Source organism: Leptolyngbya sp. FACHB-8 (assembly GCF_014695575.1).
GTDB lineage: Bacteria > Cyanobacteriota > Cyanobacteriia > Elainellales > Elainellaceae > Vacuolonema.
Genome location: NZ_JACJOO010000038.1, coordinates 1 through 57671, shown reverse-complemented (window position 1 = coordinate 57671; position 57671 = coordinate 1). Strand labels below are relative to the sequence as shown.

The window sequence follows — 57671 nt, the reverse complement described above, 5'->3', positions numbered from 1 at the left end:
TTTATACATGGGATGCAAATGGAAATGCACGACTTTATATAGATGGCGTGCCACAAGCAAGAAAAAGTTTTGTAGCACCCAAAGGAGGGTGGGCCAGAAGTCTTGCAGACTGGAATGAGCACTATCCACTCGCCCTGAGCAAAGACCCAGATGGCCTGCGTCCAGGTCGCGGTGAATTTCAATTAGTTGCCATCTACAACCGGGCGCTAACGGCTCAAGAAGTCACTCAAAACTTTCAAGCGGGCATCCCTCAGTAATTTGTCGAATCGTACAGTGAAAGCCCATTTCGTCTCCAAGTGGCAAATGGGCTTTCACTGTACGGCAGTAAAAACTTGAGTTCGGGTTAATGGCTTTTTCGAAGAGTGCTTTGCAGCTCTTCGAAAAAGCCATTAACCCGAATTAAGATCAAAAAGTATGATGATTAGAATTATGCATCAGCCCGCCAAAACACATATCCAGAGCTGCATATGAATTCAATCATCTAGCCTTCAGAAACCGTGAAATAATATCAAACTCAGTTGAAGAACCATAATATGTAGTGGCGTGGCATAATACACCGCACTATTACATATGATAGTATTAAATTTATATACAAGAGCTTGCTGAGTTGATGTATTAAACCATTCGCTCTGTTTACTGACTTCGTTATCTAACCTTTGAAGTATTCCATTAGACCCATTGATAAAAATTTAGCGCTTTGAGGGAACTTTCCCTTAAAAATCTTCAACTACGGGTAGATAATTTTCATCAATCGCAAACGTTAGTTTGTATTGGGCACGAAAGCCCTCACAAAAAGCTTAGTGATAATTTCTCATACCGAAGTTGGAGAACACCATGACTGCAACTCTTACAGATCAAAAGCGTGCTGCGATCGCCGAAAAATTGGCGGATATGCTAGCCGTTCAAAATCTTCTCATCGCAAACGAACAGCGGCTCTTGAGTGAGATCCAGGAAAGCCATCTTCGTGAGCGTCTCCAGGACATGCTGGAAGATGACCAGAAGAACAAGGGCATTATCGAAACCGTTATTACCCAATATGGTATTCAGTCTGACCCTAAGCGCGAAGTTCAGCAACTGATCGATCAAACCCAGAAGCAAATGCAGGGTTCTGATATAAGCCTGTATGCCAAAGTGACTCAGCATGAACTGCTGAAGCACGGCCAGTGTATGACGGGTATTGTCATTCATAAGGCTGCTCAGTTAGTTGGGGCAGATGTTGAGCAGGCGATCGCCCCTCTCAACACCGTTAACTTCGAAAACCGCGCCCACCAGGAACAACTGAAAGGCGTAATGGAGTACGTAGGTACCCGCGAACTGACAGGTCAAGAGCCTGATCAAAGCCTGTGGGGCCGCGTTCAGGATGCTCTGGCTGCTATGACCGGCGTTGTTGGTAGTGCTGTAACTCAGTCCTCCGACAAGTCTGACATGGACATCACCCATGTCATCTTCATGGATCACCAGAAAGCCAAGACCTTGATGAACGAAATCAAGGGCTCCAATGACAGCGCTCGCTGCTTGGAGTTGTTCAATCAGCTGTACACCGATCTGCTGGTTCACGCGAAAGCTGAAGAGCAGGCCGTATATCCCATGGTTCGCTCCTTCTATGGTGAGAACGACACCCAGGATCTGTACAACGAGCAAGCCGAAATGGAAACTCTGTTGAACCAGATCAAAGCCGTTGGCCCCAACGATTCTCGCTTCAAGGATGGTATCCGTCAGCTGCGGGAAATGGTGAGCCACCACACCAGCCAGGAAGAAAATGGCATGTTCCCTGCAATTCGCCGCAACCTGAGCGAACAGCAGCGTGAACAAATGGCGACCCAGTTCAAGGAAGCCAAAAAGCAACTTCAGCCCAAAGTCTAATTACGCTGAAATTGCTGATTAGATAGATAGCTTAGTGGTGTGGGACGCAATGCGTCCCACACCACTCTCCTTCATGCAGACCTTCAAAACACTATTTAACAGGAGCTCACATTATGACCGCTACATCGGACAAACTTCCTCCTCAATCTCAAAACCGCATGCCGGGTTTGGAATCTGAAATGAATCCGGCCCCTGAATACGATGACCCCAATTATCGGGGTAGCGGTAAATTACAAGGCAAAGTTGCCCTGATTACAGGTGGCGACAGTGGCATTGGCCGATCCGTTGCCGTTTTCTACGCTAAAGAAGGCGCCGACATTGCCATTGTTTACCTCGACGAGCACGAAGATGCTCAAGTTACCAAGCAAGCCGTTGAAGCTTACGGACGTCGCTGTATTACCATCCCTGGTGATATTCGGGGCGAGAAGTTCTGTCAGGAAGCCGTTGAGCAAACCGTACGAGAACTGGGCAAACTCGACATTCTGGTGAACAACGCCGCTGTCCAGTATATGGAAGAGAGCATCGAAGACATCGACCCGGCTCGTCTGGGCGATACCTTCGCCACCAACATCTTCGCGATGTTCTACTTTGCTAAAGCAGCTCTGCCCCACCTCAAACCCGGCAGCACCATCATTAACACGACTTCAGTGAATGCTTACAAGGGCAACTCTAGTCTGCTCAGCTACTCCACTACCAAAGGAGCTATTCTGGCCTTTACGCGATCGCTCGCCCAACCTATGCTAGAAAAAGGCATCCGAGTTAATGGCGTTGCTCCTGGCCCCATCTGGACACCCTTCATCCCCGCCTCCTTCCCACCGGATAAGGTTTCCGAGTTTGGTCAACAGGTACCGATGAAGCGCCCCGGTCAGCCCCGGGAAGTTGCTCCCAGCTTTGTGTTTCTTGCCTCCGAGGACTCATCCTACATGGCAGGACAGGTGCTCCATCCCAACGGTGGCGTTGTGGTTAACGCCTAACTTGAAAGGTCAGTGGTTTGTGTGCAGTGGACACAAACCACTGACCTTCCTGCGTGGGTCGTTGCGCGGTTTCGCCGCGCAACGACCCACGCCCTCAAAAACTGATTCATGCAGGAGGTCTAGTTTAAGCAGAACGGAGGTTTTGCATGAGTCGAAGATTGGCGATCGCATCATTCGACATATTCAACTCCAGCAGAAAATCTTCGATCGCTGCGGTGAAATTGTAACGCGGATCGCTTTGCCCTACCGTCAGGGTCAGATGTTCCAGCAACTCGAAAGCAAAGTCTAAAAATCCAGATAAAAAAGCAATACAGGCAAGCTTTAAAGTTCGCTCAGAGCTTAGCTTTGATTCCTGTGGATAAAGTAGCAGAGGGTCACGCAAGTAGAAAGCTTCTCCCCACAACAACTGGCCAGGACGATTGCGGTTAAAAATGGGTGAGTGTGCGCGTTTGCAGCGAGTGCCGATCAAATCAAACAGACTAAAACCTTCTAACCGAAGAAACGTATCAATATCTGCAAAGAGAGGTTGGTTCTCATAGAGTGGAGCAAATTCCACCTCAATCTGAATCATCAGAACGGTAGACAGAAGCTGACGCGCACCGTGTAAAACATGCAAATCAGCACCCTGCACATCAATTTGAAGAAAGTCGATGAATGGCACTTGCTCGGCTTCGCAGAAAGCGTCAAGAGTGGTCGTCTCGACTTCTAAGGCAAAGTCCAGATTCATAAACTCTGGCAACTTCTCAAAGCGGGCCAGCAGGGGTTCATTCGGAGGATAAAGAGATGTGCACATGGGGTCCTGCGTTACATACAGAGCCTTGTTTGCAGCAGTATCACTGAGAGCTAGCGGAACATAGTGTTCCTGCCAATCTAAATGACGTGTGGCAAAATCAAGGCTGGCTATATCACAGGCGTCGGCATCGGCATCAAATCCATAGACAGTGAGATGAGGCGCAAAGATACCCCATCCCTGTGCCTCAAAGTCATCTCCATCGGCCACCTTACGGGCACCAACCGAGCAAACGTTGAAATGAAGACCGTCAAGATGACCGCGTTGTTTCAGATGGCGGAGGAGTGCAGTCAAAATAATCACCTCTAGTAAGGGAAGCAGCTGAAATAAACAAAGGGAATCGAGACAGTCCTAGAAGGACTGCCTGGACTCACAGGTATGGGGGTTTAGGTCAGGTGGAGGCTTTAAAAGGTCTACTCCCGTATTCCAGTTACCAAACCAAAATCCGGGTTTTGGCTCATGAATGATGAACAGGACTTACGCATTTGTGTTGTAGGTGGGGTGCAAAGCACCCCACCTACAACACAAATACACTACATATAGCGGGCTTGCGTAAGTCCTGATGAAGCTGGTGGATGCAATTTATAGCGATCGCCCAACTCTCTTTCAAAGTCATGTTTTCGTACACTCCACATACAAAAAAATGACTTTGAAAGAGATCCTAATTGCTCAGAGTGTTGCTTATTATATCGACGCCCCTATTCGGGCCAGGCGTGGTTTATAACAAGATCAGGAGAGGCAGGACGGCAATGCTGGTCTGCAAGGTGTTGTGCCATGGGTTACGTTGACTCTCCGCCCGATTCTCCATCTTCTAGTTTTCGTGAAGCTGCATTTAATCGCCTTAAAGTTTTGATTCTGAGGGCATTACGGCGATCGCAAGAATTCTTCGACTCTAAAAAATTACCCTACGTCGCGAATCAGGTTTGTCAAGTTTACTTTGGTAAAAGCGACCCCCAATATCTGTCGAGTTGCCGTCGAATTTTGCGATCGCGCGTGGAACTCAACCCAAAGCAACTTCAGTATTTCCTGCAAACAGGCCTGGGTGGTTATCTACTGCAATGGCTCGCCCCCTTCTTTCACTTATCGGATGATGCGATCGCAGAGGTGCTACTCCAGCTAGCTGCCGACCCCGATGGCCTCTCCCTATTGAGCATTTTGCGGTATGGTCCAAACGCATTGCAGGTGAACGTCGATCACCTTTTAATGACCACCAACCGAGTGAGATTACTTCTAGAAGTAACTGAAAAGGCGATCGCCACCATCGGAGAACTAGCCGAAGCCGAAGCCATTCTCGACGCGGTAGTTGATGCCAGCGTACTGTCCGCGCTTCAGCAACCCGGCCCCTGGGCAGTGCAAGCCTACGATCTGGTAGTCGAGCGGGGGTCACGAGGAACGATGCGGGTTATCTGTTATCAACCGCAAGATTGCGACAATTCCTCGATTCCCGTTGTCATTCAATCCCATGGGTTAGCCTCCAACCCAGAAGACCTCGCGGAATATGCCCACCATCTCGCATCTCATGGTTATTTTGTTGCCGCCCCCCAACATCCAGGTAGCGACAGCGTGTATGCACGGGAGATGTTAGCGGGGCGATCGCCCGAAGTCTTTGAACAAGCCGAGTTTATTCATCGACCCCACGATATCAGTGCCCTTCTTGATGAGCTAGAACAGCGGAACAAGAGCCAGTTTGGCGATCGCTTGAACCTCACATCTGTAGGTGTTCTAGGTTACTCCTTCGGAGCCTATACCACCTTTGCCCTGGCTGGTGCCGAGCTACACTTTGAAGCTCTGGAAAACACCTGTCATATTCACGTCCGCCATCCCCATAACCCCTCACTGTTACTGCAATGTCAGGCCCTCCGTTTACCTCGCCATATCTATAACCTGCGAGATCCGCGTGTCCAAGCCATCCTGGCCATGGAACCTCTGGGTAGTGAGATGTTTGGCGCAGAAGGCATGGCCCATATTCAAATCCCCGTACTATTTATCGCCGGAAGCCATGATGCCGTCACTCCCCTTGTACTAGAACAAGCCCGCCTATTTCAATGGCTCACGGCTCCTCACCGCTACCTTGCCCTCATGCAAGGAAAATCGCACCTACGCGACCTACAACGCCTCGTTCAACAGTTAGAATTACACATCAAACTATTGCCCCCCACCCTACCCCTTGCCACCACGCAGGAGCCAACCCCCTTTGACACCTACACCAACGTTCTCAGCCTCGCCTTCTTCAACCAACACCTACATTCTGGCGTCCCACTTACCCCCACCCTTAGCGCCACCTTCGCCGCTGCCCTTAGCCAACCCCCTCTAGGGCTATCATTAATCAGCGATCGCTCCAGCTCTCAACTTCAGACGCTCCTCCAAGAACTTAACGAAACATTAACAGCCATAACCACAGCACCCAATTCCCCCCCTTCATAAGCTGCCTAAAAAACGTCTCCAACCCCAATTCATCATGCAGAGCCCAACAGCCCCCAACACTACATACTCCAATCATTCCCTCATAAATACCCCACCCAAGCCGGATCAAAAACCCCACAGATGCGAAGTGGCCTAACGCCTCCCATCCAAAACTCCTTTTGCCAAGGAGGTCTGGGGAACGGGCAACCGCCCCTCAGTGGGGGGAGGGGCGACGCACCCCCAAGCAGCAACCCTTAACATCCATCACGATTTTCAATCAACCCACAGCTTTCTCTAAAACTCAAAGTTGTTTTTCTCGTGTGCTTTCCACCCAAAAACAACCGCCTTATTCAGGAAACAAAACCATGCCGCACTCCGAAGGAACCTTCAAGGGCACAAACGGAATTGACCTTTATTACCAAAGCTGGCAGCCCTCAACCACCCCCAAAGCTACGATTGGCATCATCCACGGCCTCGGCAGCCACAGCGGATGGTTTCAAGGCATAGCAGAAAACTTAGCATCCCAGGGGTACGCCGCCTATAACCTCGATTTACGGGGTCACGGGCGATCGCCCGGTCAACGCGCCTATATTAACCACTGGTCAGAATTCCGGGGCGACATCGATCGCTTTCAGCAATTAATGGCAGATCAACACCCCGATATCCCTTGCTTCGCATTGGGCCACAGCCTGGGAGCCATCATTCTGCTCGACGTAGCCCTGCGCGATCGCCAGGCCCTATCCGGCCTCATTCTCATGGCCCCATCCCTTAACCCCTCTGGCGTCCCAGCGTGGCGCTTAGCTGCCGGGCAAATCCTCTCCTGGGTCTACCCCCGCTTCTCTCTCGACACGGGTATTCCTCAAAATGCAGGCTCCCGTGACCCAAATGTCATCACCGCCTACACCCAGGACCCTCTTCGCCATCGCAGAGGCACGGCTCGTCTGGTTTCCGAGTTTCTAAAAACAATTCGGTGGATCGATACGAACCTGGCTCAGCTACAAATCCCCGTCCTAGTTCTCCATGGCGGAAACGATATTGTTACACCACCGGCCAACAGCCATGAACTCTTCGAAAAACTAGCCATTGTAGACAAAGAGTATCGCGAATACCCAGATGCTTACCACGACTTACACAATGACCTGGATATGCCTCAAGTAATCGTAGATATTTCGAATTGGTTAGATCGACATATCGATGGAGACTTACATGTTTGTCGATTGAGCGGTCGCCTAATTTCTATCAGCTAAAGACTTAGCTTCTAGAAACCCGGTAGTTGAAAAACACCGGGTTTCTAAGTCTTTTACAGCCCAGCGAAATATTTTAATAGATAGGCAGGTATGCCACACTTTTAACTTCTCTTAGTCTGGTAAAGCACGAAAGATAGATATGGGATTTCGTTTTATATTCATCTCTCGTACTTAATCAGAATGGAAAATAACGTAAAACAACTTTTTCAAAGATTAAGTAATCCTACAAAAGCACTATCTGAAAAAACATAAAAATGAGTTCTTCATAAAGTTATGTGAACCCCTTACAAAAGTATATTGATTTTCCATACTTATCTCAGACGTATCCACGTAAACACGATTCATCTGGCTTGTATTCAGCCTGTTTATGAGAGATGTTTACAATCGGTATCATTTAACACAGATTCGAAATGCCTGAGATATACTGGGATCACATCTAAATAGCGGCTTCTGTTGATTTAAAGGATATGAGTTTCCTATCAACAGAATGCTCTCTTCGAAGTTCATTCTGCTACTTCGAACGTGAGTAAGTTGATTAAAATTAGAACTTGATTTTAGTTCTTAAGACTCCGCTATAGGCTTTGTTTTTTAATAGCCTAGCTCACTATCATGGTGTGAACTCACGATTCATCCATTTGCTTGAGGCACTTTTGCTTAACTCCATAGAAGTTGCTTAAAGGCATTTGGAGTCGCTGCGGGAATATCCCCTAAACTAAATCCCTCCTCTCCGTCAATTGAATTCTGTGGCTTCTCAAGAGCCATTTAATTCCCGTAGCCGTATTGAGTATCTACTTTGTTTGAAGGGGTGCTTGAAAAGTTATTTTCCGTTTGTTATGTGGGCGGGAAATAATCCTATTCTAAGGCTTTTCAAAATTCCCTCACCCTCCACAATGATGCGAAGCGCAATGGACGCTTCCTAAAAACATGGCTGGACTATTAACCCTCTACCATGCCCCACCGGATACCGGTAGCCTGAGCTTGGGGCGTACGTTGCCTTCATTGTTGGATGAAGCGTGCGATCGCTATCCCAATGACCATGCCTTAAACCAGTGGCAAAAACGCCGTTGGCAATCCCTTTCTAATGGAGAATTTCGTACTGCTGCTGAAGAATTTGCATTAGGGTTATTATCATTTGCTTTGCAACGAGGTGATCGCGTTGCATTCGTAATGCACAGTGATCTGCCCTTTTGCATTACCGACATGGGATGCTTACTGGCGGGTCTGGTAGATGTTCCCATTGACCTCACTCAAACCATTGAGAACATCCTGGTTATCCTGCAACACTCGGATGCGAAGATTCTAGTTATTTCCAATGTGGATCTGTTTTACCAGATTGCACCCCATTTACAGGAAGCTCCATCGCTACAAGCCGTTCTTGTAGTAGATGTTCCGGGGGACTGGGAGCAGATTCGACGACACCTCAAAAACAATGAGGAGCAGCCAGGGCAAAAGGCCCATGGTCCTCTTGATGACGACTGCCTGCATGAACCACAAATCTTCAATGCCGCTCCATTAGAACCCGTTGGTCAGGTGGAGGGGTTGCCCTCTCAATTGCAAATCTGGTCACTGGATGAGGTGAGAACAATAGGGCGAGAGAGATGGTCTGAGGAACGCTTACAGTCGTTGCGAGAGGCGATCGCCCCTTCTGATTTAGCCACCATCCTCTATATCGCCAGCGAAACGAAACGCCCCCGTGGCGTCATGCTCAGCCATGAAAACATCTCGGCCGATATTCTGTCTGCCTTCAGTTGCTTTCCCGGCTTAGAGACAGGTGAAAAGGAAACCGCTCTGTTGTTTCTACCCCTCACTCATATCTTTGCCCGTGCCTTCTTCTATGGACATTTAGCCTACGGCCACAGTATCTATTTTTCAGACCCTAACCATATCGTTAAGCATCTCAAAACCGTTAATCCAACGATCCTAATTACGGTTCCACGCTTAATTGAAAAGATATACGAGCGCATTTTGGAACAAGGTAAACGGCTGCAAAAATTTGATCGCGCTGTGTTCACCTGGGCACTCAAAGTTGCACAGCGATATGAACTTGGCGAACCTCCTAAGCGGCTCTATGGGCTTCAACTGAAACTGGCAGATCGGTTGGTGTTTAGCAAATGGCGAGTTGTATTTGGCGATCGCATGAAAGCCTTAATCTGTGGTGGAGCCGCACTACGTCCTGACTTAGCCAACGCACTCTCAGCCGCAGGAATTCCACTTCTACAGGGATATGGTCTAACAGAAACCAGTGCTGTACTCTGCTACAACCGGGGCAGCCATAACCGGGCAGGGACTGTAGGAGTACCGATTCCGGGAGTCGAGATAGCGATCGCCCCCGATTGCGAAGTTCTCATTCGTGGCCCGTTTGTGATGCAGGGATATTATCGGGATGCAGAAGCAACAAAGCGGGCGATCGATAGCGAAGGTTGGTTACATACGGGCGATTTAGGCGAAATCACACCGGATGGATTTCTACGTCTAACTGGAGTGAAAAAATCGCTATTCAAACTGTCAACCGGCAAGTATGTTTCAGCCCTGCCATTGGAGCAAGAACTCAATCAATCTCCTCTGATAAGCCATGCTGTTATTGTCGGTGCCAATCATAAATTCTGCGCTCTCCTGATTTTCCCAAATCTGGATTGGGTACAGCGGGAACTAACCTTGCTGGGTGCTGCATCGTCATTGACAAGCTTGCAGCATCCTTGTCTGCTGACACGGTATCAAGCATTAATCGATGCAGCCAACTGTCATCTACCGTATTGGTCAACGGTGCGTAAATTCAAACTCATTCCAGTCGAATTAACCATCGAAAACGGATTCCTCAATGCGGATGGAACACTGAATCGTGCACAGGTTCTAGACGCGTTTGCCAGTGAGATTGGCGCATTTTATAGCAACGAAATTGAGTTGCAATCAGATGATCCCAATGTGGTTTGTCCACCGATGGCCGCTGCTACCTGCCCTGCCTATGCTCAGTCCCTAACCCATTACTAAACGCATCATCAACTGCTGCATTGTGAGGAAAATCAATGATGTTTAAACCATTTCGAACAGCTGCTGTATTGGGTGCGGGGGTAATGGGAACCCAGATTGCCGCCCATCTAGCCAATGCAGGTTTAACCGTGCACCTGCTAGAACTTCCAGCCCAATCGGGCGATCGCAACAGCCTGGTAGAAGGAGCTTTCAAAAAAGCGTTAAAGCAATCCCCCCCTGTTTTTTATACCGAGCAAATCGCTCAGCGGGTGATTCTGGGCAACTATGAAGATCATTTCGATCGCTTGGCTCAGGTGGATTGGGTGATTGAAGTCGTCGTGGAAAACTTAGCTGTTAAACAACAGTTGATGGAACGGGTCGAAAAGACCGTTCGCCCCGACACCGTTATTTCCAGCAATACCAGCGGGTTGTCCATTGGGGCGATCGCCCAACACCGTTCCAAATCCTTCCGGAAGCGCTTCCTGGGCACCCACTTCTTCAACCCACCCCGCTACCTGAAGCTATTAGAACTGATTCCCACCGCTGATACCGATCCAGAGGTGCTGGCACGGATGCAGTGGTTCGGGCGGATGCACCTGGGCAAAGGTATTGTCATCGCGAAGGATACGCCCAACTTCATCGCCAACCGCATCGGCGTATTTGTCACCATGCTGGGGCTGAAAGCTTTGACGGAGCAGGGTTACACCATTGAAGAGATCGATCAGTTGACGGGTACCGTAGTTGGTCGGCCCAAATCCGCCACCTTCCGCACCGCTGATTTAGTGGGGTTGGATACGCTTACCTATGTATCCGATAACCTATATCCAGTTGTTCCGAATGATGAACAGCGAGAAATGTTTCGCATCCCGGAGTTGATGCGAAAGTTGACGGAAACTGGATCATTGGGAGCCAAAGTTGGGCAGGGATTTTACAAGAAAGTGAAAGGAGAAATCCATTCTGTTAACATTCATACCCTGGCCTATGAACCTGCAAAACCAATGAATTTGGGCAATTTGGATGGAATTGCCAAACTCCCAGATCTGAGCGATCGCCTGCGCAAGCTCTATCACCAAAAAGGCCGCGCTGGAGACTTTTTCCGGCAAACCACCCTGGCCACCCTGGCCTACAGTGCCAACCGCATTCCCGAAATTGCCGATCGTCCTATCGACGTTGATCAGGCCATGCGCTGGGGCTTTGGTTGGGAGATGGGACCGTTTGAAATCTGGGATGCCCTGGGTTTTGAAATGGTTCGTGCCGATATGCAAAAGGCTGGCCTCACCGTACCAGACTGGGTGATGTCGATGTCTGGTGGGTTTTATGGGCAAGTGGGGGCGATCGCCGCAAAACCCATCGATGAAATTCACCTGGCCGACATCAAAGCTAATCCCAAAGCGACCCTCTGGCACAATTCCGAAGCAGCTTTGTTGGATTTAGGAGATGGCGTCACCCTGTTCGAGTTCCGTTCTAAAGCCAACACACTCAGCGTTCAGGTAATCGATGGGTTGATTGCGGCTCTAGATTGGTTGGAAACCCACGATTACCGGGGCATGGTGATTGGCAACGAGGGTGAGAACTTCTGCGTCGGCATTAACCTGGCGGAAGTCGGCAAAATTGTCCAATGGGAAAACCTGAATCCCTTCAACCGCAATCACCGTGCCCTCACCGACCTGATCATCAAATTCCAAACGCTGGTACAGCGCATTCATTACTTCCATAAGCCGATCGTGGCGGCGATTCAAGGACGTGTGCTGGGTGGCGGTTGTGAGCTGGCGATGGCCTGTCCTCACATCGTCGCTGACGCAGAAACCTATATTGGTTTAGTGGAGTTGGGCGTTGGCCTGATTCCCGCAGGCGGTGGTTTGATGCGGATGGCTCGCTGGGCGGCCAGTCGTGCCGCAACAGACACCCCCGGCGACATCCTGCCATTCCTGAAGCGGGTCTTTGAAACCATCGGCATGGCGAAAGTCGCGAACAGTGCCTATGAAGGGGTGGCGTTAGGATTCCTGAACCCGATGACAAAAGTGGTGGTGAATGGCGATCGCCGCCTCTACGTTGCCAAACAGGAGGTTCTCGACCTCGACTATCTGGGCTACACGGCCCCACCCCGTAACCCCATTCACGTACTGGGACAACCCGCCCGAGCCGTATTTGAGCACATGGCCCAAACCCTGGAGCAGGGAGGCTACATCAGCGAATACGACCATGCCTTGGCCCATCGGTTAGCTTACGTCCTCACCGGAGGCGAGTTGACGGCTTCCTCCCTGGTAGATGAGGACTATCTGCTGCGGTTAGAGCGAGAACTCTTCTTGCCGCTGGTGGATGAGCCCAAGACGAAAGAACGAATCTTACACATGCTGACGACCAAGAAGCCGCTGAGGAATTAATCATGAACAACACCTACATTGTGAGCAGCGTCCGGACAGCGGTAGGCAAGGCACCTCGAGGCACGCTCCGCCACACCCGCCCCGACGATTTGGGAGCCACAGCCGTGAAAGGGGCGATCGCCCAAATTCCCAACCTGGTCTCCAACCAGATCGATGACGTTATTCTGGGATGCGCCATGCCCGAAGCCGAGCAGGGCTTCAACCTGGGCCGTATCGTTGCTATGCGAGCGGGTCTTCCAGACTCCGTTTCCGGCTGCACCGTCAATCGCCTCTGCTCGTCAGGCTTGCAGTCCATCGCTATGGCGACTCAGGCAATCGCCTTCGGCCAGGCCGATGTCATAGTAGCGGGTGGCGTGGAATCCATGAGCTTGATTCCCATGGGCGGTCACCAGTTCTTGCCCAACGCCGATTTGTTGGCGGATGCCCCTGGCGCTTACATCACCATGGGCCTCACCGCCGAGAACGTGGCAGAACGCTTCCATGTGTCTCGCGCGGATCAGGATGCCTATGCATTGCGATCGCACCAGCGGGCGTTGAAGGCGATCGCCGCTGGTCACTTCAAGGATGAAATCATTCCTCTCACCGTTCGCGAAACCCTCTACGAGAACGGCCAACCCGTTACCCACGAAATCATCTTCGATACTGACGAGGGGCCACGGGCTGACACCAGCCTGGAAGCCCTTGCCAATCTCAAACCCGCCTTTCGCTTGAACGGCACTGTCACCGCTGGTAACGCCTCCCAAATGTCGGACGGCGCCGCCGCCACGGTCGTCATGAGCGAACGCATGGTCAACGAGCTTGGGGTTAAACCCCTGGGACGCTTGCTGGGATACGCCGTTGCGGGAGTCGCACCTGAAATAATGGGCATCGGCCCAGCGGTTGCGATTCCCAAGGTGTTACAGCAAGTGGGGCTGACACTGGGCGACATCGGCTTAATTGAACTCAACGAAGCCTTTGCCGCCCAGGCGCTAGCCGTCATCCGCGAACTGGGTCTGAATGACGAGATCGTGAGCGTCAATGGAGGGGCGATCGCCCTTGGCCACCCCCTCGGCTGCTCCGGAGCCAAACTCACCGCCACCCTCCTCCATGAAATGAAGCGACGTGGCGTACGCTACGGTCTGGTTAGCATGTGCGTTGGCGGCGGTATGGGTGCAGCAGGCGTATTCGAGTTGATGCTGTAACCCAACCAGGAATAGCCGCTAAGACGCCCAGTGTTTTTGAAAACACCGGGCGTCTGGACTCCACACTCCACAATCTAAAAGTCAATTTGTAGATGAGTTTTATCCCTTCACTAAACTCATTCATTCGTACATCTCCCTAGGATGGTTAGTTATGATCTCCCTACCGTTCATATTTACGATCCCAACACTGCTGATTTTATTAGTCGTGTTGGGTTATTTAGGTGTGTCGCTGTGGATATGGACGGTGTATGCGATCGCCGTTCTCGCCATGTTCAACCCACCCATTGCTGTGTGGGGTATATGTGGGGCGATCGCCCTGATCCTCAACCTTCCAGCCCTCAGACAACGGCTCGTGACCGCGCCGCTGGTCAAGCTGATTCACCGCATGAAGCTGTTGCCCAAAATCTCTGATACAGAGCGGGCCGCGATTGAGGCGGGCAACGTGTGGGTTGAAGGGGAGTTTTTTACTGGAAAACCCAACTTCGATCGCATTCTCAACGAACCCTATCCGGAATTATCACCCGAGTTACAGGCATTTCTCGATGGGCCAGTGGAACAAGTCTGCCAAATGGCAACAGACTGGGACATCTATCAACGAAAAGACCTGCCACCAGAAGTTTGGGATTACCTGAAGCAAGAACGCTTCTTTGGGATGATGATTCCCAAAGAGTACGGTGGATTGGGCTTCTCAAACCTGGCCTACAGTGCCGTCATGGTGAAACTCTCCTCACGTTCCTTCACCTACATTGCCACGGTGGGCGTTGCCAACTCCCTCGGCCCCGCGAAACTCCTCCTCCGCTACGGCACAACCGAGCAGAAACAGCACTACCTGCCACGACTTGCCAGCGGCGAAGACATTCCCTGCTTTGCCTTAACGGAACCTACAGCCGGTTCCGATGCAGCCAACATTACCTCCCACGGTGACGTGTTCCGGGGTGAGGATGGCAAGCTGTATCTACGGCTGAACTGGCGTAAGCGGTACATTACCATGGGGGCGATCGCCACCCTCCTCGGCCTCGCCTTCCGCCTGCGCGACCCCGATAACCTGCTGGGCAAAGGTCAGGATGTTGGCATCACCTGCGTTCTCGTTCCCACCAACACCCCTGGTGTCCTCATCAATAAACGCCATGATCCCATGGGAGTTCCCTTCTACAACTCTCCCACAGAAGGCCATAACGTCATCCTGCCCATCGAACAAATTATCGGTGGCGTAGAGCAAGCAGGTCAGGGTTGGAAAATGCTCATGCAATCCCTCGCTGCCGGACGGGGCATTAGCTTCCCGGCAAGCTGTACTGGGGTTGCACAATTGGTATCTCGCGTTGCCAGTGCCCACAGTGTTGTGCGCCAGCAGTTTGGCTTATCCATTGGCCGATTTGAAGGTGTTGAAGAACCCCTGGCCCGTATTGCAGCCTTCACCTATATGATGGACGCTGTGCGACTCTACACTTGCGGTGCCGTAGATCGAGGCGAACAACCGGCAGTGGTGTCGGCGATCGCCAAATACAACACCACTGAACTCTACCGCCGCATCATCAACGACGGCATGGATATTCTGGGCGGCTCCGGGATTTGTCGTGGCCCCCGCAACCTCTTAGCCAACCTTTACACTGCCACTCCCATTTCCATCACGGTCGAAGGAGCTAACATCCTCACGCGCACCTTGATGATCTTTGGACAGGGTGTAATCCGCTGCCATCCTTACGTGTATGCAGAAACGCAAGCTCTACACACTGGCGATGTCGCCGCATTTGACCAGGCCTTCTGGCCGCACATGGGTTCGCTGGTACGCAACGTATTTCGAGCAAAACTGCTTTACTTAACCCGAGGACGACTGGCCCATTCCCCCGTTTCTGGCCCCACTGCACAGTACTATCGCAAACTCACCTGGGCCTCGGCCACCTTTGCACTACTCACTGATATTGCGCTCATTGCCTTCGGTGGCTCTCTGAAACGCAAGGAAAAACTGACTGGACGGTTTGCCGATGTTCTCTCCTGGCTGTACCTGGGCACCGCTACCCTGCGGAGATTTGAGGCCGAAGGCCAGCAAGCCGAAGACTTACCCATGGTGCATTGGGTCATGCAATATGCCTTCGCCCAAATGCAGGAAGCCTTTGAGGGCATCTTCAGCAATCTAGATATTCCCATCCTTGGGAGCCTCCTGCGTGGCCCTGCTTTGACTTTTTGGCGATTGAATCCTCTCGGCACCGTTCCTTCCGATAAGTTGGGGAGCCAGGTCGCGCAGAACTTACAGAAAGGTGGAGTGGTGCGCGATCGCCTCACCACAGGCATTCACATCCCCACCGATGTCGACCAGGCGTTGGGCCGATTGGAGCACGCCTTTGATCGGGTTCGTCAAGCCGACCCCATTCTCAAACGGATCAAGGCATCCAGTCGCTCCTCCGGCCCCCTCGATCCGATCGAAACGGCCTATGCATCAGGTCTCATTAGCGACGCTGAAAAGAACCTGCTCCGAGAAGCCGAAACTGCCCGCAATGATGCAATTCAAGTAGATGCCTTCACCACAGAAGAGTATCAGCGAGAACGCCTTATGCCGATTAATACAACGGTCGTTTAATAAAGCGACCCTTGAGAGGCTAGATTTAGAAGTCACAGTTCCCTAGATACAGAAACCCGGTGTTTCTAGAAACACCGGGTTTCTAGGCTTTTTCTGGCTTACTCAATTCACGTCAATGAACATTGAAATGGGCGATCGCCACCTGACACAATTCGCATCCCTAATACAGGTCAAAAAGTATCACCAAGTTAATATCACATCGGGTTAAATGCTTATGATAAAAAGTGGTGCGGTGCTTTGCGCCGCACCACTTTTTATCATAAGCATTTAACTTTACTTGTTATAAGACAGGGCATTGTCCTGCCTCCATAACAATCACCCATCCGGCGATAGTCCAAATCTTACAGCCACAGTAGTATGGGTGGCGACATAAATCCCGTAAGGTTTCTATAAATCCATGAAACAATTTCGTCGATGGATTGTAGGTCTCGCCATCACCCTAGCCACCGTGCTAGGAGTTGTGAGCTTGCAACCCCAAACCTCTGCTCAGTCACCTGAAGTAACCCTGGAATCGGCAGGGGTAACCGTGCAGCAGGTTGCCAATGGCGTCTACAGCTTAATTGCTAGCACTGACTTTCCCCCCACCGACCCGGCAAACATCGCCATTTGCAACGCTACCATCGTCATTGGCTCCGACGGCGTTCTGGTCATTGATCCCTTCCAAAATGAAGCCCTCGCCAACCTTGTATTCTCGACGGTGGCGACCCTCACCGATCAACCGATCCGCTATGTAGTCAACACCCACTATCACTTCGACCACTCCGGCGGCAACGCAGCAGCTGACGAGCGGGGTTTTCCCATTGTTGGACGTGGCCCCATTCGCGAGTTCATGCTCACCCGCAACCGGGAAACAGATCCGAACGTAACCCCTCCCGACATTGTGGTGAATGGACAGGAAGAGCTGTGGTTGGGCGATCGCCAAGTTCGACTAGCCGAGTTTGAAGGCCATTCCAGTGGAACCGATATGGTGGCCTACATTCCCGATGCGGATGTATTGGTAGCTGGTGATCTACTGTTTTCAAAGCGTATTCCCTATGTAGGCGATGGCAATATTCGAGTCTGGAGAGATAACCTGACGCAACTGATCGCCGCGTATGGCACGGCCAAAGTGGTGCCGGGTCATGGGCCTGTGGGCGATCGCGCCACCCTAGAAGAACTCAAAACCTATCTCACCGATTTAGAAACCCTCGCCCTGAGTTGGCGAGAGGCAGGCCTCTCCCAGGAAGAAGCCCTGGCCCAAGCGACTGTCCCAACACGCTATGCAGAGTACCTTTTCCAGGCCATGTACCCCAACAATTTAGAGGTGGCCTACAAGCAAATCACCCTTGGCCAGGATGATGCAGCCTCAATTCAACAATACTTTGCCGCCCAACCCCGCGAGCTGAAAGATCTGTAGAATCTCCCTTCTATCGATGGTTGGTTGGCGATCGCCTAACCGAAGCAGACCCGGTGTTCCTAAAACACTGGGTCTCGCGCTTTTAGTTGAATAACCAGACCGTCGAAAGTTATTTTTTTCGTGCGCTTTGCACAAAAAACAACCCTTCTAGGGAGTTTTAGAGCGCGCCCTAAAAAGATTTGATGAGGTAGGTGTAACGTTCTATTACGAAATGGTTCAGGAGCTATTGAGGTAACTGCATTCTTCTTATGAGTTCGCAAAGGCATTAAAAGCCCGGAAATAGTTGGTTAGTCGTTGCTGTACAGAAGCGCAATTAGCAATTCCAACAGCTTTTTTTGTGATGAGCTGAAGATTCATCGCGAATATTGGGGCGATCGCATTCTTGTTCTTACTCCCTCCGCATTAGATAATGAAAACCCTAATCGCCCAAAGAGAATGCTCTGCCCGCCTCAGGAGGACTCATGAATCAGCGCCCCATTATTCTCGGCATCGTCGGTGATAGTGCTGCCGGAAAGACAACCTTAACCCGAGGGATTGCTCAAGTACTGGGTGAGGAAAACGTCACGGTTATCTGCACCGATGATTACCATCGTTACGATCGCAAACAGCGGGCAGAAATGGGAATTTCAGCGCTTCACCCTGATTGCAATTATCTAGACATCATTCAACAACACCTGAGTCTGTTGCGCGCCGGGCAACCCATTCTCAAACCCATCTACAACCACAGCACCGGGATGTTTGACCCGCCAGAGTACATTAAACCGGCTCAGTATGTGATTGTTGAAGGGCTCCTGGGTTACAGTACCCGTGGTATGCGCGATAGCTATGATGCCAAGGTTTATCTTGCACCACCTGAAGATTTGCGAGCCAACTGGAAAATTACTCGAGACACCCGGAAACGCGGCTATAACGTCGACGAGGTGCTAGAGCAACTCCGCAAGCGCGAACCCGATTCAGACGCTTTTATCCGTCCCCAACGTCAGTGGGCCGATGTGGTGGTGACTTTTTACCCGTCAGAAACAGAAGCAAAAGACGACTTACTGCTGAATGTGCGATTGGTACTCCGACCGACCATTCCTCACCCTGACTTCAGTTTGTTATTGGATGAGCCCGGCAGCCACTTAGGCTCAGCCGTACGTCTGGGATTAGACCGCGACATGGGCAAACCCGTAGATGTACTAGAAATTGACGGCCATGCTACAGACGAACAGGTACATGAACTGGAACGGATGATGTGCAATGAAGTAGAAGAACTGAGCCAATTCTGCTCTCTGAATGGCAACACAGGTATTGGCAAGGTCATCGGTACGACCGGGGAAACCTTACAAAGCTATCCTCTTGCCATTACGCAATTGCTCATCACCTACCATGTCATTAAGGAAGCTAACATTAATCAAAAGGTATAGTTCTTTAGCTATTCTTATTTGATTGAAGTTTTGGGTTGCATGTTTTCATCCTGAAGCCCAAAGGACAAAAATGGGTTGTCCCATGTTAAGTGAGACAACCCATTTTTAATCTCAGTTTGGGGCAAGCCAAATGGGCGAGTTCGAGTGCCGCACAACACGCAGCACTCGAACTCGCCCTTAACCCGAGCTCAAGCTTTTTTATCTCTTAAGGAAATTTAGACGGCTATATAGCGCTGTGCGGGTTGATTAAGTAACCTCAGTTCGGGTTGAGGGCTTTTTCGAGTGCCGCGCGAAGCGCGGCACTCGAAAAAGCCCATTATTGCGTGCGCGATGCGCACGCAATAATGGGCGGTTCGGCTTATCCCGTACTTAACGCACTTGCACAGCGCTATAAAGCCAATGTTAAGGATTTTATGGTTATTCGACCGGTCTGACATACTTCCTGTTAATTTTTTATCGTTCTAGAGGGAATTTATACGTAGATTTCCTGACCAGATATCCGGAAGAGCGATCGCACATAGCGAAAGACTATTCGATGAGTGGGTGAATGCCTACAGGTGTGGATATAGGTTCCATTCTGTTCGTCGGTCTTTATCCAACTGAAGAGTAGCACTGAGGTCATTAGTTATGGTTGCCACAACGACGTTTTACCTGGAAGGCCAGGATCAGGCCAGAATTGCATTAACTCGCGAAGGGCTGAGCGCACTACTGGTACAAGTGGAAGCAGAATTGCATCGCAGTGAAACCTATCAAGAGGCAATCAACCGCTTTGGTCAGGGCGTCGAGGAAACAGCTCAATCTTGCCAATTAATGATTCGCGCCGTTGGGCGAGAAGCCATTCGTCTCGCTCTACGACAGGTCGTGCGCCAATACCGTACGGCTCCGTCTGCCTCGCCATTGCCTGAGCAAGCCCCTTCCCCACTGGTTGCGCCTTCCCTGGAACCAGAGCTAAGCACCAACAATACCTCCGCCCATTCAGAACCTGCTCACTTCATTCGTGTTCCTGAACCACAACATACCCAGCCCACAACGGCACCCTCTGCCGGCCCATCTCAGCTAGTACCACCCCCTCCGCCTCCTCGTGCCATTCAACGGGTCGCTTTAAAGCCACCTCTATCTCTCGAAGCCGAAAAACGGGCCGAGATGTTGCAGCAAATTGGGCAGGCCCTCCGCGAAGCACGAGAAGCACAAGGCATCTCCCTGGAACAGCTTCACCTCAAAACCTGGGTACCCATTCATCAACTGCGGGCACTAGAACTGGGCGAGACCGATAAACTACCCGAAGATGTTTATATCCAAGGATTTTTGCGTCGTCTTGCACCTGTGTTGAAGGTAGAAGCCACTGAGCTGCAAGGATATTTGAAACCCTTACAAACTCCTCGGAGTGCTGTTCCCTCCTGGTACCAGGACGAATCCTCTCCGGCTCAATTGCAACCGGTTCATCTCTATATGGGTTACGCTGCCCTCATGGCCGGAGCCGCTGGCGGCTTAATGTGGATGTCTCAACAGCCTCATGCCGTCCAATGGAGCCCCGATCTACAACCAAGCTCCGTCGTGCAACCGTCTGCCGATATCGATGACATTGGGGCACCCCAGGCAGCCGGAGGGGGAGGCGCGATCGCCAGCCCTGAAACCGTCCCACCCCAAGCCCTACGATAAAACTCACGAGGTACAGAGTAGATTAACATCAGCTCAAGCCAAAGCTCCCTCACAACGCTGAGTCGAGAGCGTCTCTCATTGCCATAAAAAGAAAGTCACTAAAGAATACGACGTTGCTGTATCCCCATTCCAACTCCCCCAACCCCCGAGGGAGTTGGAACCCCCTATCCAAACTTCGCCTCCCCCTTCCCTGCTATAAACCTTTGCCTGGGTAGCTAACCTCAATCCGGTATAAGCTGAAGTGCCCATTTTGGCGTGCGCTTTGCGCACGCCAAAATGGGTGTTTTCGAGTGCAGCGCTATACCCTCTGTTCTATTTCGCCTCCATCCAATTTGGCCCCGCATTCATCTCCACCTTGAGAGGAACGCTTAAACTAACAGCCGACTCCATCGCAGACTGAATTTCTGGCTTTAAGGTCTCCCATTCTTCAGGCGCTACCTCAAAGACCAGTTCATCGTGAACCTGTAGTAGCAGGTTCGATTGATGCTGCTTCAAAATCTCGTGGAGGCGAATCATCGCAATCTTAATAATGTCAGCACTAGAACCCTGAATCGGGGCATTTGCAGCAGCTCGTAGAAGCTGAGCATCATACTGGTCACGAGCACGAATCTTGTTCAAGTCAATCGAATCAGGATCCCGACCGCGCAAAACCTGCATATCAGTTGTGTTGAAGTTGAAGTACCGGCGGCGACCCAAAATAGTTTCGACGTACCCCTGAGCCAGTGCCTCCCGCTGCATTTGTTGCAGATATTCAAAAACTTTAGAATAACGTTCGTAGAAGCGATCGATAAACGTTTTTGCTTGAGCCGTGCTAAAGCCTGACTCTCGCGCAAACCGCTGCGCTCCCATGCCATAGATCACACCGAAGTTGATAGTTTTCGCTAACCGTCGTTCATCGGAGGTGACGTCATCTTTCTCAAATAAAAGACGCGCGGTTAACGCATGGACATCTTCGTTGTTTTGATATGTTTCGATGAGAATCGGCTCCTGGCTCAGGTGAGCAAGAATCCGCAACTCAATCTGTGAATAGTCGGCCGCCACCAACAGCCAACCCTCCCGAGGCAAAAAGGCTTTGCGGATTTGGCGGCTGAAGGCCGTGCGAGTGGGAATATTTTGTAGATTCGGGTCAGAGGACGAAAGCCGCCCTGTTGTCGTAATAGCCTGGTTAAAGTCGGTGTGCACACGATGGGTATCGGGCCGTACCAGAGCAGGCAGCGCATCCACATAGGTGGATTTCAACTTGGACAACGAGCGATATTCGATGATGTAGTCGATTACCGGGTGATCACCCTGCAATTTCTCTAAGGTCGCCGCATCTGTGGAGTAACCTGTTGCCCGTTTCTTAGACTTTCGATGGTTTAGCTTTAGTTTTTCAAAGAGCAATTCGCTCAATTGCTTAGGAGAACCCAGCTTAAACTTTTCGCCCGCTACCTCGTAGGCGTGTTTTTCAATCATGGCCAGGTCTTCTTCTAACTGCTTCGAGAAATCCGCCAGGTACTCCTGATTAATGCGAATTCCCGTATATTCCATCTCCGCCAGAACAGGCTCCAAAGGCTGTTCAACAGCTTCCAGTAGTCTTCGGAGTTGAGGTAGAGGCTCCATCCTGGTCCGTAGCTTCGACACGAGCAGATACGTTGTGTGGACATCGGTGCCACAATAATCAGCGACATCCGCAATGCTGACATCCGCAATCGTTTTTCCCTTGGGGACCAGATCGGTATAACTCTTGGTGATCAGGCCCAAATACTTGAGGCTCAGTTCGCCGAGGTTGTGTTTCTCCTCTGGGTTGAGCACGTAGCTGGCTAGCATCGTGTCAAACACCACTCCAGCCAAGCAAATACCCTGGCAGCGCAACACCAGGCGATCGTATTTAGCATTCTGCAACGCCTTGGGATAGGCTTTGTCTTCTAGAATCGGACGCAGCACTTCTAGCACAACATCTTTATCTAGATTCGTGCCATGGGTATGACCAACCGGGATATAAGCCAAGTCCGATGGTCCCGGCCCCCAGCAGCAGCCAATACCGACCAGGTCTGCATCCCGAGGTTCCAACGAAGTCGTTTCCGTGTCCCAGGCGACAGGCTTATCGGGGTCGGTGTAGGTGATTAGAAGGGCCAGCAGTTCTTCTAACTTCTCATTGGTATCAATAATTTGAGGCTGGATATTGGCAGTGCTGGTTGTGTCTGTATCTTCTGCACTGAAGAACCAGAGATCGCTATCCTCAGGTTCCTCTTCCTTAATAGGAGTCACTTCTACCTTCTCATCAGCAGGAGGTAAGCCGTTAAAGCGATCGCGCAACTGCCGCAACTGCCCCAAAAACGAGCGAAACTCCAGCTTCTCAAACATAGGAACAATGGTTTCCTCGTCAAACCCTTGCAGCTTGCACTGCTCCAGATTGACATCCACCGGCACATTCAGATGAATTTGGGCCAGGTATTGCGATCGCAACGCATCATCCTTCCCAGTCTCCAACTTCGTCCGTACTGCCTTCTTCGGCACCTCATCCAGCCGTGAGTAGACTTCTTCCAGGGAACCAAATTGCCTCAACAACTCTACTGCCGTCTTGTTCCCGATTCCCTTCACGCCCGGGATATTGTCGGAGCTATCCCCACATAGGGCTTTGTAATCAACGATCTGAGACGGTTCGACGCCCATTTTCTCACGCACCTGTTCCACGCCAAACTCCCGAGGCGGCGGTGTGCTTTTACCAAAGACGGTGCTGAGGTAGAGAATGGTGGTTTGCTCGTTTTCGTCAATGAGCTGAAACAAATCGCGATCGCCCGTCAAGATCTTCACCCGAAACCCTTCCGCCACCGCTTTTCGGGCCATCGTCCCGATCACGTCATCTGCCTCATAACCGGGAACACTACAGAGCTGGAGATTGAGCGATCGCAACAACTCCTGCAAGTTCTTCAGGTCCGGCATAAAATCTTCGGGCGCATCGGGACGACCTTCCTTGTACGTTTCGTCTGCCTCGTGGCGGAAGGTACGCTCGCTGGGGTCAAACGCAACCATTACATACTGCGGATTCTCAATTTTCATCATGTCCAACAGTGCTTTTAGAAAGCCGTAGGACACGCTGGTGGGGATTCCCGTAGAGGTGCGCAGGCCGCCATCCTTTCCTTTAGCGTGAGCAAAGTAAGAGCGGAATGCGAGGGAATGACCGTCGATGAGAATCAGCAGCGGTTGAGAAGACATGAGGACGTTGAGTGGATGGGTGGACGAGTGGGCGAGTGAATGGGCCTAACCCATGTAGCTTATACCAGGAAAGGGGATGTTGGCAGAAGCAGGGCCGGGGCACCAGCAATTCTCGTTATAGGCTTCAAAGCCGAGAGTTTGCGCCCGCCGGGCGCAAACTCTCGGCTTTGAGTCCTGAAAATAGCCCACCTTCGGCGGGCTATTTTCAGGACTCAATTCAAAAACAGCAGCCAAGAAAACCTATTCCTCGATGACTTTACCTCGCAGGGACTTGACCTGCGATCGCCGAGTTTTGCTATCCAATCGTTTTCGCTTAGAACTAGCAGTCGGCTTACTCGGTTTACGTGGCTTCGGCACCGTCACCGCACTGCGAATAAGCTCCTGTAGGCGTTGTAGCGCATCCTCTCGATTCTGTTCCTGGCTGCGATATTCCTGCGCCTTAATCACAATTACGCCATCCTTCGTAATGCGCTGATCACTACGGCTTAACAAACGCTCTTTATAGCGCTCTGGCAACGACGAAGCCGGAATATCAAATCGTAAATGAATGGCAGTTGCAACCTTATTTACATTTTGCCCGCCCGCCCCCTGCGAACGCACCGCACTCATCTCAATCTCATTGTCTGGAATACTCACTGTATTTGATATTTTCAGCATGAGATCTAAACACCACAACAAAGCCAAAGCCCATATTTCTCCTATTTTGACTCAGATTTGTTCTAAACCCGAATACAAATTCTTCTGCCGAAAGACATATAGCGCTGTGTATGTTGATTAAGTACGGTGGTGTGGGGCACTTCGTGCCCCACACCACCGTTGCTGTACTTAAACTTACATACCGCTATATAGCACCGTTCGAACTGGTGAGGTATGAGAGATAAATACGGGACAGTGCCCCACATAGATCTCTCGTGTCTCACAGTTCGGAAAGGGTTATTCGTAGAGCATTGTGATGAACATAAGACCCAAACGGTTGTGCAGCCCGCAAAACAGAAGATCCCGCCTTTTGGGCCTTAGGCTTAAGTAGTAAGGCTAAATACTGATGATAAAAAGTGGTGCAGCGTGAAGCACTGCACCACTTTTTATCATCAGCATTTAAACCGACATGATATTACAAACAATTAGCAAAGTTACCCAAAATCCAAGAATTAAACAGCTACGATGAAGGCTTCTATCGCTAACAGGTCAAAATATACAATCTGCAGGCGATAAATCCATTAAATTAGCGCTTAAACCGTTGAGGGAAACCCTATGCAGCAGGCGATCGCATCACCCACCTCCGTCACCCCTGATGTGCAAATCATCGATTGCAGCAGCTTCGATGAAACTACCATGAACCTGTTCCTCGCACCCGGCCCCAACCCTTACAAAGACACCGAAGAATTTTTATTAGATTGTGAAATGCGTGCCGACGAAATGCCCCGCTTCGTCCGCCGGATGCTATTAGAATTCCAAGTTCGCTCCAACCCTGAAGGAATTCTACTGATTCGCGGCCTCCCCATTGACCCCGGCCTCTATCGCACCCCCACCCCCTCTGATGGCCTGCGCTCTGCCAGCAAAACCACCTACGTCAGCGAACGCTGTCTTTCCATGATTGGCAGTCGCCTGGGCCACCTTGTCTCCTACATCCAGGAGAAAAACGGCGACCTCTTCCAGAACCTCGTGCCCGTTCAGGGTAATGAACGTGTTCAGGCCTCCAGCGGTTCTCAAATCCGTCTGCAATTCCACCGCGAAACCGTCTTCCACCCCTACCCTCCTGAATTCCTGCTCCTCTTCTGCCTCCGCCCCGATCACGATCGCCTTGCCGAAACAACCTACGCCAGCATCACTCACGCCCTGCCGCTGCTATCTGACACCCACAAAGATTTGCTCTTCCAACCCCTTTACCGCACGGGTGTGGATTATTCCTTTGGCAACATCCAAAGCGACAAAACCAACGGCAAAGTGCTTCCCGTCCTCTACGGTAATCGCAACGACCCCTTCCTCAACTACGATGAAGACCTGATGGAAGCCATGACCCCCGAAGCTCAGGAAGCCTTAGAGGCATTAAAAGCCGCGATCGCCTCCGTCTACCGGGGCGTCAAACTCGGCGTCGGCGACCTCCTCTGCATCGACAATCGCCGCACAGCTCATGGGCGCTCCTCCTTCGTCCCCCGCTACGACGGCTTCGATCGCTGGCTCCAACGCTCCTTCGTCGTGCGCGACCTGGGATTATCCGCTGTTGACCGGAAAGGTGATCGCATCATCCGTACTGCTTTTAATTGAGGCAGGCCGGAGACAGAGGGCAGAAGGGTGAGTATGAGTGGATGGGGTATTCCCTTCTGCTTACTGCTCTCTGCCTTCTTTGTTGAAATCGTTTAGAATCACCGTGACTCCCTACAGCAGAATCTCCCATGAACTTTCTGACGCAATTGCTTCATTTGGTGGGTTCGGGTGCATCCGCTTACATTACTGCGTATAATCTGCGGCACTTACCAACCCGGCCCACCATGCTTGCGGGCTTTCAGTTAGCAGAATCCGGCTCCGTTCCTTTCCTGGAAGCATTGGCCGAGCGGGCTGAGCGAGAGGGCGATCGCTGGCTCTCTGAACGACTCACAAAACACGCCCAGGACGAACGCCGCCACGGTCAAATCTTCGCCCAGGCTCTGAAGCAACTGAATAAGCAGGCGATCGATTTCTCCAAAATGCCTGAACAGACCGACGAGAATTCTAGCGATCGCCGCAGTCCCTTTTTCGATGCCTACTTTGCCAATTACACCCGAGAGCAACTGAGCCCTCAAAACATGGACTGGACCGTCTTCTTCGCTAGCACCTACATCCTGGAGCTAGACGCCAGCCGTGATTTTGTACGGATGGCCCGAGTATTTGAGGGTGACGCCGTGAATGGCAGCTTGAACAAGGGACTGTTGAGCATCGCGCAAGACGAAACAGGCCATGCTCGTTATTTAAAGGAAGCGATGGAACGTCGCCTTTCCTATAACGAAGTGAACGACCTGATTGACGAGTGGCGCACTCGGAAAGTGAACGCGTTGCTGGCGATGGTTCGCAATCTTATGGAGAAAGGCGGCAAAATGGCTTCTCTAGCAACCGATGGTGTCCCTGCTGAAATGTCTGAAGGAATGGCTGAGGCCGCCGAAGTTGCGGTCTAATCACAACAGTCTCCGGGTTTGGTGGTGTGAGCGCCCACACCACCAAACATAGATTGATTTCCACAGTAAAGTACTGGCAATAGAACTGTTTCATCTCATTCAGATTCCCGACAAACCTTGGATTTTGGCCAGGGCTGCTAGAATTTGTGAATCTCTCCTTCCATTTCACGGGTTCCTGCCCTACCTCCCATGAGTGATACCGTTCTCGACGTTCGCAACCTGGAAGTTCACTTTCGCAACGATGGTCGCTTAGTGCGGGCTATCGACGGCATCTCCTTTCAGCTCCAGCGAGGGCAAACCCTGGGGATTGTGGGAGAGTCAGGTTCAGGAAAATCGGTGACAGCTTTATCCGTGATGGGGTTAGTGCCCAATCCTCCCGGACGCATTGCTGGCGGAGAGATTTGGTTTCGGCCAGAAGGGCGGGAGCCTGTAAATTTGGTGGCGCTATCTCAAGAGCAGTTACGGCAGTATCGGGGCGGGGAAATCTCCATGATTTTCCAGGAACCCATGAGCTCCCTGAACCCTGTTTATACCTGTGGCTTTCAGTTAGTGGAAGCGCTGCGGTTCCACAACCCGGATATGCCGGAGCCAGAAGCACGCCGTCAGGCCATTAATCTGCTGCAAGAGGTAAAGCTGCTGCCCAGCGATGAAGACTTGGAAGAGCAGGTGCGGCAGGACTGGTATTCGAGCCGGCCCATCAGTGCAGATTCCGGCGCGAAAATGAGCGATCGCGACCTCATGCTTGCCGTCAACGAGCGCAAGCAAGCCATCCTCAAACGCTACCCCCACGAGCTATCTGGCGGGCAAATTCAGCGGGTGATGATTGCCATGGCGATCGCCTGCGACCCCAGCATTCTTATTGCCGACGAACCCACTACCGCTCTGGATGTCACCGTCCAGGCCACCATTCTCGACTTACTGCGAGAGTTGCGGGCCAAGCGGGATATGTCCATCATGTTCATCACCCACGATTTGGGCATCGTGGCAGAAATTGCCGATGTGGTAGCGGTCATGTATCGCGGCAAAATTGTGGAATTTGGCCCGGTACTCGAGATCTTTTCCAACCCCAAGCATCCCTACACGCGAGGCTTGCTCACCTGCCGTCCCCAACCCGATCGGCGGTTGCGCTACCTACCCACCGTGTCTGATTTCATGGAGGTTGAGACCGGAGTAGACGGACAAATCATCATTCGCGAGAAGCCCCAGGATGCCAGTCAGGCGTTACGGATTTTTGCTGAAGTAGAGGATGGAGAGGTGCGCGATCGCCTCACCCAACTCCAAACCCAGACGCCGCTTGTCAACGTCAAAGATCTGCAAGTCGGTTTTCCCATTCGTGGCGTGTTGGGACGTACCCAGCAATACTTTATGGCAGTGAATGGGGTGTCTTTTGAGGTTTACCCCGGCGAAACCTTAGGGTTAGTGGGTGAATCTGGATGCGGTAAATCAACTCTATCGCGGACGCTATTGCGACTCATTCCATCCATGGGTGGCAGCATCGAGTTTGAAGGTCGCGACATCACCAAGGCTTCATCGCAGCAACTGCGCCAGATTCGCCGGGACATGCAGATTATCTTTCAGGATCCCTTCAGTTCCCTCGACCCGCGCATGAGCATTAAAGCTGCGGTCATGGAACCTCTGAAAATTCACAAGGTAGCGCGCAGTAAACGAAATCTAGAGGAACGTGTCGCCTACCTGCTAGAGCGAGTCGGGCTGAACCCGGCCTGGGGCGATCGCTTCCCCCATGAGTTCTCCGGTGGTCAGCGACAGCGCATCTGTATTGCCCGTGCCCTTGCCCTTAACCCTAAATTCATCATTTGCGATGAATCCGTTTCAGCCCTGGATGTGTCGGTACAGGCCCAGGTTCTAAACCTGCTAAAAGCCTTACAGGATGAGTTCAAACTCACCTATATCTTTATTTCCCACGATTTGAGTGTAGTGAAATTTATGAGCGATCGCATTATGGTCATGAACCGAGGCCGGGTCGAAGAAATCGGCCCGGCTGACCAGGTGTATCGTCATCCTGAGGCCGCTTATACCCAAAAGCTCATCGCCGCCATTCCCACCGGCAGCATTGATGCAATTCGTCAGCAACAATTACAACGCGATGCCAGTTAATTAATGCCAATTAATCAACCTCAGTGCGGGATAAGCTGAAGTGCTCATTTTGGCGTGCGCTTTGCGCACGCCAAAATGAGCGTTTTCGAGTGCCGCGCGTTGCGCGGCACTCGAAAACGCCCTTAACCCGAACTCAGGTTAATCAATACTGAAAGAGCGAGGTGTTAGCACCCCACTCTTTCCTTCAAGGATTTCTGGGGGCTGTCGCAACCCCCAATCTTAGCAACGTTGCCTCGATCGCCTTCACATATTGCAAGTCATCCTCCGGCAATGAATGCTGAGTCTGAGCAAGTGCATTGGGCTCCAGAAAGGCAAAGGCCTGTCGGAACTGCTGCGGTGTTGCATGAATGGGTGCATCAAAATGAGCCGCAATAATCCGCTCAAACGACCAACCCGCCACCCGTTGCACCCACTCGTGCACCAGCTTAGGCGCTTGCGGAAAAATTAGCGTTTGCAAAATAGGCGCAACGAACGGCCGCCCACCCGCTCGCAACCCCTCAAAGGATTGCGGCCAGTCGGGCCGCCACCGGAACGGATAGAAGCCAAAGTAGGCTTTGCGGGAGCGATCGCCCGCCTTCCATGCCTCCCGTAATGCCTGCCCTAACCCCACAATTTCGAGGCGACTGGGGCCAAAGTAAATGGCAAATAGGGAAATGCGCTGCCAACCCTTGCGCCGATTTGCCTCTGTATCTTCCATCGGCTCCAAAGCAGTGTCTCGGGAGTGGAAGAGGAGCGGGTAGGGATCCAGTTGGGCGATCGCCGGTGGTTCTTCGGGTACCGACAGCACCGTATCCGTTACTAGTAACGTATGAGAAGGACGGTGGAATACGGCCACCTCCACAAACGCGCCCCGACCCAAATCGAGTTCTAACACGGCATAGTCGATTTCTCGCCCAAAGGGAGCCAGAGAGCTGTCCGTTGGTAATTCTTGCGTTCGCTGGGCCGGAAACCCTAACCAACTCAGGGGCAGGTTAAAGGGAAAGCTCCACTGTCTGGGTGCAACAAATACTTGAGCCTGCGGGAAGTAACGGGCGAACGGCCCCACAAATATTTTGTGTTCCAGTCCAGAACTAGTCGGCAACAGAATGTATTTGACTTCGCCGTACTGTGCCACCAGCTCCTGTACCAGACGAATACACTCCCGAGTGGGCGCAACAGGCGCATAAACAAATAGCCCACCGGAATCGAGCCGTATCACCGTCATGCGGATGGGCACCACGGCGTAAAGGATGCCGTGCATCTGGTCAAACGTCCAGATACGATCTGGCAATATTTCGGTACGGAGAGTTCGACGTCTACCGTAGGGGTAGAGGGGTAATAGGGGCCAGAAACGCCACTCCCAATCTCTTTGATCAGTCATCTGCAATACACCAGGCCAGGATACCGCCCACAATACCTAATGTCAGCCAGAGGGGAATGTGTAGCCAGGAAAGGAACGTCGCAGGCCACACCACCAGCAGGCGAAACATTAAAATCGTGGCGACTAACAACACACAACTTAGCAGAACAGACATGGCCTACCCCTCGTACTCCGTGTCGATTTCTACTTCCAGGGTATCTTCATCAAAGCGGATATAGAGAATGTTAGGACGACAGCACACCTGACAGTCCTCCACATAAGATTGCTGGCTTCCGGCACTCCAGTCCACAAAAGTCAGGTTGGGCTCGCCACAATAAGCGCAGATATATTCAGCCGTGTTTTCCATAGCAACCGAGAATAGGTACAGAGCCCAAATATAAAACGTGCGCAATGCATTACACCGCGCACGTTTTATATTTGGCTTTTTGAATTGTTCTAGAGCCTGCTTTAAAGGTTTTTGCGCCTTGCAAAAAACTTCCAGTGAGCTTTAAAGCGCAGCTTAGCCGCCAATACGCAGCAATTCGACATCGAAAATCAGCGTAGCATTGGGGGGGATCACACCACCTGCACCCCGAGCACCATAGCCCAATTCGGGGGGAATAATCAGTCTGCGCTGACCACCAACACGCATAGAAGCAATCCCTTCATCCCAACCCCGAATAACCTGACCAGCTCCCAGCCGGAAGGAGAAAGGTTGGTTGCGATCGCGCGAGCTATCAAACTTGGTGCCATCCTCCAGGGTGCCCGTGTAATGGACGAATACCGTTTGCCCAGCTTCAGGCATCGCTCCGGTACCCTCGACCTCATCCGTGTATTTGAGACCAGAATCAGTGGTCACAACATTTTCGTTTTCCGCCATAGCAATTACCTGAGGGGTGGATGAATCAACAATTTTTGTAGCGGCTGGTTGCGAGATAGACGACTCAGATTGGGGAGCGGCGATCGCCTCCTGGGTCTTTCCGGCAACCTGTGCAACCACAATCACCACCAGGCACACCACCATAACGCCAAAGCTAATCAAAATCTCACGCACAGCAACCTCCAGTAGCACGGTGAACAAGATAGCAAAGTTGGAAATGACAATCAAAGAACGAGGCTCGAACTTTTTAGACAGCTCAACAGCCCCTATCTCCATTTTCCGCCTATGCCCTTTTCAGTTTACCGTCTAAGCGTTTAGCGGGTTCATAAAATCCAAACAAGAGAGGGTGTGAGCAAGCCCACACCCTCTCCTAGATTTGTAAGCCTGCATTAGCGCCAAAGCTTGTTTTCTAGATCGCGAATTTGCCGCTCCAGACGATCTAGACGGCCCCGCAGTTCATCCATCTCACTCTGCCGAGGTACACCCAAATCTTGCATGACGTTCCGCACTTGCCGTTGCATTAAATCTTCTACGCTGCTCTGGTCTGTGCGTAATTGCTGCATAACATCATTCACCATCCGAGTTGCCTGATCAGGGTCAATCTTACCCTCGCGCACCCACTGGTCTGTGGCCTCCCGAATCTTATCGGCCACTAACGATGTAGTTCCGATACCCAGCATGAGCAATTGTTTGAGTACGTTGTTAGTATCCATCTCGTCTACCTTGGCAACCCCCACATTACGACAGTCATTCTAGTTGGACGTAAACGGTTAATTGCGATAAACCTCGCAATTAAAGATAAAACTTTTCTGACAGCGCGGCATTAGGACAGCTCATGTGAGTGCTTCATGGACAGAGCGCACTCCTTCTCGACCCACTGGCCCTGCTTCCAGTCTTATTTTGACAAATTCCATCGCGTCTCTCAGACCCAAGAGGGTGCGGAAATCCGTCAAATGCTATAGTTCGGACAGTTTTTCTGATTTTCTGAAAGAGTTGTTTTTGGGTGGAAGTGCCTGCACACAAGGAATTCTTTCAGAAAATCAGAAAAACTGATTGGTGTGTCGTGAAGGAGATCAAGTGTGGTCATTGAATGGCTGAATGTGGCAGTTCAAGCGGATTTGCGAGAACAGTACGTACAGAAAGATGAAGAGATTTGGACACCCGTATTAGCCCAGTACCCTGGCTTTTTGGGCAAGGAAGTATGGATTAGCCCGGATGACCTGTCTAATGTCGTTTTGGTCATACGGTGGGCCAGCCTGGAAGAATGGCAGGCCATTCCCCAGGAGGTACTGGACAAAACGGAGGCCCGGTTTCAGGAAGCTATGGGTGGCGAAACCTACCGGATTACGGACTCCAAACGGTTTCAAGTGCGGAAGTATTCATAACCATAAAGCTTGTCTTGATGGCTACAGCGCTTTGCGCTTGAATCAGCCACGGTTGTTTTTGTGAGCGCGCGGAGCGCGGCTCTTACAAAAACAACCAGATCAGGACTTACGCATTTGTGTTGTGGATGGGGTGCGAAGCACCCCATCCACAACACAAATGCGTAAGTCCTGCAGATTTTAAGCGCTTGAAACGCGCTGTAAGCATTACTTGACGTGTTGCTATGAAATGGGAGGTAGAACCACAGTTCCACCTCCTATTTCATAGCTCCGTCTAGCAACGGGTTGCCTGGAGTGTAAGTTAGGGTAATAGTGAAGAACCTAAACAGAGCCTTCTTCGTAAGTACGTTCTTGAAAAAAGCTGACTCTGTCCTTCTATCCTCGCTTTCCTATGCCGTCCTGCCCCCGTTGCCACCAGCAAGTTGATGCTCAGGCGATCGCCTGCCCTTTTTGCCACACCGAGCTCAAAGCTCACGGCCATCCCGGGATAACGCTACATCGGGCGATCCAGGAGGGCTATCTGTGTGATACCTGTACCTATCATGCTGATGACACCTGCAACTTCCCTCAGCGCCCTTTTGCCAAGGAGTGCACGCTTTATCTAAATGTAAATCGTGTCAGCAATTCCAAACCTTACAAGCCCACCTTCAACACAACTCTACAAGGTTGGCTTCAACGAAATGCAACCTGGATAGTGCTGGGTTTGTTAATTGCCGTCAGTCTATTTCTGGCGATTAGCGGTCGTTAGGGGCTCACTTTGAGCTTTACCGCACAAGATTCCGAAAAAGAATCAACCCTTTGTTGTACTGTCAGAATAACAAAGGGTTGATTCTTTTTTTAGACCTATCATCGGCGTATCTAAACTCAGTAACAGAAACCCTCATTTGCTACTTTCAAAATATCCTTAGAGCTTCTATTAATAAGCATTAATATATCGAATCTAATTTTTAGAAGGGGTTAATTCTACAAACCCGAAGTATCCTCAGGATTACTTCTTCTAGTGAACATATCTATAAGATTGCTTACGCCTTTATATCTCAGCATGTTCGCCCCTAGGATAGACGAATTCAGCTTGTGTGATTGATATTCTAAAAGTGTTGAATGCCTAGGGAGATTTCTCAAACGACTAGGCTACTGTATGGAGAGGCAACTATGAATATCTTAGCTTGGATTGTATTGGGTTTGATTGCTGGTGCTATCGCGAAGGCTATTTATCCTGGCCATCAGAGTGGCGGTCTTCTGGGTACATTGATTCTTGGTATTATTGGTGCGTTCGTTGGTGGAAGCCTTTATTCCTTGCTGACCACAGGAACGTTAGCGTTAACAGCATCGGGTCTGAGCATTGGTGGCATCGTTGTTGCGGTTTTGGGCGCCATCATTGCACTGTTCATCTACTATGCTGCAATGCGTCGTAGTGCAATCTAGTGGGATCGAGTGAAGCAATAATTGTTTCCGGTGAAGTTCCGCAGAAGTTGACGGTATGTCAATTTCTGCACTGCTTCCCCACGCAAATCTATAGCATCTGCTACGTCTAGCAGATGCTTATGTGCGTATATGTCAGAAAACATTTATTACACCGAAATTCAAAGACTATGAGTACTCCCCTGGAGCGTTCTGCTGAACTCAAACAAGCTCTACTAGATTTTGTGTTTGACGCAGAAGGCGATGTTGCTGTCGCGTTGGAAAGTTTTACGAAAGCTCAACTGGAGAAATGGTCTAAGTCGCCATTTCAAGGCCAGAGCCAAAGCACGATGGCAATGGATATGTTTATTACTGAGGGGAACGTCGGTAACAAAACCCCGATTGATTGCTTTATGGATGAGTACGCCGAGCTGACGGAGAGCGATCGTCAACTCCTAACAACATGGCATCGTAGTTTTAATGGCTTATTCCAGGTCATGGAACGTTCATCCACAGGCTATGAACTGATGAACTGGCTGACAACAAAACGTTATCAAGTTCTACCTAATGGTTTACAGGAAGAAGCCAAACTATCCCGACTAAAACCCGGCGAAATTTTGGTCACTCGAATTTCTCCCCTTTCTGAAACGGAGTGGATTTTTTCGGGGCCAATGGAGCTGCTTGGAATGCTTGGAAAACCCAAACTAGCCGTTGCCATTGGAAACTTTAAAGATAAATATAGGCAACACCTTTACGGTGATGCACCCGAACTATTAGAAGAAGCTTGGCAATCGGTCGAGAAATATCACCAGGAATTCGCAGACTTCTTTGGAAGCTCTGAAGTGACATTACCGGGCTATGAATTTGAAAAGAAATTCAAAGAGTTCCAGGAAATCCTCACTAAGAAGCAATTGGAGCAAGCGGGTATTGATGGTTCCAAATCCCTTAAGGAATTAGCCGAAGAATCCGGCCTATCCCCCGAAGAAATGGAGGAAATGACCGGGGATTTGGGCGAAGCGCAAGCGGCCAATCAACTGCTGAATAGCGGCAAATCCATCCGTATGATCATGCCCAAAGTGGAACTGCCCAAGCCGTTGCAGCGGGCTGAACACTTAACGGCAATGCTGCATCCTCGTTGGGGTGCCAGCTTTCTGGAGGATTATCAGTTGCTGCGCGATCGCCTGAGCCAGGATAGTGACACCGAGACTGAGGGGTTGGATAAGCAAATAAAGAAGTATCTAGAAGACGCCACAATCAATCCTTACATCTGGCAAAACCTGGCCAAAGACTATCCAAAATCCCTCGAAAATGCCCTGCGTCGGGTTCTTCAGAAACCAGATTTCGATATTCAAAAGGATTTGCAAACCACATTGGAATCCTACGGGAAACCAGCAGAACCCGAATTACCGGAAATTGCCAGCGTTCCTCTGCATCTCAATGACCTGTTCCAGGAGGCGTTAGCCGAGGTCAACCGGGATAAAAACAAAGGTAAGTCCAAAGCCAAACAGAAGGCCAAAACCGGCTTTGGCGTACGCTAAACCTCTTCCTCACACACAGCACAGGATTCTCCGGTTACACCTAAAACCCGAGAATCCTTTTTTTGCAACATCTACCTATCTACCCCCCTACCCCTAGAGGGCAACCCGCCCCCCTACCAACCCCAATCCCTTGCTAGACTGAACATTGAATGTCTACAGAAATCCTCTTCCAAGGTATTGCCGATGCGACTTGCCACCCTGCCGGATGCTCTGTTGGTTTCCAAGCAAATTCCTGAACTCAGCTATAGTGCGACGCGCGATCGCTTTGACGAATCCTGGCGTGCACCTCTCTCCACACTGCTGGGCTTGGGCCGGGCTGCAGGAGCCGACTTCATCGAGTTTTTCCTGGAGCGCACCAACTACATCAGTTGTCAGGCCGAAGAGGACAACATCACCAGCATTTCCCCTAGCATCAGCCTTGGTGCCGGAGTGCGCGTCTTCAAAGGCTTGGCTGACTGCTACGTCAGCACCAACGACCTCACCTTTAATGGCCTCAAAGCCGCTTTAGAAAAGGGCTTGTCCATTCTTGGTCTGATCCTTCCCAGCCCCAACGCCTTTGTCCCCGAAATCAACCTGGAATTGATGCGGGACTACGCGACCGTTCGCAACAAAGATAGCTGGCTCACCAACTGTAGCCCCATGCGCGAAATGGGCGAAGTGCTTCTGGCTGCCAATGCCGATGTCGGTAAGAAAGCCACTCACATTCAGTCCCGTCGCGCCGTCTACTTCCGTGACTGGCAGGAAGTGTTGGTCGCCGCTAGCGATGGCACCTTCGCCCGCGACATTCGCCTGACCCAATCTGTGGGTTACAGCTTGCTTTGTGCCGATGGCGAACACCGTACCTCCATTGGTAAGCGCGTTGGTAGCACCAGCCAACCCGACTTCCTTCGCACCTGGAACTACGAAGCTGATGGCGATCAGGTAGCAGAATCTGCTGGCAAAATGCTCTATGCCGACTATGTTGAGTCCGGCACCTATCCCATCATCATGGCCAACGAGTTCGGCGGTGTTATCTTCCACGAAGCTTGTGGTCATCTGCTCGAAACCACCCAGATCGAGCGCAAGACTACTCCCTTTATGGATAAGAAAGGCGAAAAGATTGCTCACGAAAATCTCACGGCCTGGGATGAAGGGCTTTCCACTGACGCCTTCGGCACCATCGATATGGATGATGAAGGGATGCCTACTCAACGCACCCTGCTGATCGAAAACGGCATCCTCAAGAATTTCTTGAGCGATCGCGCGGGTTCCATGCGCACCGGTCATCCCCGCACCGGCAGCGGTCGTCGCCAGGGTTACACCTACGCAGCCGCCAGTCGCATGCGCAACACCTATATCGCCCCCGGCAATTTTGATGTCAAAGACCTGTTTGCCTCCGTTGACAAAGGCATCTACTGCAAAAACATGGGCGGCGGCAGCGTTGGCGCTACGGGACAATTCAACTTCGCCGTTTCCGAAGCCTACCTGATCGAAAATGGCGAAATCACTAAGCCCCTCAAAGGCGCAACCCTCATTGGTGAAGCCACGGAGATCATGAACAAAATCTCCATGTGCTCCAAAGACCTGAGCTTGGCAGCAGGCTTCTGCGGCTCCGTCAGCGGTAGCGTCTACGTCACCGTTGGTCAGCCCCACATCAAAGTGGATTCTATCACCGTTGGTGGACGTTAGATTTTGAGTTGAATCTTTAAAGAGAAAGGAGGGGCGATCGCCCCTCCTTTCTCTTTAAGGCAATTGTCTCGAAAGGTTTGTTAGATCTTCCGAATAAGAGTGATTGAAACGGTAGTTTATCCTGTGCAAAACACAGGATAAACTACCGTTTTGGATAAAGAGAAGAATAGATGGGAGCAAACCAGATTCGGGTTATTGCAATTTGTGTGTTTCGGTGTGAAGATGAAATCCTTGTAGCCGAAGAGTTTGACCACGTAAAGGAAACACCATTTTATCGACCTCTTGGAGGTGGAGTAGAACCAGGGGAATTGGCGATCGCTGCCATCCAACGAGAGATCCTGGAAGAACTTGAAGAATCCATTCATCAGGTGCAATTGCTGGGAGTGTTGGAAAATCTATTTGAGTACGAAGGGAAACCGGGTCATGAAATTGTGTTTGTCTTTGATGGTCAATTCGTAAATCCTGACATTACCCAGCAAACTATTTTGAGAGGGATGGATAGTGGCGATCATGTCATTCAGGCTAGGTGGCGATCGCTCGACAGCTTTGACTCCTATCATCGCCTTGTGCCAGAAGGACTGATGCAGCTTCTAATTACTCAGCCTAATTAAATATAAGACCTAAAAGGTTGCGTTGTTTGTGAAGCGAATGGCACAATCTTTTAGGTCTTATATTTAACTGAAATTACCTGCTTAACCTCAGTTCAGGATAAGCTGAAGTGCTCATTTTGGCGTGCGGTTTGCGCACACCAAAATGGGCGTTTTCGAGTGCCGCGCAACGCGCGGCACTCGAAAACGCCCTTAACCCGAACTCAGGTTACTTAACAGAAATACCCAAGATTTTTGTTTTTTTAGTTCTTAGTTGCAAAACCATGAGCAGCGTGTACTAAGCACATATTGATTACAGGCTTTAGCAAAACCTTCTGGAGTGTTGTATACAGAGATGTATCCATTTCAGGCGTCTGAATATGCACTCATCTCCTCCAACCCAAGGTAAAGTTCAGCCGAATGTTACACCCGAAGAATATCAGCTTATTCAGGATTTGCGGCAACGAAACCCAGCCCAAAATCCACCTCGAATGCCATTAACGTTAGGACAACGGTTAGCTGATTTGGTGGCAACAGCCGTTGGTTCGTGGCGATTCATTATCATTCAATCCACGCTCCTCATTCTATGGCTTATTACAAATTCAACAGGCTTCATTAATCATTGGGATCCTTATCCTTTTATCCTGCTTAACCTCATGCTTTCCTTTCAGGCTGCCTACACCGCGCCTATCATCATGATGAGTCAAAACCGACAATCTATCGTCGATCGCCAGGAGGCGAAGCATGACTACGAAGTTAATCTCAAAGCAGAACTAGAAGTCGAACTATTACAGGACAAATTGACTACACTTCGCGAACAAGAACTGGCTGAAATTCTTCAACTTCTTCGCGTACAACAGGAGAAGTTAAACTCCTTAGAGATAAACCTAACAAGCCTTCTAATCAACCGTGACAACGAACACTGATTGTTACAACCCTCTGCGATCTGGCGAGGTACGGAAGAAGGAGTGGAATATCATCCCACATCCCTCTCTCGTACCTCCTCAATTGGAAATGCTGTATTGCGGTCAAATCAGCCTTCTGGAAAAGTGGCACACTCTGTTAAGCGATACTGTAGTTCTTGGACTACACTTGTAATACAAAGGTTAATTGGAGATAGCCAATGGCTCAATACTTAAAGCGGTGGGAGTCGCCTCGCCGTGAAGGACGAAATGATAAAGGCCGAGGTGGCAGTGCTCGACAGCGACAACTCCGCAAACAGTTCAAAGCGCTGAAGAAAAAATTACAGGGCGATCGCCCCACGAAAGGAGGAGAGGCTTATCTCTCCTCCTTTTTCATATTCAGCCCACCCACCAAAAGCTAGAGGCCAGATTTTGCTACCGTTAAGCGACAGTAGAATCTGGCCTCTAGCTTTTGGTGAGACCATTAACGCTCTTCCACCTCAGAAGACTGAGTAAATCGCAAAATGGGGAGGCGATCGCCCCGAAACACCTCTTCACTGGCCTGACTCAGGCCCATCATCAATTCACTCACAGCACGCCCCACAATTAAGCCCGCCAGAAGCGGCACTGTGGCAACACTGAGAAGCAGGTCATGGGGCTCCAACTGAAATTCACGCTTCTGCTCAGCCATAGATCCCTCTGCTACATCGCAATCTACTTCTCCTCCTATCTTGCACTAAAACCTAAAAACCCGTTTTGCTGGAACCTAGAGTTTGGACTAATTCTGCCTGCCGCGCGGCAGGCTTTCGGGTTTCGCTTCGCTGAAAAGCTTGCTACGCAAGCTTTTCAGCGAAGCGAAACCCAACTTAGTCCAAAGTCGAGTGGGAAGGTAGTCGTCTCGCAGCTACTCCCACAACGTCATGGTTGAACCAGGTGGATGGGGTGCGGTGAAAGGGGCACGAAGTGCCCACACACGCCTAGAACACTACCCAGAACGGTTCACAACGGACGTGAGATGACATATAAGTCTAACGACGTTACCAAATCGCGCTAAACTTCACAAAAAAGTTGGGTTTTCCCACGGGATAGTGCACCAATTTGAGAAGAGTATGTTATCCCTGAATGGCAGATCTGTTCTGGGCTTTGTGTTGTGATTTCGGCTTAAACACGAATGGTTCAATCGACTCCCCAACAGCGAAATAAGTCCCCTCTGGCGCAGTGGTTTCATGAAACCGTGTCCCTCGATGATGCGCGGGTACAATTTCGGCTAACGGGCAACAACCTCATTATTACGATTCAGAGTGAGGCGGAGCCAGCGCCAGACCAGACTCTCATCCTGTCTCAGTTGCTTCCGGCCCTCCAAACGGTCAACCTGAACGACCTGATACCCGCGAACCAACCCGAAATCTATCAAATTTTCCTGTACGGCCATGTCGCCAAGCAGAAACGCCCCAGTTGGACGACGGCCATTGACCTGAGCCAACTCGATCGCCACATTGAGCAATTTCAGCAAATGCAGTTAGAGGCAATTGCCCTTAACCAGCCCGATCCGGAAGAAGGAGAAACCCAATCCGAAGCGATCGCCATCAGCCATCCTCACGCTGAAGCCTCACCCAAATCTTCCTCGCTTGCGCCTCCACTCGATGCCTCTCCACCCGAGCCAACCTCGGCTCCCGTACTTCCCAACCCCACCCTCTCCCCTGCGCAACGGGGAAATCTAAAGGCGATCGCTCGTTACCTGAGCGAAACCTTAAGCAATCAAAATATTGCCGTTCAAGTGCGAGAGCAAACGCTCCCACCTGCCCCCTCTGTTCGATCTCGGGGCCTCATTCGTCGTCTTTGGGTTACCTGCGAAGCAGTTTACAGCCCTGACCCATCGCTACTTGCAGAACCGATTGCTCAGCAGTTGCGATCGCTCAATCTGGAAAGTTTTCAGGATGCCCTGGTAGTCGTGCAGGTACGGGGTGAACCCAACCCTGACTGGCTGCTGCGAGTCGACCTCACCCCGCCCGATGCGATGTTGCAGGATTGGGGCCGTTGGGGTGATGTTCAGGCCATTACCCGGCTCGTGAGTCGGGCCTTGAGCCATGAAGACCTCACCATCTCTACCGCATCCCTGCGGGAGCAAACCCTGCACCTGTTTTGCAGCCCCCTGTCAGGCCACAGCGAAGCGGCGATCGCCCCCTCAGAAGAGCAAGTGCGGGGCATCATTAAGCCGTTGCTGGATAGCCTGGCTCCCCGAGGCATTCATGGAGCGACCGTTTACGGTCAGCCCCTCGATGCCGAGACCCCGGCCTGGGTATTCTGGCTGCATCTGCCAGCGTCCCAACGGGAAGATCGCTCCGAATCGGCTATGGAGCGCGCACGAAAGGGTGACTGGGGGGCGATCGCCTTCCTCCTGAGCCGTCTGCTCAACCCTGATTTGGAGCGGCAACTCGCCACAGGTGGAATTCGCATTCAACTGCTCGCCAAAGCCGATCGGGACGGCGGCACCCTGCTCCATGTCATGGCTGATGCCCCCGTTTGCCCCGATCAACATGATGTGTCCACAACCGCCGAGCGTTTTCTGCGGGAATTGCAGCTACCCGATATAGCCGGAGTACGCATTTATGGCCGCCGGGCCGGACAAAAACATCCTCTCTGGTGCCACGGTGTAGACTTCCGCTCCCGCGCCCGACTTGTACCCGAAGCGATTCCTGAGTTTGCGGCAAGCGATGCCTATGTCAGCGAACTTATTGCTCCAGGGGATGGTGCCAAACTGCGGCCCGACCTGACTTCCGAGGATGTGCAACAGGCCTGGAGTAACTGGCGCGATCGCCTTTCCCAGGGTTTGCGCCACCTCTTGGTCCAGAGCTATCTGCTAGTTCCTGCACAGGAAACCCCATTACTGACAGGCACAACAGAACAAAAAAGTGGTTGGGCGCTGGCCTTCGTCTGGGGAGCAGCGGGCCTGCTCCTGGCATTGCAAACAGATTGGGCACTGGCTCGATGGTTGCAACCATCAACCACTCAAACCGCTAATACAGCGCAAGTTCAACCTAAGCAGCCTGATATCCCTTCCCCATCGCCCGCAACGACCCAGGCGCGCCTCAATCAGCCTGCGGAGACTTCAACGAAGAAGCAGGAAACAACCTCTAAACAGGACGCAAAGAAGCAAAAAGCAACGGCACCCAGTTCTGACCGTTTCACCCAACCCAGCCCGAGCTCCGAGAATGAGCTACCTTATACGCCCATTAAAGTAGAATCCCAGCTCACCACGGCAGAAATTTTGGCGGGTAAGTCACCCTACCCAACCTTTAACAGCCGTCAGCTCGATGAAAAGCTGTTGCTCTACTACGAACGCATGAAACAGCAAGCAGCGCCCTCGGATGTGCTGATCGTAGGTAGCTCACGAGCCTTACGGGGCATTGACCCTGTGGCCCTTCAGACAGAACTGGCAGCGCTAGGCTACAAAGACATTAGTGTATTCAACTTCGGCGTCAACGGGGCTACTGCCCAAGTAGTGGAATTGTTGTTGGATCAGCTACTGGAACCAGGCCAATTGCCGAAACTGGTCATTTGGGCCGATGGAGCCCGAGCCTTCAATAGCAACACGGTGGATGTCACCTATAACGGCATTGCGGTGTCTCCCGGCTATCGTGATTTACGATCTGGCCGATTAGAACGCCCCGCTCTCCCGACAGACGAGGCCAGTGAAACCCTGGCTAAAGCAGAACCCAAAGCTCAGGGCATTACCGCACCGCTTGCCGCTAGCTATGAAACCGTTGATCGGCAGATTAGTGAAGGTCTGGGGCATCTTTCTGCCGTATACTCTCAGCGCGATCGCCTCAAGCAACAGTTTCAGGAAACCGTTGCCGCCCTCCTGCCCTTGCAAAACCTGATTCCGGCCCAAGGTGCCCAACTGGCGGATGCCAATCTCCCTCCAGAATCCCTGGTTTCTCTCTCAGAGCAAGGGCGTGAAATGGTCGATTTTGACGGCTTCCTGCCTATATCCCTGCAGTTTAACCCTGCTACGTACTACCAAAAATACGCCCGAGTCGCCGGCCGTTACGATGGCGATTACCTCAATTTTCGTTTAGCCGGAATACAAGCCGACGCCATGCGCAAGTTGGTAACAACCATGAAGGCACGTCAAGTTCCTGTCGTGTTCGTCAACCTGCCTCTAACAGACGAATATCTGGATAACGATCGCCAATCCTACGAACAACAGTTCCGCGAGTTCATGGTCAAAGAAACCCGCAATCAACCCGACCTGATGTTCCGCGATCTCTCCGAACTCTGGGTAGAAGGGTATGACTACTTCTCAGATCCCAGTCACCTCAACCGTTACGGGGCCTATGAAGTAGCCCGTCGCCTCGCCCAAGACCCCCTCATCTCGTGGGACGTCTTGAAGCAACCCGAGCCAAGTCCATCACCAAGCTCCACTGTGCCTTAACAGGACTTACGCATTAATGTTGTGTGTGGTGTACGAAGCACACTACACACAACATTAATGCACCAATTAAGTTTGGTATCGCTACAGGTATTCATCAATGAATACCCTTAACTTTCATTAAAAAATAAAAAAACCATGGCTACCTATACAAGCATTAGTAGCCATGGTTTTCATGCTCTAAATCAAAGAGAAAACACTTAGCGGAACATACTGCTAACAGAGCTTTCCTCATGAATACGCCAAATCGTCTCACCAATGATATTGGCAACCGAAAGGAGCGTGAGCTGCGGGAAACGCCGCTCCTCGGGTACTGGAATTGTGTTTGTTGCAATTACCTCTTCAAACAAACCGCTAGACAAGCGCTGACTTGCAGGAGGCGAAAAAACAGGGTGAGAAATACAGGCATAAACTTGCCGTGCGCCATGTTCGCGAAGTATTCGAGCACCCTCACAAATGGTCCCAGCAGTATCGATCATGTCATCGACCATTACTGCCGTTTTTCCAGCGACATCCCCAATCACATTCATGACCTCGGCCACATTATGGGCCTGTCGACGTTTGTCAATAATGGCCAGAGGAGCCTCATTCAGCTTCTTCGCGAAAGCACGGGCTCGAGCCACACCACCCACATCAGGAGAAACAACCACAATGTCTGGTAATTGCTTGCTAAGCAGGTAGTCAATCAAGACCGGGGAGGCATAGACATGGTCAAAGGGAATATCAAAATAACCCTGAATCTGAGCCGAGTGTAAATCCATCGCCAGCACCCGGTTAGCGCCAGCCTGAGTAATCAGGTTTGCCACCAACTTGGCCGTAATGGACTCTCGACCCGCAGTTTTACGATCGGCCCGAGCGTAACCATAGTAAGGAATCACCGCCGTAATTTGGCGGGCCGAAGCACGGCGACAGGCATCGATCATGATGAGCAACTCCATCAGGTGATCATTCACCGGATTGCAGTTAGGCTGCATCAAATACACATCACAGCCGCGAATGGATTCTTGAATCTGAATGTAAAGTTCGCCATCGGCAAACCGCTTGCGAACCATGGGAGACAGATCCATTCCCAAGTAGCGGGCAACCTCCTCTGAGAGGGCTGTATTCGCAGAGCCCGAGAGTAGCCGCAGGCGGCTATTCTCAGCCAGGGAGGGAAATGATGGTTGGAGGGTAAGAGTGGCAGAGCGGGTCACGACAGTTCCTTGCAGAGAAGAGTCACCGCAATATTATCATTCCGGACTTAAAAGGCTATCCGAATTCATTACAATTTGTGGCGTTCTTGCAAAACTCTGCAGAAACGCCATAAAAGACCCAAAAAAGGATTGACTCAACGCTAAAGTGCGGTGTGCGTCAAAAAGTAGGGAAATGACCAAATTAAGGAAAATCATTGAAATAAAGGTAAACGCTTCAGATTGACTGAAGCGCACACCTCTATAATAAGAGTCTTCCCTTTTATTTGCCTGACCAAGACAGGAAACAATCTTCTTAAAAGATTGCTTCCTGTGCTTCAAGGGACAAGGGCAGGCAAGTGCTGGCAAAGGTTCTAAACCCTAACAGCGTTCGGGATGTTTTATACCCCTTTAGAGATCGCCGCCACGGAATGCCAAAACAAAGATGACAATGGGGCCAGCGAGCATGATCATCCCGACCAGGGTCAGTTGAGCGATGACTTCCCAGTTGAGGTTGCTAATTAGATCCATGTTTTCCTCAGATTTGCCGACGGTGGCTAATAGATAGTATTTGTAAAGCTGAGAACCATTCTACCTGTGGTGGGGCGTTTCTTTACGAAGAAAGTTGATCATTTCTCAGAATTCTTCACCTCGTTTCAGACCTGTAAGGGTCAGGCATACATTTCCCAATTTCTTGTGCAAGATTTTATGGCTACCTGGTTCTGTGTTAAAAAGTGCGGTGCTTGCTGCCAGCTCGATCCAAGCGATCGCCCCGATCTCGATGAATACCTTTCCCCGGAAGAACTTGAGCAGTACTTGAGCATGGTGGGCGAAGATGGCTGGTGCATCCACTATGACTCTGAGTTACGTGAGTGCCAAATTTACGACGATCGCCCACGCTTCTGCCGTGTGAGGCCTGACACCTTCCAGGACATGTTTGGAGTGGAGCCTGAGGAATTCAATGACTTCGCCATCGAGTGCTGCCAACAGCAAATTGAAGGCGTCTACGGCAACGTTAGCGATGAAATGCTGCGCTTCAGCCTGGCCCTCGGTTGGGATGCCCCCAAAGATTTATAACCCCAACTTCATCGCAGTGTGCATTCTAATTGTGGGTGGCATGTGAACCCCACCACCCACAATCAAAAAAGAAACGGGAGCAGCTTACTGCTCCCGTTTTTAAGGTTTTAGAACTCAAGATTAGGCGATCGGAGCCATCTTCACATCGCTAACCGCCAGTAGCTCTTGTAGCTCTTCGGAATCGACGGTTTCCCGCTCAACCAGCATTTGAGCCAGTTGATTCAGGACCGAACGGTTTTCTGCCAAAACCGACTTAGCCCGACGGTAAGCCTGCTCAACCAGGTTACGAACCTCGTCGTCAATGGCAGAAGCGGTTTCTTCCGAGAAGTCACGCTCAGCCATGATGTCGCGGCCCAGGAACATACCACCCTGCTGACGCCCCAAAGCAACAGGCCCCAGACGCTCGCTCATCCCGAAGCGAGTAACCATTTGACGGGCAACCCGTGCCACCTGTTGCAGGTCGTTGGAAGCACCCGTCGTGACTTCCTCTTCACCAAAGACGATTTCTTCCGCGACACGACCACCGAGGGCAACCGCCATCTGATTTTGCAGATAGGAACGGGAGTAAAGACCCGAATCCATCCGTTCTTCACTGGGGGTAAACCAGGTCAAACCACCCGCACGGCCACGGGGAATGATGCTGATTTTCTGAACAGGGTCGTAGTCCGGCATCAAGGCCCCAACAAGGGCATGGCCAGCTTCATGGAAGGCAACCAGTTCCTTGCGCTTCTCGCTCATGACGCGATCTTTCTTCTCGGGGCCAGCCAGGACGCGATCGATCGCATCATTGACTTCATCCATCGAGATTTCCGTCAGGTTACGACGGGCCGCCAGAATCGCAGCTTCATTTAACAGGTTTGCCAGATCAGCCCCAGTAAAACCAGGAGTACGGCGAGCGATTTTGTCGAGATCCACATCCTTCGCCAGAGTTTTACCCCGAGCATGGACATTGAGGATTTCCAGGCGACCTGCATAGTCGGGACGATCAACCACTACCTGGCGATCGAAACGACCGGGACGCAGCAGAGCCGAATCCAACACATCAGGACGGTTCGTAGCGGCAATGATGATGATGCCACTGTTCCCTTCAAAACCATCCATTTCAGTAAGTAACTGGTTCAGGGTCTGCTCCCGCTCGTCGTTACCGCCACCCAGACCAGCACCCCGCTGACGACCTACGGCGTCAATTTCATCAATGAACACAATACAGGGGGCGTTAGACTTAGCCTGTTCAAACAGGTCACGAACGCGAGACGCACCAACCCCAACGAACATTTCAACAAACTCAGAACCCGAAATCGAGAAGAAGGGAACACCGGCTTCCCCAGCTACCGCCCGCGCCAGTAGAGTTTTCCCGGTTCCCGGAGGCCCAACCAGCAGCACACCGCGAGGAATCTTGGCCCCAACAGCTGTGAAGCGTTCGGCATTTTTCAAAAAGTCCACAACTTCGGTCAGTTCCAGCTTGGCCTGCTCAATACCCGCAACATCGTTGAAGGTAACTTGCGTCTGCGGCTCCATCTGAACACGGGCCTTGGACTTGCCAAAGTTCATGGCCTGGTTGCCAGGACCACTCTGGGCTCGGCGTAGGACAAAGAACAGAACAACCAGGAGCAAGAAGGGAATGAGAAGAGTACTCAGAACTCGAGCCAGCACGTTCTCATTGTTGGGGGGAGACACAATGATTTCAACATTGCTGTCATCGAGAATTTGCAGGAGATCAGGATCGTTGGGCAACAGGTTGACCTGAGCCTTTTGACCGTCTTCAGTCGTCACCCTTGCCCAGGTACGGTCAGCGCTAATGGTGACCTTTTCAACGTGGTCCTGCTGAACCTCTTCAATAAATTGGCTATATCGCCAGGAGCGAATGTCTTCAGGTTGCCGATCTAACAGGGAGTATCCCAGGAAGATCACAACAACAATCAAAAGAACATACAGTCCTGCATTTCTCCACCGTTTATTCACCGGGGGTTTTCCTCCTGAACACTGAGCTGTGGAATGGAATGAATCTCAAGAACTGGGATTTAAAGTAAAGTTCTCTGAAGAATTTAGGGTCATTACCGACCAAAGAGAGATCAATCTCGGTTGAATCGGCAAGGCCGAATGTCTAAGCCAGAGTATTGATTTATGTTAATTAATATTAACCTAATCTTTCATAATCCGGCGATCGCATTTCCAGGAATGCTTTTACGGGCTGATCCCAGTTAAGAGGCATTACTCCAAATTATAGATCCTTGATTCGGAAAGGCTCGGAAACGAATTCTGCTCTCAGGGATGACACAAGCACAAAAATAAGGTTTAGAAATTTGATGACGGGATGAGATGCTCACTAAAAGAGCACGTCATCCCATCATCGAGAGGAATCAAAACAGGGGGTGAATCCCACTCTTGTAAGTGAAGCGGGCGAAGCTCGCTTCACTTACAAGAGTGGGATTTCAAATTTGCAAAAGTGGGATGCACCCAAAACAGGTAACTAATCCTGCGGAGGTGGCAGGATTTGAAATGTACCATCTGGCTTAGAAACCACCCTTCCCCCAACCTGCTCAATTCGCTGCACCGCAATCTCGCGGGTCAGCTTATCCTGCGCGGTAGATAGTACCGTGCCCCAGGCTATAAATTGGGCTATGCGGCTCTTCGGGTTCCGGGCAATAAACGCCGCCGTCTGTCGGGAGCTCTCGGCGACTTGAGCGGCCTCTGGTAAAGGAGATTTTTCAGCCCACTCAGCCGCGGTCAGGAAGGATTGCTGAGCTGCTTTTGCATCTCCGAGAAACAGCAATTCATCAATACCTTTGCGGCGCCATAAATAAAAGGAGTCAGGGGGAGACGTAGGGGTCAGCTGCGACAACCCTCTGTTCGTCAGTTCAATGGTTCGTTCTGGCATCCCAGCATAGACACTGGTGCTGTTCGACAGAAACAGATAGGCCAGGGAAAAGTGCGGATCTCGACCCAAAATGACTTCAAAATATTCTGGGCTAAGGCGGTAGTCAGTGCGCAACCGCACAGGCTCATCACCAAAATATTGCAGGAAACGTAAAAATACCCAATCTGCCACGACATTGTCAAAACCAAAGGTAGGAGCCTTCTTTAGCAGATTTAACTGTACTTGCTCCGCCTCCAGGTCACGACGAATATCAGCGATAGGAGCTTCCTGGCTACGAGTACGGAGTTGCTGAAGCTGAGGCCATTGCAGTAGGGCGATCGCCCCCACACAGCCCAAAATACAAGCCATAGTGACAACAACTTGGGTTATGGGACGCTGGACCTGGGCATTCATTGGTTCGTTACCTATCAACGGAAAAATTTATGGAATTCTTTGTTCTACAAAATAGTGGCTCTATCTGGCTATCAGATGCCCACCAGCACTGATACAGCCATGCCCCTTGTATACCCCATTCAGCTAAATTGTGCGCAACCCTGACCAAGCCAGGCTCGGTTCATGGGTATTTTTGAGCGCGGTTTGTACACCGAAAAACATTTATGACCCGAACTTAATTTGACTAGTAGGCTACGGCCTAAGTTCGTTGCCTATTTTTTGTGGTGGGGTGCTTCGCACCCACCACAAAAAATAGGTTGTACACTTCTGCCCCAGCCTACTAGTTCACCACCACATCGGAACAGATTGTGTCATATCGCTGATAGCTGAATCCAATTCTAGGGGCAGGCTAAAACCAGGGAAGGTTGATAGACCGCAGGAAGCCTACTACCTTGCCTCAACCCTAACAGCGAGGTTCCGGCTATATGTTTCGAGTGATGCGTAACGATCAGGTGCGAAAGGGCTTGCAAGTTGTCATGGGGCTCTTCTTTGTTAGTTCTCTCGTATCAGCCATGCTACCAGCCTACCGAGGAGGGGTACCACAGGGAACCGCGTCAGCAACCGCAGAAGAATCCGTATCCCCTGAGCAGGAATTGCAAAATCAAGCCCGGGGCTATGAAATGGTTTTGGCCCGAGAGCCCCATAATCAAGTCGCCCTGGAAGGGTTAGTTCAGGCCCGGTTGAGGCTGAATGACCCTGCTAAAGCGATCGCGCCCCTCCAAACCCTGGTCAAACTTTATCCTTCCCGAGCCGACTACAAAGCTGAACTGAGTGCCGCTCAGCAGCAGTCCGCTAAGCAGCCTTAAAATATCCCTGCATCTGCCCCATCTACTTCTGCGAACCCATAACAGGCCACATACTCCTTTACACCGATGATCCCGGTGAAGGGGACGTTGCTCAATATAACCATGCAATACTGTTGGTGCTTCAGGAGCAGGGCTACCGCGTCACAGCGGCACAGTCCCAGCGAGCAACGCCCACTCCGCTCTACACCCGTCTGACCACAGCTGCATTTTGCCGGGGCAGGTGAGGGCGATTGCGGCCTGAACTCAAAAATAAACTGCCTGCTGAGCACGTAGCGCTATGAACATAAAAAATTGAACAGCGCGACAAAAGAGAAGGGTGAAAGCAAAGCTTTCACCCTTCTCAACGATGAGAGAGCTAACGCTCCTCATCGCATTTGATGGACACTTAGGCCTCAACAGGAATGCGCATTGCCCGAGCTAACTCCGCTGCCACCTCAGGACGGGAGAACTCTGGAGGCGGCAATTCGCCACGACGCAGCATTTCGCGCACCTTTGTACCCGAGAGGTGGATGCGCTCTTCAGGCAGGCTGGGGCTGGTCTTGGTCGTCGCCATCTGCTGCGTGCGCTTGCAGAAGAAAGCGTGCTCAAACTTCAACGGAGTAATGCCCAGCTCGCTAGGGGAGAACTCATCGAAGATGTACTGTGCGTCATAGGTGCCGTAGTAGTCGCCCACCCCGGCATGGTCACGTCCCACGATGAAGTGGGTGCAGCCATAGTTCTTACGAATCAGCGCGTGGAAGATCGCTTCACGGGGACCTGCATACCGCATTGCAGAGGGGTTGATCGCCAGAATCACGCGATCGCGCGGGAAGTAATGTTCCAGCATAATTTCATAGCAACGCATCCGTACATCGGCGGCGATGTCGTCACTCTTGGTGGCGCCCACCAGGGGATGCAGGAACAAGCCGTCTACGATTTCCAGAGCACACTTGATGATGTACTCGTGGGCACGGTGGATCGGGTTGCGGGTCTGGAAGCCCACTACAGTCTTCCAGTTCTTTTCACGGAAGAGCGCGCGGGACTCGATGGGGTCAATCTGGTAAGAGGGGAAGCGGGGGTCAGAATCCCGTTGCAGCAGCCAGACTGGACCAGCCAGGTTCACGGGGCCTTGACTGTAAACAACCGATACACCCGGATGCTTCTCTTCATTGGTGCGGTAGACATGGAGCGCTTCATGCATCTTGTCATAGGTGTACTTCTCCGTCAGTTGCAGTACACCGACAAACCGACCGGATGCATCATCCAGACGCACCAGATCACCCTCCTTCAGGGAGCCGGCCACATCTTCGCTCACGGAGAGCGTCACCGGGATAGCCCAAGGCAAACCATTAGCCAGGTGCATTTCGTTGACCACGCGTTCGTAGTCCGCTTTGCCCAGAAATCCGGTAAGGGGGCTGAACCCACCGATCGCAATCATCACTAAATCGGAGAAGGCGCGATCGTCAATTTGCACCCGAGGCAGAAAATCCGCCTTATCCAGAAATTCCTGCCGTTGCTCAGCAGTGCAAATGCGATTGATCAGTTCTCCCCCATGGGGAGCGATGCCATCGGTATGCAAACTCAAAGTGTGTCCCTCCAGAACAGCGCGAAAAACCTCACTCGTCCATCCTATTACGGAGTTGGGTAAATCTACTCAATCCCGATAGACAAAGGGCGATTTTTTTAAAAAGACCCTAACAGGACTTTCACATTCTTGTTGTGTGGTGTGCAAAGCACACCACACAACAAATCCTACCTAAAGAAAATGAGCGGAACAAAGGCCGCTCATTTCACTTACAAAGCTTCGGGAAAACGCTCGATTATACCGCCCCCCAGGACGCGATCGCCCTCGTACCAGACTGCTGCCTGTCCGGGAGTCACCCCAAATTGTGGGTCCTCAAATACAATCCGCACACGGTTATCCGCTAAAGGAAAGAGGGTCGCGGGTATAGCCTTCGTTCGGTAACGAACCTGAACCTCGACTGGGATAGGCGCTTCCGGTTGGGAAATCGAAACCCAGTTCACTCGCTGAACGGTGCATTCGGGAAAGTAGACAGCATCGCGATCGCCTACAATCACCTGATTTCGCCCCACATCCAAACCCACCACATAAAGCGGATTGGCGGCTGCAATCCCCAGCCCTTTACGCTGACCAATGGTGTAGTGGTGAATGCCAGTATGCCGCCCCAATACCCGACCCGTTTGATCGACAATGTCCCCTTCCTTAGGCGCCAAGAATTGGTCAAGGAACCCTTGCATAGAACCGTGAGTTTCCACAAGGCAAAGATCCTGGCTTTCCGGCTTCTCAGCAGTATGCAGACCAAACTCAGCAGCCATCTGACGAGTTTCGCTCTTGGTCTGGTCACCCAGGGGAAAGAGAACGTGGGCCAGAATCTCCTGGCTCAGATCGTACAGGAAGTAGGACTGGTCTTTGCCGGGGTCTACGGCTCGGCGCAGCTCATAGCGCCCACTCGTCGGGTTGTGGGTGATACGCGCGTAGTGGCCCGTGGCGATGCGATCGCACCCCAACTCCTCCCGAGCATATTGCAGCATCGGGCCAAACTTCACGGCCCGGTTGCATTGAGAGCAGGGCAGAGGCGTAATGCCCTCCCCATAACCGTTCACCAGATAATCCACGATATTTTTTTCAAACACATCGCGGCTATCGACGATGTGATGAGGAATGTCGAGTTCCTCACAGAGCCGCGCCGCATCTAGCATGCCATCCGAGCAGCACTGCCCCTTCCCCTTCATTAGCCAAAGGGTAACGCCCACGACGTCATAGCCATGACGGTGGAGGGTAGCAGCGGCAACCGAACTATCGACGCCTCCCGAGAGCCCAACAACGACCTTATCCATGGAAGGTAAGACTTTGCAAATAAAATCACTCTTTCCAGGCTAGCATTTGTCTCTGAAAATCAGGACTCAGAAATTAACAGTATTCACCGCAAATTGGGCTTCAAAGCCGAGAATTGGCTTCTTAAGGAAGCGAACTCTCGGCTTTGAAGCCCGAAAACCGTACTCTCCAATATGCCCTTAACCCCAACTCGGGTCCAAACACTCTAACCTCGTCAGTCCGGAGGATTTTAGGACGCGTAGAGAATAGTAATGTGAAAGTGTAAGATTTCCTCCTGAGTAATGACTTTTACAAATTACCCAACCTAAATTTCAAAGATATTTGAAAAGTTCTGAACGTCGTTGATTGGCTTTGCACTTCCCGCACGAAGAATGAATTATTCCAGCGCCCTCTGGGGTAGTCTTCTAAATTAAAGAATGGATGGTTTACCCACCATGAGCAAAAAATTGCCCAGACCAAAGATACCTTCTGAGACGACAGAGTCGAACGTCTCCAACACTTCTGAGGCAACTCCGAAAAAGAAGAACCAGCAAACACCACCTGATGAATCTTTAGCGTTAGGCCAGTACGCTGTAGAAATTCTGCAACAGGAATATAAGCAGCTCACCAAGCAAGAGAAATCCGTCTTAGCCGATAAAGATCCTGAACACTTGCACCAGATGCGAGTGAGTAGTCGACGTCTTTATACTGCACTACAAATTTTTGAAACGGCTATCGAGTTGCCCAAGGCAGCGAGTCCCAAGCGAGTTCGTACACTAACCCGCGTTCTGGGCCAACTGCGAGACCTTGACGTACAACTGCAAGCCCTCAGCGAGGAGTATCTGGTCCAATTGGACAGCGCTGAGCAGAAGCAGTTGACGCCCACGCTAGAACGCCTAAAACAGAAGCGGAAAAAGGCATTGGCAGGTACACGAGATACCCTATCCCAGAGCCGCTACTGCGACTTAAAGACAGCTTTTGAAAGTTGGTTTGCCCAACCACGCTTTACCCTGCTGGGCAATCTACCGATCAAAACTATCCTGCCTGATCTACTCAGTCCGCTACTCTCTGAGTCACTGCTGCATCCGGCTTGGCTGATCGCGGCAGCAGACATCACGGAGGATAACGTTGTCGTTCTCCATGATTTACGAAAGTCTTGCAAGCATGTTCGCTATCAGGCCGAGTTCTTTGTCCCCTTTTACGGAGAAGCTTTCAAGTCGTGGATCAAAGATCTAAAAATTTTGCAGGATAATCTGGGGAGCTTGCAAGACATTGAGGTGCTCAAGCATTTACTGTATAAGCAGCAGATGGATCCGAGGCAAGTTCCACAACTCCAGCAGATCATTCAGGATAAGCAGGCAGCGCTGTTGTCGAAGTGGGACGTTTATCGGCAGCCTTACTTAAAGGCAGATTTTCGATATCAACTGCATCAAATGCTTTTGGCTCCGACTTGAAAGGAATAATCTGACAGAGAAACAGCTTTAGCAAACAGCTCTTTTCGGCTGAGCAGTTATTAAGCCTGGAGGACAGAAGTATAGTGCCCGACGCTAAGCGTCCTATGCTATGACACTACATACTCAGAACCAGGACGTTTATTTCTGAAAAGCCTCTGGCACGAAGCTTTTCAGAAATAAACGTCCTAACCTCATTGCGTAAGGCTATACCTTCAGTATCAACTTAGGAGATTTCCAGTAATGAAATTACCCCCAGAATGTTGGTGCTTTGCCCGCTTCGCGGGCAAAGCACCAACATTCTAGATAAATTCTTATGCAGAAACCTCCTTAAATACCGCGATAGTACGTGTTAGAATAATTGCAGATGAAATTATCTACCAGTATCTCTAGCTTATTTTTTGTGTTTGAGGTCGGATTTTATGCAACGTCTGCCGTCGCTCTTTATCTCCCACGGTGCGCCTGATCTGCCGATACGAACTGGGCCAACGCAAGATTTTTTGCGTCGTCTCGCGACAGAATTGCCCAGGCCAAAAGCCATTCTGGCGGTTTCTGCCCATTGGGAGACACCGTATCCGATGGTAAGTGCCGCGCCGCAGCCCAAAACAATTCATGACTTCAACGGCTTTCCAGAAGCGCTGTATCGGCTGCGCTACCCAGCCCCAGGTGCGCCTGAGCTGGCAAGACAGGTATCCCAACGCCTGGTGGATGCTGGATTTCAAGCTGATATTCACCCCTCTCGTGGTCTAGACCACGGGGCATGGAATCCGCTTTTGCTCGTTTATCCTGAAGCTGACATTCCTGTCACCCAGCTCTCCATTCAGCCCTACCTTGGCCCAGCCCATCACCTCCGAGTAGGACAAGTGCTGGCTCCATTGCGGGATGAAGGGGTTTTAATCTTCGCAAGTGGTGCGGTAACCCATAATTTGGGAGCATTGGATGGTCAGGACAATACATCCCCGGCAGATTGGGCTATGGTGTTCGATCGCTGGTTAGCAGAAGCGATCGCCCTCTCCTCTACGGAGCGGCTGTTGGATTATCGAGCGCTTGCCCCTCACGCTGCCTTAAGCCACCCGACAGACGAACATCTACTGCCTCTATTTGTGGCACTGGGAGCAGGCGGAGAACAGGCCAAAGGTCAGCAGATTCATCAGGGATACACCTATGGATCTCTGAGCATGGCAGCCTACGCTTTCAACTAACCTGTCTTTGCCTATTGAGCACAAAACGCCCCCATAGGGGTGTTTTGTGCTCAATAGGCAGAATGCGATTGGAGGTTAAACCGCTATCGAAGCTTCAGACAGATAACCGGCCTGTTGCAGATAGTCGAGAACTTTTGCCGTACTTTCCTCCAGGGTTTCCTGGTCAGTGTGGCACTCCACCTCGGGGTTTAGGGGTGCCTCATAAGGGTCATCAATACCCGTGAACTGCTTGATTTCCCCAGCTCTTGCCTTCTTGTAAAGCCCTTTGACATCCCGTTCTTCGCAAACTGACAGGGGGGCGTTGACATACACCTCAACAAAATCACCAATTTTCTGACGCACCTCTTCACGGGTGTTGCGATAGGGTGAAATCGCAGACACCAGCACAATTACCCCATTCCGGCTCAACAGATGGGCCACAAACCCGATACGGCGGATGTTTTCATCGCGGTCTTCCTTGCTAAAGCCTAGCCCTCGGGTCAAGTTCTGGCGCACAATATCGCCATCCAAAACCTCAACCTTGAGATGGCGATCGCGCAGTGCTTTCTCTACGGCCATCCGAATCGTGGTTTTTCCTGCACCACTCAATCCTGTAAACCAGACCGTTACACCACGCTGTTGCATCATTGTTTTCGCTCCTCGCCGACGGGTCAAGTTCAACCTCATATTCTAGAAGCCGATGCTCTCAGCGTCCAGAAGAGCCCGTCCGGTTGATTTTTTGGCCCATAGGGCCGTGCCAGCCAACCAAACAGACTATCGTTATTGCTTCGCACGACCCAACTGTTTGTCAGGAAGACTGTATCAAACTTCAGAAACCCAATTTTGCCGCCGCTCACAGCGGCAAAATTGGGTTTCTGAAGTTTGGTGGTATCAAGCGAAGAGTATGAGTCAAGCTATTTGGGCTAAGATAACGGGGCAAACGTGAACAGCCACAGGTGGGGAAAGGTCGGTGCAAATCCGGCGCTGTGCCGCAGCTGTGATGGGATGATGAATGGAAAAACTGCCATAGTGATACCCACTGTCCTGGTTTTCATTTTCATTCCCTTAGCCAGAATGCCTGCCTGGAGCCTTTTCACTCTATATCCTGCGTTGCACAGGAGAGAGTCCTCGTTTTATGTCCCATTTGCTTTCAACGGTTACCCCTTCCTTGTCAGAAATTGATGTGGCGATTGATACGGCGATCGCTCTCCCCCCTCTTCCCGAAAATCGTCCCCTCCTGCTAGTAGGCCACGGTAGCCGCGATGAAGCGGGCCGCCAGGGCTTGCTCGATTTTGCCGCTGCTTACCAACAGTTGGACACCTCTCGCCCCATTATTCCGTGCTTTTTAGAACTGACCGAGCCGTCAATTCAGCAGGGTGTGGATGAGTGCGTGAAGTTGGGGTACACCGATTTGTCGGTGCTGCCGGTGTTGCTGTTTGCGGCCCGTCACAACAAGTTCGATATCACCAACGAGTTAGATCGCGCTCGGCAACAGCATCCACAGGTGAAGTTCCACTATGGGCGGCACTTTGGTATCGCGCCGGGCATTTTGGATTTGTGGCGATCGCGCCTCGAAGAACTCGATAAGCCCGAATGGAACCCTCAGGGTATTGCCCGGGAAGACACCGTTTTGCTATTCGTCGGTCGTGGAGCTAGCGACCCCGATGCCAACGGCGACGTATACAAAATGGCTCGCGTTCTCTGGGAAGGCAGCGGCTATAACACCGTTGAGGTCTGCTTCATTGGCATTACCCACCCGCGTCTGGAGGAAGGCTTCCGTCGAGCACGACTGTATCAGCCCAAACGCATCGTTGTTCTGCCGTACTTCTTGTTTACAGGTGTACTGGTGAAGAAAATCTACGACATCACCGCCCAACAGCAAACACAGTTCCCCGACATCCCAACGATTTGCCTCCCAGAAATGGGATTGCACCCTCACCTGTTCAGCATTCTACGGGAGCGAGAAATCGAAACCCAATTAGGACAGGTCGCCATGAACTGTGAGATGTGCAAGTTCCGCTTAGCGGCTGTAGAAGCAGGTCACAGCCACGGCCATAATCATGACCATGGACACAATCATGGGCATAGCCACGACCACGGCCATAGCCATGGACATAGTCATAACCATAGTCATAATCACGGCCATGACCATGGTGCTCCGGCACCAGATCCTTATGCTGAGCCAGCAAAGTACCATGAGCGAATCTGGCAAGTTCCTTAGTACCGAACTCCCGTCGTGAATTGTTGTGTGGCTGCGCCGCACAACAATTCATGCACTCAAAGACGATTGATGCATCCATCGTGAATTGTTGTCAGCAATTCTCAGTATGGGCATCAAAGCCAAGAGTTCACGCCCGTAGGGCGTGAACTCTTGGCTTTGATGCCCGAAAACCGCGCGCCTTTGGCGCGCGGTTTTCGGGCCTGAT

At 51.2% G+C, this 57671-nt stretch carries 45 protein-coding genes and 1 riboswitch (1 of these 46 running past the window's edge); of the genes, 29 read left to right on the top strand and 16 right to left on the bottom strand.

Features of this window, described 5'->3' with window-relative positions:
- The 3 genes from H6F91_RS07875 to H6F91_RS07865 form a co-directional block, all read left to right on the top strand.
- Nucleotides 1-257: the final stretch of a LamG domain-containing protein gene (locus H6F91_RS07875; protein WP_190770541.1), read on the top strand. It extends 2551 nt beyond the left edge of the window; only the last 257 of its 2808 coding nucleotides appear in the window; its start codon lies off the left edge, out of view; it ends in the stop codon at nt 255-257.
- 577 nt (nt 258-834) lie between these two features.
- A complete protein-coding gene (locus H6F91_RS07870) occupies nt 835-1863 on the top strand; it encodes a hemerythrin domain-containing protein (RefSeq protein WP_190770540.1) in 1029 nt (342 codons plus the stop codon).
- Between the two features lie 113 nt (nt 1864-1976).
- Nucleotides 1977-2837: an SDR family oxidoreductase gene (locus H6F91_RS07865; RefSeq protein WP_190770539.1), complete on the top strand. Its 861-nt coding sequence runs from the start codon at nt 1977-1979 to the stop codon at nt 2835-2837.
- A 124-nt stretch (nt 2838-2961) separates the two neighbouring features.
- On the opposite strand, the gene H6F91_RS07860 is transcribed toward H6F91_RS07865, so the two are convergent.
- Nucleotides 2962-3921, bottom strand: coding sequence for an FkbM family methyltransferase (locus tag H6F91_RS07860; RefSeq protein ID WP_190770538.1), 960 nt, complete (start codon nt 3919-3921; stop codon nt 2962-2964).
- 480 nt (nt 3922-4401) lie between these two features.
- On the opposite strand from H6F91_RS07860, the gene H6F91_RS07855 reads away from it, so the two are divergent.
- The 9 genes from H6F91_RS07855 to H6F91_RS07815 all read left to right on the top strand — a co-directional run bounded on the left by H6F91_RS07855 (nt 4402) and on the right by H6F91_RS07815 (nt 20845).
- Nucleotides 4402-6051: an alpha/beta hydrolase gene (locus H6F91_RS07855; RefSeq protein WP_190770537.1), complete on the top strand. Its 1650-nt coding sequence runs from the start codon at nt 4402-4404 to the stop codon at nt 6049-6051.
- Between the two features lie 344 nt (nt 6052-6395).
- A complete protein-coding gene (locus H6F91_RS07850) occupies nt 6396-7277 on the top strand; it encodes an alpha/beta hydrolase (protein WP_190770536.1) in 882 nt (293 codons plus the stop codon).
- Between the two features lie 924 nt (nt 7278-8201).
- On the top strand, nt 8202-10265 hold the full coding sequence (locus H6F91_RS07845) for an AMP-binding protein (protein ID WP_190770535.1): 2064 nt from the start codon (nt 8202-8204) through the stop codon (nt 10263-10265).
- A gap of 38 nt (nt 10266-10303) precedes the next feature.
- The gene (locus tag H6F91_RS07840; protein ID WP_190770575.1) at nt 10304-12628 is read left to right on the top strand and encodes a 3-hydroxyacyl-CoA dehydrogenase/enoyl-CoA hydratase family protein; all 2325 of its coding nucleotides are present in this window, start codon (nt 10304-10306) and stop codon (nt 12626-12628) included.
- A gap of 2 nt (nt 12629-12630) precedes the next feature.
- On the top strand, nt 12631-13809 hold the full coding sequence (locus tag H6F91_RS07835; RefSeq protein WP_190770534.1) for an acetyl-CoA C-acyltransferase: 1179 nt from the start codon (nt 12631-12633) through the stop codon (nt 13807-13809).
- Nucleotides 13810-13960: 151 nt separating this feature from the next.
- Nucleotides 13961-16384, top strand: coding sequence for an acyl-CoA dehydrogenase (locus tag H6F91_RS07830; protein WP_190770533.1), 2424 nt, complete (start codon nt 13961-13963; stop codon nt 16382-16384).
- 397 nt (nt 16385-16781) lie between these two features.
- Nucleotides 16782-17780, top strand: coding sequence for an MBL fold metallo-hydrolase (locus H6F91_RS07825; protein WP_190770532.1), 999 nt, complete (start codon nt 16782-16784; stop codon nt 17778-17780).
- A 461-nt stretch (nt 17781-18241) separates the two neighbouring features.
- Nucleotides 18242-19186: a phosphoribulokinase gene (locus tag H6F91_RS07820; RefSeq protein WP_190770531.1), complete on the top strand. Its 945-nt coding sequence runs from the start codon at nt 18242-18244 to the stop codon at nt 19184-19186.
- A gap of 627 nt (nt 19187-19813) precedes the next feature.
- Entirely contained in the window at nt 19814-20845 is a 1032-nt protein-coding gene (locus H6F91_RS07815; RefSeq protein ID WP_190770530.1) for a helix-turn-helix transcriptional regulator, read from the top strand.
- Between the two features lie 312 nt (nt 20846-21157).
- Here the strand turns inward: H6F91_RS07815 and polA are convergent, their stop codons facing one another.
- Nucleotides 21158-24043 (bottom strand): DNA polymerase I, encoded by a 2886-nt coding sequence (gene polA / locus H6F91_RS07810; RefSeq protein ID WP_190770529.1) that lies wholly within the window; start codon nt 24041-24043, stop codon nt 21158-21160.
- A gap of 240 nt (nt 24044-24283) precedes the next feature.
- Nucleotides 24284-24700, bottom strand: a complete 417-nt coding sequence (gene arfB, locus H6F91_RS07805) for an alternative ribosome rescue aminoacyl-tRNA hydrolase ArfB (RefSeq protein WP_190770528.1) — start codon at nt 24698-24700, stop codon at nt 24284-24286.
- Nucleotides 24701-25294: 594 nt separating this feature from the next.
- Here arfB and H6F91_RS07800 point away from each other — a divergent pair.
- From H6F91_RS07800 to H6F91_RS07790, 3 genes are all read left to right on the top strand, one after another.
- On the top strand, nt 25295-26308 hold the full coding sequence (locus H6F91_RS07800; protein ID WP_190770527.1) for a TauD/TfdA family dioxygenase: 1014 nt from the start codon (nt 25295-25297) through the stop codon (nt 26306-26308).
- Nucleotides 26309-26436: 128 nt separating this feature from the next.
- Nucleotides 26437-27192: a ferritin-like domain-containing protein gene (locus H6F91_RS07795; RefSeq protein WP_190770526.1), complete on the top strand. Its 756-nt coding sequence runs from the start codon at nt 26437-26439 to the stop codon at nt 27190-27192.
- A 189-nt stretch (nt 27193-27381) separates the two neighbouring features.
- Nucleotides 27382-29307 (top strand): ABC transporter ATP-binding protein, encoded by a 1926-nt coding sequence (locus tag H6F91_RS07790; RefSeq protein WP_190770525.1) that lies wholly within the window; start codon nt 27382-27384, stop codon nt 29305-29307.
- 184 nt (nt 29308-29491) lie between these two features.
- Here H6F91_RS07790 and H6F91_RS07785 read toward each other — a convergent pair whose 3' ends face one another.
- The 5 genes from H6F91_RS07785 to H6F91_RS07765 all read right to left on the bottom strand — a co-directional run bounded on the left by H6F91_RS07785 (nt 29492) and on the right by H6F91_RS07765 (nt 32239).
- Nucleotides 29492-30667 (bottom strand): DUF4336 domain-containing protein, encoded by a 1176-nt coding sequence (locus H6F91_RS07785; protein WP_190789287.1) that lies wholly within the window; start codon nt 30665-30667, stop codon nt 29492-29494.
- On the bottom strand, nt 30660-30821 hold the full coding sequence (locus tag H6F91_RS07780) for a hypothetical protein (protein WP_190770523.1): 162 nt from the start codon (nt 30819-30821) through the stop codon (nt 30660-30662). The genes H6F91_RS07785 and H6F91_RS07780 overlap by 8 nt, the downstream gene beginning before the upstream one ends.
- A 3-nt stretch (nt 30822-30824) precedes the next feature.
- Nucleotides 30825-31013, bottom strand: a complete 189-nt coding sequence (locus tag H6F91_RS07775; protein WP_190770522.1) for a CPXCG motif-containing cysteine-rich protein — start codon at nt 31011-31013, stop codon at nt 30825-30827.
- Nucleotides 31014-31166: 153 nt separating this feature from the next.
- A complete protein-coding gene (locus H6F91_RS07770) occupies nt 31167-31700 on the bottom strand; it encodes an FKBP-type peptidyl-prolyl cis-trans isomerase (protein ID WP_190770574.1) in 534 nt (177 codons plus the stop codon).
- Nucleotides 31701-31915: 215 nt separating this feature from the next.
- Nucleotides 31916-32239, bottom strand: a complete 324-nt coding sequence (locus H6F91_RS07765; protein WP_190770521.1) for a phasin family protein — start codon at nt 32237-32239, stop codon at nt 31916-31918.
- Nucleotides 32240-32605: 366 nt separating this feature from the next.
- On the opposite strand from H6F91_RS07765, the gene H6F91_RS07760 reads away from it, so the two are divergent.
- The 8 genes from H6F91_RS07760 (at nt 32606) to H6F91_RS07725 (ending at nt 39426) form a co-directional block, all read left to right on the top strand.
- A complete protein-coding gene (locus H6F91_RS07760; RefSeq protein ID WP_190770520.1) occupies nt 32606-32911 on the top strand; it encodes a TIGR03792 family protein in 306 nt (101 codons plus the stop codon).
- A gap of 388 nt (nt 32912-33299) precedes the next feature.
- Entirely contained in the window at nt 33300-33656 is a 357-nt protein-coding gene (locus tag H6F91_RS07755) for a zinc ribbon domain-containing protein (protein WP_190770519.1), read from the top strand.
- A gap of 404 nt (nt 33657-34060) precedes the next feature.
- Nucleotides 34061-34333: a GlsB/YeaQ/YmgE family stress response membrane protein gene (locus H6F91_RS07750; RefSeq protein ID WP_190770518.1), complete on the top strand. Its 273-nt coding sequence runs from the start codon at nt 34061-34063 to the stop codon at nt 34331-34333.
- Between the two features lie 167 nt (nt 34334-34500).
- A complete protein-coding gene (locus H6F91_RS07745; RefSeq protein ID WP_190770517.1) occupies nt 34501-35847 on the top strand; it encodes a hypothetical protein in 1347 nt (448 codons plus the stop codon).
- A gap of 198 nt (nt 35848-36045) precedes the next feature.
- Nucleotides 36046-37515, top strand: a complete 1470-nt coding sequence (locus tag H6F91_RS07740) for a TldD/PmbA family protein (protein WP_190770573.1) — start codon at nt 36046-36048, stop codon at nt 37513-37515.
- A 170-nt stretch (nt 37516-37685) separates the two neighbouring features.
- On the top strand, nt 37686-38126 hold the full coding sequence (locus H6F91_RS07735; RefSeq protein ID WP_190770516.1) for an NUDIX domain-containing protein: 441 nt from the start codon (nt 37686-37688) through the stop codon (nt 38124-38126).
- Nucleotides 38127-38482: 356 nt separating this feature from the next.
- Complete coding sequence (locus H6F91_RS07730) at nt 38483-39028, top strand: DUF1003 domain-containing protein (protein ID WP_190770515.1); 546 nt, start codon at nt 38483-38485, stop codon at nt 39026-39028.
- 197 nt (nt 39029-39225) lie between these two features.
- Nucleotides 39226-39426, top strand: a complete 201-nt coding sequence (locus tag H6F91_RS07725; RefSeq protein ID WP_190770514.1) for a hypothetical protein — start codon at nt 39226-39228, stop codon at nt 39424-39426.
- Between the two features lie 62 nt (nt 39427-39488).
- On the opposite strand, the gene H6F91_RS07720 is transcribed toward H6F91_RS07725, so the two are convergent.
- Entirely contained in the window at nt 39489-39695 is a 207-nt protein-coding gene (locus H6F91_RS07720; protein ID WP_190770513.1) for a hypothetical protein, read from the bottom strand.
- Nucleotides 39696-40175: 480 nt separating this feature from the next.
- Here H6F91_RS07720 and H6F91_RS07715 point away from each other — a divergent pair, with 480 nt between their 5' ends.
- Nucleotides 40176-43439, top strand: a complete 3264-nt coding sequence (locus H6F91_RS07715; RefSeq protein WP_190789286.1) for a DUF1574 domain-containing protein — start codon at nt 40176-40178, stop codon at nt 43437-43439.
- Between the two features lie 197 nt (nt 43440-43636).
- On the opposite strand, the gene H6F91_RS07710 is transcribed toward H6F91_RS07715, so the two are convergent.
- Complete coding sequence (locus H6F91_RS07710) at nt 43637-44629, bottom strand: ribose-phosphate pyrophosphokinase (RefSeq protein ID WP_190770511.1); 993 nt, start codon at nt 44627-44629, stop codon at nt 43637-43639.
- Nucleotides 44630-45016: 387 nt separating this feature from the next.
- Complete coding sequence (locus H6F91_RS07705) at nt 45017-45136, bottom strand: photosystem II reaction center protein Ycf12 (protein ID WP_190770510.1); 120 nt, start codon at nt 45134-45136, stop codon at nt 45017-45019.
- A 177-nt stretch (nt 45137-45313) separates the two neighbouring features.
- Between H6F91_RS07705 and H6F91_RS07700 the strand changes: the two genes are divergently transcribed.
- Nucleotides 45314-45682: a YkgJ family cysteine cluster protein gene (locus tag H6F91_RS07700; protein WP_190770509.1), complete on the top strand. Its 369-nt coding sequence runs from the start codon at nt 45314-45316 to the stop codon at nt 45680-45682.
- Between the two features lie 120 nt (nt 45683-45802).
- Here the strand turns inward: H6F91_RS07700 and ftsH3 are convergent, their stop codons facing one another.
- Together ftsH3 and H6F91_RS07690 are read right to left on the bottom strand one after the other, a co-directional pair.
- Nucleotides 45803-47644: an ATP-dependent zinc metalloprotease FtsH3 gene (gene ftsH3 / locus H6F91_RS07695; RefSeq protein WP_190770508.1), complete on the bottom strand. Its 1842-nt coding sequence runs from the start codon at nt 47642-47644 to the stop codon at nt 45803-45805.
- 508 nt (nt 47645-48152) lie between these two features.
- The gene (locus H6F91_RS07690) at nt 48153-48953 is read right to left on the bottom strand and encodes a hypothetical protein (protein ID WP_190770507.1); all 801 of its coding nucleotides are present in this window, start codon (nt 48951-48953) and stop codon (nt 48153-48155) included.
- 464 nt (nt 48954-49417) lie between these two features.
- Here H6F91_RS07690 and H6F91_RS07685 point away from each other — a divergent pair, with 464 nt between their 5' ends.
- Nucleotides 49418-49798, top strand: coding sequence for a hypothetical protein (locus H6F91_RS07685; protein WP_206754915.1), 381 nt, complete (start codon nt 49418-49420; stop codon nt 49796-49798).
- 385 nt (nt 49799-50183) lie between these two features.
- On the opposite strand, the gene sat is transcribed toward H6F91_RS07685, so the two are convergent.
- Nucleotides 50184-51362, bottom strand: a complete 1179-nt coding sequence (gene sat, locus H6F91_RS07680; protein ID WP_190770505.1) for a sulfate adenylyltransferase — start codon at nt 51360-51362, stop codon at nt 50184-50186.
- A 209-nt stretch (nt 51363-51571) separates the two neighbouring features.
- Nucleotides 51572-52636 carry a tRNA 2-thiouridine(34) synthase MnmA gene (mnmA, locus tag H6F91_RS07675; RefSeq protein WP_190770504.1) on the bottom strand — a complete coding sequence of 355 codons (1065 nt, stop codon included), beginning with the start codon at nt 52634-52636 and terminating at the stop codon, nt 51572-51574.
- Nucleotides 52637-53068: 432 nt separating this feature from the next.
- On the opposite strand from mnmA, the gene H6F91_RS07670 reads away from it, so the two are divergent.
- Nucleotides 53069-54067, top strand: a complete 999-nt coding sequence (locus tag H6F91_RS07670) for a CHAD domain-containing protein (RefSeq protein WP_190789285.1) — start codon at nt 53069-53071, stop codon at nt 54065-54067.
- 419 nt (nt 54068-54486) lie between these two features.
- Nucleotides 54487-55266 carry a class III extradiol ring-cleavage dioxygenase gene (locus tag H6F91_RS07665; RefSeq protein ID WP_190773619.1) on the top strand — a complete coding sequence of 260 codons (780 nt, stop codon included), beginning with the start codon at nt 54487-54489 and terminating at the stop codon, nt 55264-55266.
- Nucleotides 55267-55341: 75 nt separating this feature from the next.
- Here the strand turns inward: H6F91_RS07665 and cysC are convergent, their stop codons facing one another.
- Nucleotides 55342-55890 carry an adenylyl-sulfate kinase gene (gene cysC / locus H6F91_RS07660; RefSeq protein WP_190773626.1) on the bottom strand — a complete coding sequence of 183 codons (549 nt, stop codon included), beginning with the start codon at nt 55888-55890 and terminating at the stop codon, nt 55342-55344.
- A gap of 292 nt (nt 55891-56182) precedes the next feature.
- Nucleotides 56183-56346: riboswitch (cobalamin riboswitch) on the top strand.
- A gap of 34 nt (nt 56347-56380) precedes the next feature.
- On the opposite strand from cysC, the gene H6F91_RS07655 reads away from it, so the two are divergent.
- A complete protein-coding gene (locus H6F91_RS07655; protein ID WP_190773620.1) occupies nt 56381-57466 on the top strand; it encodes a sirohydrochlorin chelatase in 1086 nt (361 codons plus the stop codon).
- Nucleotides 57467-57671: the final 205 nt, after the last annotated feature.

Bases quoted from the DNA above. Each gene is read 5' to 3' on its own strand.
- H6F91_RS07870 (WP_190770540.1), top strand. From the start codon at position 835: ATGACTGCAACTCTTACAGATCAAAAGCGTGCTGCGATCGCCGAAAAA.
- H6F91_RS07865 (WP_190770539.1), top strand. From the start codon at position 1,977: ATGACCGCTACATCGGACAAACTTCCTCCTCAATCTCAAAACCGCATG.
- H6F91_RS07855 (WP_190770537.1), top strand. From the start codon at position 4,402: ATGGGTTACGTTGACTCTCCGCCCGATTCTCCATCTTCTAGTTTTCGT.
- H6F91_RS07850 (WP_190770536.1), top strand. From the start codon at position 6,396: ATGCCGCACTCCGAAGGAACCTTCAAGGGCACAAACGGAATTGACCTT.
- H6F91_RS07845 (WP_190770535.1), top strand. From the start codon at position 8,202: ATGGCTGGACTATTAACCCTCTACCATGCCCCACCGGATACCGGTAGC.
- H6F91_RS07840 (WP_190770575.1), top strand. From the start codon at position 10,304: ATGTTTAAACCATTTCGAACAGCTGCTGTATTGGGTGCGGGGGTAATG.
- H6F91_RS07835 (WP_190770534.1), top strand. From the start codon at position 12,631: ATGAACAACACCTACATTGTGAGCAGCGTCCGGACAGCGGTAGGCAAG.
- H6F91_RS07830 (WP_190770533.1), top strand. From the start codon at position 13,961: ATGATCTCCCTACCGTTCATATTTACGATCCCAACACTGCTGATTTTA.
- H6F91_RS07825 (WP_190770532.1), top strand. From the start codon at position 16,782: ATGAAACAATTTCGTCGATGGATTGTAGGTCTCGCCATCACCCTAGCC.
- H6F91_RS07820 (WP_190770531.1), top strand. From the start codon at position 18,242: ATGAATCAGCGCCCCATTATTCTCGGCATCGTCGGTGATAGTGCTGCC.
- H6F91_RS07815 (WP_190770530.1), top strand. From the start codon at position 19,814: ATGGTTGCCACAACGACGTTTTACCTGGAAGGCCAGGATCAGGCCAGA.
- polA (WP_190770529.1), bottom strand. From the start codon at position 24,043: ATGTCTTCTCAACCGCTGCTGATTCTCATCGACGGTCATTCCCTCGCA.
- arfB (WP_190770528.1), bottom strand. From the start codon at position 24,700: ATGCTGAAAATATCAAATACAGTGAGTATTCCAGACAATGAGATTGAG.
- H6F91_RS07800 (WP_190770527.1), top strand. From the start codon at position 25,295: ATGCAGCAGGCGATCGCATCACCCACCTCCGTCACCCCTGATGTGCAA.
- H6F91_RS07795 (WP_190770526.1), top strand. From the start codon at position 26,437: ATGAACTTTCTGACGCAATTGCTTCATTTGGTGGGTTCGGGTGCATCC.
- H6F91_RS07790 (WP_190770525.1), top strand. From the start codon at position 27,382: ATGAGTGATACCGTTCTCGACGTTCGCAACCTGGAAGTTCACTTTCGC.
- H6F91_RS07785 (WP_190789287.1), bottom strand. From the start codon at position 30,667: ATGACTGATCAAAGAGATTGGGAGTGGCGTTTCTGGCCCCTATTACCC.
- H6F91_RS07780 (WP_190770523.1), bottom strand. From the start codon at position 30,821: ATGTCTGTTCTGCTAAGTTGTGTGTTGTTAGTCGCCACGATTTTAATG.
- H6F91_RS07775 (WP_190770522.1), bottom strand. From the start codon at position 31,013: ATGGAAAACACGGCTGAATATATCTGCGCTTATTGTGGCGAGCCCAAC.
- H6F91_RS07765 (WP_190770521.1), bottom strand. From the start codon at position 32,239: ATGGATACTAACAACGTACTCAAACAATTGCTCATGCTGGGTATCGGA.
- H6F91_RS07755 (WP_190770519.1), top strand. From the start codon at position 33,300: ATGCCGTCCTGCCCCCGTTGCCACCAGCAAGTTGATGCTCAGGCGATC.
- H6F91_RS07750 (WP_190770518.1), top strand. From the start codon at position 34,061: ATGAATATCTTAGCTTGGATTGTATTGGGTTTGATTGCTGGTGCTATC.
- H6F91_RS07745 (WP_190770517.1), top strand. From the start codon at position 34,501: ATGAGTACTCCCCTGGAGCGTTCTGCTGAACTCAAACAAGCTCTACTA.
- H6F91_RS07735 (WP_190770516.1), top strand. From the start codon at position 37,686: ATGGGAGCAAACCAGATTCGGGTTATTGCAATTTGTGTGTTTCGGTGT.
- H6F91_RS07730 (WP_190770515.1), top strand. From the start codon at position 38,483: ATGCACTCATCTCCTCCAACCCAAGGTAAAGTTCAGCCGAATGTTACA.
- H6F91_RS07725 (WP_190770514.1), top strand. From the start codon at position 39,226: ATGGCTCAATACTTAAAGCGGTGGGAGTCGCCTCGCCGTGAAGGACGA.
- H6F91_RS07720 (WP_190770513.1), bottom strand. From the start codon at position 39,695: ATGGCTGAGCAGAAGCGTGAATTTCAGTTGGAGCCCCATGACCTGCTT.
- H6F91_RS07715 (WP_190789286.1), top strand. From the start codon at position 40,176: ATGGTTCAATCGACTCCCCAACAGCGAAATAAGTCCCCTCTGGCGCAG.
- H6F91_RS07705 (WP_190770510.1), bottom strand. From the start codon at position 45,136: ATGGATCTAATTAGCAACCTCAACTGGGAAGTCATCGCTCAACTGACC.
- H6F91_RS07700 (WP_190770509.1), top strand. From the start codon at position 45,314: ATGGCTACCTGGTTCTGTGTTAAAAAGTGCGGTGCTTGCTGCCAGCTC.
- H6F91_RS07690 (WP_190770507.1), bottom strand. From the start codon at position 48,953: ATGAATGCCCAGGTCCAGCGTCCCATAACCCAAGTTGTTGTCACTATG.
- H6F91_RS07685 (WP_206754915.1), top strand. From the start codon at position 49,418: ATGTTTCGAGTGATGCGTAACGATCAGGTGCGAAAGGGCTTGCAAGTT.
- mnmA (WP_190770504.1), bottom strand. From the start codon at position 52,636: ATGGATAAGGTCGTTGTTGGGCTCTCGGGAGGCGTCGATAGTTCGGTT.
- H6F91_RS07670 (WP_190789285.1), top strand. From the start codon at position 53,069: ATGAGCAAAAAATTGCCCAGACCAAAGATACCTTCTGAGACGACAGAG.
- H6F91_RS07665 (WP_190773619.1), top strand. From the start codon at position 54,487: ATGCAACGTCTGCCGTCGCTCTTTATCTCCCACGGTGCGCCTGATCTG.
- cysC (WP_190773626.1), bottom strand. From the start codon at position 55,890: ATGCAACAGCGTGGTGTAACGGTCTGGTTTACAGGATTGAGTGGTGCA.
- H6F91_RS07655 (WP_190773620.1), top strand. From the start codon at position 56,381: ATGTCCCATTTGCTTTCAACGGTTACCCCTTCCTTGTCAGAAATTGAT.